This window comes from Chryseobacterium indologenes, assembly GCF_001295265.1.
GTDB classification, from domain to species: domain Bacteria; phylum Bacteroidota; class Bacteroidia; order Flavobacteriales; family Weeksellaceae; genus Chryseobacterium; species Chryseobacterium indologenes_A.
On sequence record NZ_LJOD01000005.1, the window covers coordinates 230,687 to 284,411 of the forward strand.

At 37.0% G+C, this 53,725-nt stretch carries 45 protein-coding genes and 2 tRNA genes (1 of these 47 only partly in view); 26 read left to right on the forward strand and 21 right to left on the reverse strand.

Going from position 1 to position 53,725, the window contains the following annotated elements:
* The 3 genes from rseP to AOB46_RS10045 form a co-directional block, all read left to right on the forward strand.
* A protein-coding gene (gene rseP / locus AOB46_RS10035; protein ID WP_062698867.1) for an RIP metalloprotease RseP crosses the window boundary here: on the forward strand, positions 1-513 show its final stretch. It extends 969 nt beyond the left edge of the window; the window shows 513 of its 1,482 coding nt (coding positions 970-1,482); its start codon lies beyond the left edge, outside the window; it ends in the stop codon at positions 511-513.
* 80 nt (positions 514-593) lie between these two features.
* A tRNA-Asn gene (locus AOB46_RS10040) sits at positions 594-667 on the forward strand.
* 359 nt (positions 668-1,026) lie between these two features.
* Positions 1,027-1,100 (forward strand) — tRNA-Asn (locus AOB46_RS10045).
* 355 nt (positions 1,101-1,455) lie between these two features.
* On the opposite strand, the gene AOB46_RS10050 is transcribed toward AOB46_RS10045, so the two are convergent.
* Both AOB46_RS10050 and AOB46_RS10055 read right to left on the reverse strand, forming a co-directional pair.
* A complete protein-coding gene (locus tag AOB46_RS10050) occupies positions 1,456-2,664 on the reverse strand; it encodes a hypothetical protein (protein WP_062698869.1) in 1,209 nt (402 codons plus the stop codon).
* Positions 2,661-3,359 (reverse strand): class I SAM-dependent methyltransferase, encoded by a 699-nt coding sequence (locus AOB46_RS10055; protein WP_062698875.1) that lies wholly within the window; start codon positions 3,357-3,359, stop codon positions 2,661-2,663. Before AOB46_RS10055 ends, AOB46_RS10050 begins: the two co-directional genes overlap by 4 nt.
* A 307-nt stretch (positions 3,360-3,666) precedes the next feature.
* On the opposite strand from AOB46_RS10055, the gene AOB46_RS10060 reads away from it, so the two are divergent.
* Together AOB46_RS10060 and AOB46_RS10065 are read left to right on the forward strand one after the other, a co-directional pair.
* Positions 3,667-4,428 (forward strand): hypothetical protein, encoded by a 762-nt coding sequence (locus AOB46_RS10060; protein WP_241489189.1) that lies wholly within the window; start codon positions 3,667-3,669, stop codon positions 4,426-4,428.
* A 101-nt stretch (positions 4,429-4,529) separates the two neighbouring features.
* Positions 4,530-5,969: a serine hydrolase domain-containing protein gene (locus AOB46_RS10065; protein WP_062698876.1), complete on the forward strand. Its 1,440-nt coding sequence runs from the start codon at positions 4,530-4,532 to the stop codon at positions 5,967-5,969.
* Positions 5,970-6,056: 87 nt separating this feature from the next.
* Here AOB46_RS10065 and AOB46_RS10070 read toward each other — a convergent pair whose 3' ends face one another.
* A complete protein-coding gene (locus AOB46_RS10070; RefSeq protein WP_062698877.1) occupies positions 6,057-8,627 on the reverse strand; it encodes a DUF4132 domain-containing protein in 2,571 nt (856 codons plus the stop codon).
* Positions 8,628-8,637: 10 nt separating this feature from the next.
* A complete protein-coding gene (locus AOB46_RS10075; protein ID WP_062698878.1) occupies positions 8,638-9,027 on the reverse strand; it encodes a hypothetical protein in 390 nt (129 codons plus the stop codon).
* Between the two features lie 598 nt (positions 9,028-9,625).
* Here AOB46_RS10075 and AOB46_RS10080 point away from each other — a divergent pair.
* Together AOB46_RS10080 and AOB46_RS10085 are read left to right on the forward strand one after the other, a co-directional pair.
* Positions 9,626-12,154, forward strand: coding sequence for a DUF5686 family protein (locus tag AOB46_RS10080; protein WP_241489190.1), 2,529 nt, complete (start codon positions 9,626-9,628; stop codon positions 12,152-12,154).
* Between the two features lie 224 nt (positions 12,155-12,378).
* Positions 12,379-13,173: a T9SS type A sorting domain-containing protein gene (locus AOB46_RS10085; RefSeq protein ID WP_082377064.1), complete on the forward strand. Its 795-nt coding sequence runs from the start codon at positions 12,379-12,381 to the stop codon at positions 13,171-13,173.
* Positions 13,174-13,346: 173 nt separating this feature from the next.
* Here the strand turns inward: AOB46_RS10085 and AOB46_RS23355 are convergent, their stop codons facing one another.
* The 4 genes from AOB46_RS23355 to rplU form a co-directional block, all read right to left on the reverse strand.
* The gene (locus tag AOB46_RS23355) at positions 13,347-13,514 is read right to left on the reverse strand and encodes a bacteriocin-like protein (protein ID WP_157845051.1); all 168 of its coding nucleotides are present in this window, start codon (positions 13,512-13,514) and stop codon (positions 13,347-13,349) included.
* Positions 13,515-13,553: 39 nt separating this feature from the next.
* Positions 13,554-13,718: a bacteriocin gene (locus tag AOB46_RS23205; RefSeq protein WP_131724350.1), complete on the reverse strand. Its 165-nt coding sequence runs from the start codon at positions 13,716-13,718 to the stop codon at positions 13,554-13,556.
* Between the two features lie 348 nt (positions 13,719-14,066).
* Positions 14,067-14,324 carry a 50S ribosomal protein L27 gene (gene rpmA / locus AOB46_RS10090; RefSeq protein ID WP_027372929.1) on the reverse strand — a complete coding sequence of 86 codons (258 nt, stop codon included), beginning with the start codon at positions 14,322-14,324 and terminating at the stop codon, positions 14,067-14,069.
* A gap of 12 nt (positions 14,325-14,336) precedes the next feature.
* Positions 14,337-14,912, reverse strand: coding sequence for a 50S ribosomal protein L21 (gene rplU, locus AOB46_RS22900; protein ID WP_082377065.1), 576 nt, complete (start codon positions 14,910-14,912; stop codon positions 14,337-14,339).
* Positions 14,913-15,098: 186 nt separating this feature from the next.
* On the opposite strand from rplU, the gene AOB46_RS10100 reads away from it, so the two are divergent.
* Both AOB46_RS10100 and AOB46_RS10105 read left to right on the forward strand, forming a co-directional pair.
* Positions 15,099-15,986: a metalloprotease gene (locus tag AOB46_RS10100; protein ID WP_062698885.1), complete on the forward strand. Its 888-nt coding sequence runs from the start codon at positions 15,099-15,101 to the stop codon at positions 15,984-15,986.
* Between the two features lie 113 nt (positions 15,987-16,099).
* A complete protein-coding gene (locus AOB46_RS10105; protein ID WP_062698886.1) occupies positions 16,100-17,194 on the forward strand; it encodes an acyltransferase family protein in 1,095 nt (364 codons plus the stop codon).
* A 10-nt stretch (positions 17,195-17,204) separates the two neighbouring features.
* Here AOB46_RS10105 and AOB46_RS10110 read toward each other — a convergent pair whose 3' ends face one another.
* Positions 17,205-17,678 (reverse strand): TlpA family protein disulfide reductase, encoded by a 474-nt coding sequence (locus AOB46_RS10110; protein ID WP_185113862.1) that lies wholly within the window; start codon positions 17,676-17,678, stop codon positions 17,205-17,207.
* A 234-nt stretch (positions 17,679-17,912) separates the two neighbouring features.
* Between AOB46_RS10110 and AOB46_RS10115 the strand changes: the two genes are divergently transcribed.
* The 6 genes from AOB46_RS10115 (at position 17,913) to AOB46_RS10140 (ending at position 25,679) form a co-directional block, all read left to right on the forward strand.
* Positions 17,913-18,491 (forward strand): tRNA-(ms[2]io[6]A)-hydroxylase, encoded by a 579-nt coding sequence (locus tag AOB46_RS10115; RefSeq protein ID WP_062698889.1) that lies wholly within the window; start codon positions 17,913-17,915, stop codon positions 18,489-18,491.
* 15 nt (positions 18,492-18,506) lie between these two features.
* Positions 18,507-19,124, forward strand: coding sequence for a DUF502 domain-containing protein (locus tag AOB46_RS10120; protein ID WP_062698892.1), 618 nt, complete (start codon positions 18,507-18,509; stop codon positions 19,122-19,124).
* Between the two features lie 87 nt (positions 19,125-19,211).
* Positions 19,212-20,588 carry a tryptophanase gene (locus tag AOB46_RS10125; RefSeq protein ID WP_062698894.1) on the forward strand — a complete coding sequence of 459 codons (1,377 nt, stop codon included), beginning with the start codon at positions 19,212-19,214 and terminating at the stop codon, positions 20,586-20,588.
* Between the two features lie 251 nt (positions 20,589-20,839).
* Positions 20,840-21,922 (forward strand): FAD-dependent oxidoreductase, encoded by a 1,083-nt coding sequence (locus AOB46_RS10130; protein WP_062698896.1) that lies wholly within the window; start codon positions 20,840-20,842, stop codon positions 21,920-21,922.
* A gap of 4 nt (positions 21,923-21,926) precedes the next feature.
* On the forward strand, positions 21,927-23,084 hold the full coding sequence (locus AOB46_RS10135; RefSeq protein ID WP_062698897.1) for a pyridoxal phosphate-dependent aminotransferase: 1,158 nt from the start codon (positions 21,927-21,929) through the stop codon (positions 23,082-23,084).
* 162 nt (positions 23,085-23,246) lie between these two features.
* Positions 23,247-25,679: a TonB-dependent receptor plug domain-containing protein gene (locus tag AOB46_RS10140; protein WP_062698898.1), complete on the forward strand. Its 2,433-nt coding sequence runs from the start codon at positions 23,247-23,249 to the stop codon at positions 25,677-25,679.
* A gap of 66 nt (positions 25,680-25,745) precedes the next feature.
* Here the strand turns inward: AOB46_RS10140 and AOB46_RS10145 are convergent, their stop codons facing one another.
* The gene (locus tag AOB46_RS10145; protein ID WP_062698899.1) at positions 25,746-26,963 is read right to left on the reverse strand and encodes a PQQ-dependent sugar dehydrogenase; all 1,218 of its coding nucleotides are present in this window, start codon (positions 26,961-26,963) and stop codon (positions 25,746-25,748) included.
* A 108-nt stretch (positions 26,964-27,071) separates the two neighbouring features.
* Here AOB46_RS10145 and AOB46_RS10150 point away from each other — a divergent pair, with 108 nt between their 5' ends.
* From AOB46_RS10150 to AOB46_RS10165, 4 genes are all read left to right on the forward strand, one after another.
* Complete coding sequence (locus tag AOB46_RS10150) at positions 27,072-27,443, forward strand: BlaI/MecI/CopY family transcriptional regulator (protein WP_062698905.1); 372 nt, start codon at positions 27,072-27,074, stop codon at positions 27,441-27,443.
* 2 nt (positions 27,444-27,445) lie between these two features.
* A complete protein-coding gene (locus AOB46_RS10155; RefSeq protein WP_062698906.1) occupies positions 27,446-28,831 on the forward strand; it encodes a M56 family metallopeptidase in 1,386 nt (461 codons plus the stop codon).
* A gap of 306 nt (positions 28,832-29,137) precedes the next feature.
* Positions 29,138-31,129, forward strand: coding sequence for an excinuclease ABC subunit UvrB (uvrB, locus tag AOB46_RS10160; RefSeq protein ID WP_062698907.1), 1,992 nt, complete (start codon positions 29,138-29,140; stop codon positions 31,127-31,129).
* Between the two features lie 518 nt (positions 31,130-31,647).
* Complete coding sequence (locus AOB46_RS10165; RefSeq protein ID WP_082377066.1) at positions 31,648-34,695, forward strand: M60 family metallopeptidase; 3,048 nt, start codon at positions 31,648-31,650, stop codon at positions 34,693-34,695.
* A gap of 191 nt (positions 34,696-34,886) precedes the next feature.
* Here AOB46_RS10165 and AOB46_RS10170 read toward each other — a convergent pair whose 3' ends face one another.
* The 4 genes from AOB46_RS10170 to AOB46_RS10185 form a co-directional block, all read right to left on the reverse strand.
* Entirely contained in the window at positions 34,887-35,108 is a 222-nt protein-coding gene (locus tag AOB46_RS10170; RefSeq protein ID WP_062698977.1) for a DUF3820 family protein, read from the reverse strand.
* An 11-nt stretch (positions 35,109-35,119) separates the two neighbouring features.
* Positions 35,120-36,211, reverse strand: a complete 1,092-nt coding sequence (locus AOB46_RS10175) for an AI-2E family transporter (protein ID WP_062698910.1) — start codon at positions 36,209-36,211, stop codon at positions 35,120-35,122.
* Between the two features lie 13 nt (positions 36,212-36,224).
* Positions 36,225-36,962, reverse strand: coding sequence for a hypothetical protein (locus AOB46_RS10180; protein WP_062698912.1), 738 nt, complete (start codon positions 36,960-36,962; stop codon positions 36,225-36,227).
* A 71-nt stretch (positions 36,963-37,033) separates the two neighbouring features.
* The gene (locus tag AOB46_RS10185) at positions 37,034-37,756 is read right to left on the reverse strand and encodes a hypothetical protein (RefSeq protein WP_062698914.1); all 723 of its coding nucleotides are present in this window, start codon (positions 37,754-37,756) and stop codon (positions 37,034-37,036) included.
* A gap of 47 nt (positions 37,757-37,803) precedes the next feature.
* Here AOB46_RS10185 and AOB46_RS10190 point away from each other — a divergent pair, with 47 nt between their 5' ends.
* Both AOB46_RS10190 and AOB46_RS10195 read left to right on the forward strand, forming a co-directional pair.
* On the forward strand, positions 37,804-38,781 hold the full coding sequence (locus AOB46_RS10190; protein ID WP_062698916.1) for an aminodeoxychorismate synthase component I: 978 nt from the start codon (positions 37,804-37,806) through the stop codon (positions 38,779-38,781).
* Positions 38,765-39,391, forward strand: a complete 627-nt coding sequence (locus AOB46_RS10195; protein ID WP_062698918.1) for an aminotransferase class IV — start codon at positions 38,765-38,767, stop codon at positions 39,389-39,391. The genes AOB46_RS10190 and AOB46_RS10195 overlap by 17 nt, the downstream gene beginning before the upstream one ends.
* Here the strand turns inward: AOB46_RS10195 and menD are convergent.
* A complete protein-coding gene (gene menD / locus AOB46_RS10200; RefSeq protein WP_062698921.1) occupies positions 39,388-41,064 on the reverse strand; it encodes a 2-succinyl-5-enolpyruvyl-6-hydroxy-3-cyclohexene-1-carboxylic-acid synthase in 1,677 nt (558 codons plus the stop codon). The two genes, AOB46_RS10195 and menD, sit on opposite strands and share 4 nt — an antisense overlap.
* Positions 41,065-41,148: 84 nt before the next feature.
* On the opposite strand from menD, the gene AOB46_RS10205 reads away from it, so the two are divergent.
* Both AOB46_RS10205 and AOB46_RS23635 read left to right on the forward strand, forming a co-directional pair.
* A complete protein-coding gene (locus AOB46_RS10205; RefSeq protein WP_062698923.1) occupies positions 41,149-42,099 on the forward strand; it encodes an isopenicillin N synthase family dioxygenase in 951 nt (316 codons plus the stop codon).
* Positions 42,100-42,455: 356 nt separating this feature from the next.
* Complete coding sequence (locus tag AOB46_RS23635) at positions 42,456-42,620, forward strand: bacteriocin-like protein (RefSeq protein WP_185113863.1); 165 nt, start codon at positions 42,456-42,458, stop codon at positions 42,618-42,620.
* Positions 42,621-42,722: 102 nt separating this feature from the next.
* Here AOB46_RS23635 and AOB46_RS10210 read toward each other — a convergent pair whose 3' ends face one another.
* Positions 42,723-43,769: a PA0069 family radical SAM protein gene (locus AOB46_RS10210; protein ID WP_062698925.1), complete on the reverse strand. Its 1,047-nt coding sequence runs from the start codon at positions 43,767-43,769 to the stop codon at positions 42,723-42,725.
* Positions 43,770-43,892: 123 nt separating this feature from the next.
* Positions 43,893-44,087 (reverse strand): hypothetical protein, encoded by a 195-nt coding sequence (locus AOB46_RS10215; RefSeq protein WP_062698927.1) that lies wholly within the window; start codon positions 44,085-44,087, stop codon positions 43,893-43,895.
* 173 nt (positions 44,088-44,260) lie between these two features.
* On the opposite strand from AOB46_RS10215, the gene AOB46_RS10220 reads away from it, so the two are divergent.
* Positions 44,261-44,611 carry a hypothetical protein gene (locus tag AOB46_RS10220; protein WP_062698929.1) on the forward strand — a complete coding sequence of 117 codons (351 nt, stop codon included), beginning with the start codon at positions 44,261-44,263 and terminating at the stop codon, positions 44,609-44,611.
* A 40-nt stretch (positions 44,612-44,651) separates the two neighbouring features.
* On the opposite strand, the gene AOB46_RS10225 is transcribed toward AOB46_RS10220, so the two are convergent.
* The 4 genes from AOB46_RS10225 to AOB46_RS10240 all read right to left on the reverse strand — a co-directional run bounded on the left by AOB46_RS10225 (position 44,652) and on the right by AOB46_RS10240 (position 51,226).
* Complete coding sequence (locus AOB46_RS10225) at positions 44,652-47,315, reverse strand: hypothetical protein (protein ID WP_062698931.1); 2,664 nt, start codon at positions 47,313-47,315, stop codon at positions 44,652-44,654.
* A gap of 138 nt (positions 47,316-47,453) precedes the next feature.
* Complete coding sequence (locus tag AOB46_RS10230; RefSeq protein WP_082377068.1) at positions 47,454-48,200, reverse strand: T9SS type A sorting domain-containing protein; 747 nt, start codon at positions 48,198-48,200, stop codon at positions 47,454-47,456.
* A gap of 54 nt (positions 48,201-48,254) precedes the next feature.
* Positions 48,255-50,123, reverse strand: coding sequence for a T9SS-dependent choice-of-anchor J family protein (locus AOB46_RS10235; RefSeq protein WP_082377069.1), 1,869 nt, complete (start codon positions 50,121-50,123; stop codon positions 48,255-48,257).
* Positions 50,124-50,161: 38 nt separating this feature from the next.
* On the reverse strand, positions 50,162-51,226 hold the full coding sequence (locus tag AOB46_RS10240) for an Omp28-related outer membrane protein (RefSeq protein WP_062698937.1): 1,065 nt from the start codon (positions 51,224-51,226) through the stop codon (positions 50,162-50,164).
* Between the two features lie 206 nt (positions 51,227-51,432).
* Between AOB46_RS10240 and AOB46_RS22905 the strand changes: the two genes are divergently transcribed.
* Together AOB46_RS22905 and AOB46_RS10255 are read left to right on the forward strand one after the other, a co-directional pair.
* Positions 51,433-51,918, forward strand: a complete 486-nt coding sequence (locus AOB46_RS22905) for a TlpA family protein disulfide reductase (RefSeq protein WP_082377070.1) — start codon at positions 51,433-51,435, stop codon at positions 51,916-51,918.
* A 5-nt stretch (positions 51,919-51,923) separates the two neighbouring features.
* Complete coding sequence (locus AOB46_RS10255; protein ID WP_062698942.1) at positions 51,924-53,576, forward strand: DUF6029 family protein; 1,653 nt, start codon at positions 51,924-51,926, stop codon at positions 53,574-53,576.
* Positions 53,577-53,725: the final 149 nt, after the last annotated feature.

A 53,725-nucleotide genomic window follows, 5' to 3' on the forward strand; every position in this document is an offset into this window, starting at 1 on the left:
CCGCTAAGTCTTGAGGTTTCAAAAGAGGGAACTTTAGGAATTTCTTCTTACAAGCAAATGAATAAGTATGCAAAAACTGAAAACTTTACTTTTGCACAGGCTATCGGAAGAGGCTACACAAGAAGTATCGAGAGTTTAACATACCAGGTTAAGCAGTTTAAACTTATTTTCAATAAAAAGGTTCAGGGCTATAAGAAAGTGGGCGGACCTCTTGCTATTATCAAGAATATGCCGGTAGAGAAATCTAAAGAAGGAAATGTATCCATCAACTGGACGATGTTCTGGGGCTTCACAGCGATGTTCTCTGTATGGCTTGCCTTCCTTAACCTAATCCCGATTCCAGGGCTTGATGGAGGACACGTACTGTTTACATTATGGGAAGTGATTACCGGAAAACCGGTTCCACAAAAGATACTGGAAAACGCTCAGATGGTTGGAGTTATCTTCCTGCTTGGATTGATGATACTGATCTTCGGAAGCGATATTTTCAAATGGCTTACCGGAAGTTTATAAGATTTTTCAATTTTTTTCAGAAAATATTTGTAGGGTATAAATATTCGTCCTATATTTGCACCACTTAAAACAAAGGACATTCCTCCTTAGCTCAGTTGGTTAGAGCATCTGACTGTTAATCAGAGGGTCGCTGGTTCGAGCCCAGCAGGAGGAGCAGAAAGACTTACAGAAATGTAGGTCTTTTTTTTGTTTATAATCTTTGATAAATTAAACGGATCGGGCCAAAAGATAAGATAAAACATATGGTTAAATGGCCTAATGAGGAATTATTTTCCCACAAAGGAATTTGCGCTTACAATACTTCACCTAAATAAGCAAAAACGGCTTCATCACCGACAAAGTGATTCAATTTGTACGCATACTCTAAATGCCCTCAAAAAAAATTTAAGGTTTCCACAATTTTATTTTCCTGAAAAATAAACGGATAGCCAATTTCGTTTAATATTAGGAAATAAAAATTTGCTTGGTACTGATATTCCTATTATATTTGCACCACTTAAAACAAAGGAAAATTCCTCCTTAGCTCAGTTGGTTAGAGCATCTGACTGTTAATCAGAGGGTCGCTGGTTCGAGCCCAGCAGGAGGAGCTAAAAGACTTACAGAAATGTAGGTCTTTTTTTGTTTATAGCCTTTGATAGCTTATAGACAATATCACCAATAACGAAACAATGATAGTATTGAAGACGTTCATAGGATTCAAAACCATAACCGATTTTCATTGCTTTAATTTGGTGATTCAGAGCCATAACATATATTGATGAAGATTTCGTTATCTGAAGTCCTAGGAAACTGAATTGAGAAGAGCCGTGATGGATGCCACAAATAAATCGCATGAGCTACGAAAAAACATTTGAAAGTTTCCACATCTAAATTATAGTCAGTAAAAAGAATAAAAAGACCTACGTTTCTGTAGATCCAATTTAAAATACACCTACACAATTTTTAATGAGAGATAATATAGGTCTTAAATTCATTAGTCACTAGGTCTTCCAATAAAATATAAAAATGATTTTCAATCGAATTACTAATCATACTTATTTTAATTTTAGATCCATCATATTCTAAAAATTTATGCCACGATTTGCCCAAATCCTCTGAATACATAAGTAAACTTCTATTAGAACTCAAGTGATTATATAAGCTAGCCCAAATGGTCTCATTTTCCAAATAAAGCATCCGAAATATTGCAGATCGCCGATATGGATCAGGAATTACTACAGAATTGAAGGTCTTAAAATCTTTTGTAGATACAATAAAGTTTGTTCCTTGATAATAATCGGTTCCCAACACTATATTTTCTTTTGTCTCAACTAGACTGGTATAACCTCCTTTCTGAATATGAAATTTATTCAGTCTAAACCATCCTGATTTTTCATTTATACTTTGTGATGAATAATTACTTGATTTATTTATCCAAATACTTTTTTTGTCATCCCCTTCAGTAAGGACCAGACATCTTAATTGATTGATCCATTTAAGTATATGAATATGTTTATTGATATATTTTTTTAAAAAATCAAATTTATTCCACGTATCCCCCTCATTGTATGACACATATACATTTCCTACAAAAACCCACTTTCCATCTTTTTCAATATTGGCATATTCTCCAATTAATAATTCATTATTTTCTGTTTCGGTTATCGTTTCAAATAAAAATTTACTTTCAACTGAGGAAAAATCCAAAACTTTTTCAAATGTTAAGCCTAGATCTTTGGATCTAAATACCATACCTTCACTACAAACAAAAATATTTTTTCGACTATCCATGAAAATGCTATCGATAACACTTCCGAAATCAAAGCCTTCATCAATATTTCCATAACTATCTTGAAAAAAGAGTTTTGTTGGAGAACTTACTCTAGAGCCTAATATTCTATAATGATCAACTATTACAAGATTAAAATCTATTAGGTTTTTTTGGAGTTTTACATGTGAAATAGCATCAAAATCATTAACCCCTCCATGAACTATTAAATCAGAAACAGTATTATTAAATTTTATTTGATTAATATTTTTTTTAAAAAAACGCCAAGAAAATTCCCATATTAAAAACGACAAAAACTCCTCCGCTTTATTAGCCCTTATTACTTTATACATAAAGGGAACAAAGTTTATTACATTTATTTCTGAATACTTTTTTGTTATCATTTTTTACCAATAATTAGAGCCAGCCAGGAAATATGTTTTGTATAGGTAAGACTCATCAAAATCTTATCCAGCCTTTTTAAGAAGGATTTCAGAAATTTGAATCTGGATATATAAAGTAGAGGACCAAGAACATGATAAGTTTTGACCGTAACAGGAGTAAAGAATCTTTCCATTCTCTGAATCTCCTTCAACGTCAAATGATTCCACGGATAGGACTGATAATCAAACTTCTTAAACTTCAAATAAATCCTTCCAACTCTTGTAATAGGATTATTTTTTAGATTCTCAAGGAAAATGACACAGCCGCCTTTTTTCAAAACCCGTAGACATTCCTGAAAAAAAACATCATGACTGATATATTGAAGTACACTATTAGAAAAAATCACATCAAATGAATCATCAGGAAAAGGGAGGGAATCCGTATAATTATAATTCAAGAAATTAATATTTGGATATTTTACCTTTGCTTCATTTATTCTCTCAATATCAGAATCCATACCGGTAACCTTAAATCCTGTTTGAAAGAAAACATCTGATAATTCACCAAATCCACATCCAAAATCCAGGACATTTTGATAATCACCCTTGTTTCTATCCAAAAAATTGGAAATTTCATTGACAAAAGGAGTCATGTAATAAAGCTTGTATTCATCATCAATACGTTCGTAAAATTTCTCTTTAAATGAAGTCTCCATAAATAAGACAGTTTGAGTCAAATATAAAAAAAACAACATACTCCATTAACAAAATACATCATACCACCTTCTCACGAATAGGTATTTTGAGAAAAAGCATTTTCAAAATAGAAATGGGTCTCCATTATTTCACCTTAATTGCATGATTAGCACTATACAATCTGAAATTTAACAACATAGATAGGACAATTCTCTATTTTATCAGTTTTATATTCTGATAAAAGATTACATCAGTAAACCCAAAGAATAATTTTCACAATGACCATCTATTTTCAGTAATTTCACAGTCAATTATTTAAACCTACAAATGAAATTCAGACTTTTAGTATTAGTCCTGCTAATGTATAGTTTCATTCACGCACAGGGCGAAGAACTTGATGCTTCTAAAAAAGCAAATGTCAACAACATCATCTCTTTATTTAAAAGGAACAATGTAAATGACATTTCAAATATGATCAATTACCCCTTGCGGAGGGAATATCCTATTCCTGACATTAAAAACAAAAAGGAATTTAAGCAAAGGTTCAGTGAAATTTTTGATAAAGTTCTTATTAACCAGATTGCCCGTTCAAAAACCAGCCAATGGTCGGAAGTCGGTTGGAGAGGTATTATGCTGGACAACGGATTGGTATGGATAGACAGCTATGCGGGAAAGATAGCGGCTGTCAACTACGAAAGTCCTTTTGAAAAAAACTTAAGAGAAAAGCTTATTCAAAAGGAGAAAGAAAGTGTACATATTTCCCTGAAAAAGTTTAAAATCCCGGTATACAAAATAAAGACGAAACAATACCTCATCAGGATTGACAAAGTTTCTGACGATAAATACAGATACGCTTCCTGGAAAGCAGGCAACAAAGAAAATACCCGCCCGGACCTTATCCTGAATAACGGTGAGCTTGATTTTCAGGGAAGCGGAGGCAATCATGTGATCATTTTTACCAGCGGAAATTATACTTATAAAGTTTACAGAAATATTATCGCTGAAGAAAACGGTGCAGATGCTAATCTAGAAGTAGAAAAAGACGGCCAGACCATTTTAAGACAAAACGGGACATTAACTACTGATTAAAAACATCCACAGACATTTCTTTTTTTGAACAGTTACCTTTATATCCATTTAATAAAATAAAAGCAGAAATTGTCTTAACAGAATAAAACTAGACTTAATAAATGAAATTATCTTTTCTGACCACGCTATTTTTGCTCTTTCCTTTTCTGGGATATTCTCAAAAAGCAGAGCTTTCGAAATCAATCGACCATTATATAAAAGATGTGATGAAAAATAGTGATATACCCGGACTGGCTGTCGGGATAATCAAAAACAATCAGGTTATTTATCAGAAGTATTACGGTACAGAAACACTGGAAAGCCCTAAAAAAGTTAATCCCAGTTCAATATTCCGGGTTTATTCTACGACGAAACTGATGGCCAATGTTGGTGTTTTTCAACTTATTGAGCAGGGAAAGATCGCTTTGGAAGATCCTATTTCAAAATATTTTGATAATCTGCCGGAAGCATGGAAAGAAGTTAAAATAAAACATCTTCTGACCCACTCTTCAGGAATTCCCGACATAATCTATTTCAATGATATTTCTGTTGATGCATCCAACATGGAGTCACTGGCACGGCTGTTCAATGAAAGAATGGATTTTAAAACAGGTAATGAATACAGATACAATCAAACCAATTACCTTCTGCTTACCATGATTATTGAAAAAGTAACAGGGCAGCATTTTGAAGACTTTATTATCAACAATCAGTTTCCGGAATCCCGAAAAGAAGTTGTATTCTCATCCAATTCTCTTGAAAATATCCCCAACAGGATTGTAAAATATGACTATAATGCGCAGTGGGACCGATATGAGAAATCAAAACACGTCAGCGGTGTAAGATCTCATTCCGGGAACGGTCTGGCCATTACTCTTCCTTCTTTTTTAAAATGGAGCATTGAGTTCAATAAAAATAAATTTCTGAAGGAACAAACCAAGGAAATGATGTGGCAGCCTTTTATTTATGAAAACAGTACATACCCTTTTTCCTACGGTTGGGAAATCAACAAAATGAATGGGATTTCATCCTATGGATTTTCCGGAGGCAATGTAAGCGTTTACAAAATTTGTCCGGACCGCGATTTATCCATTATCATTATGTACAACGGATACAAAGGGTTCCCGGTTCAGTATCATATGGCCAATCATATTGCCCAGATCGTAGACAACCGCCTGAAAGACTCCTATTCGCTGGCCGAAGAATCCATCATTTCCGAATTCATGAAAAAAGGAAATCCTGATGCAGAAAAAAAATATCGCAGTATTAAGACCAAGAATCCGACATGGGATTTTGAAAATACAATAAATACCATTGGCTACGTCCTGCTTGGCCTTTCAAGAGCTGATGAAGCTGTCAAAGTTTTTGAAATGAATGTCAAAGAACACCCAAAATCAGGAATGGTTTTTGACAGCTTAGGTGAAGGGTATCTTGCTGTTAAAAACTACAAGCTTGCTTTAGCAAACTATACAAAATCTCTTGAACTGGATCCTCAAAACAATAATGCTGAGAACAAGATCAAAGAGATCAGACAAGCCATGGAAGCGGCAGATAAAAAATAATTGATATGGAGCAAACTGTTTCATAAGAAAGACTTACACAGATGCGTAAGTCTTTTTTTATTATTCTGTTAATCCAGGAAACATTGATTACCTGTTGATTTGTGAAGTAATGGTAGAATCCGTTATCTTATCATCATTCGCCAGTAAGAGTGCTTTTGAAATAATCACAGACAGACCGTTATCCCCTTCAAAAGGTAAAAACAAAGCATTGCTGGCCTCTTTTTTACTTCTGTCCGGAACAATACACAAATACTGATCATTAGGCTCCATCAGGATATTAGTACTTCCGATATGGATTTTATAGGTTCTGATTTTTCCTTTTACCACAACAAATTTATCTTCAATATGGGTTACTGATGCGATCTTCAGACGCGGAATAAGATTCTGAAGTATTTCTTTCCTGCTCTTAGCAATTTCAGATAAATTACCGAAGGAATAAGACTGCCAGTAATCCCTGTACGCAGGCAGACCACCAGAGTCGCTCCAGGCAGGATCGTTCCCCACACTGGCCACTCCTACAAAAAGATCCACATCTCTCATTGCTTCTGAAAAAGCGACAGCAGGAACATCTATAAGGTTCATGACCTCATCCGTTTCTGTATTAATAAACCTGATCTGGTCCGTCGTTACATAATTCCAGATTCCTGTTGCATTGAATTCGTCATTGGCATTTAAGGCATTTACCCAGTATTCAACAGAAATATGATATTCAGGCATCATCAGCTCTGCCGTATCATTGTCTCCGCCATCCCAGGCTCCAATAAGTCTTGCTTTCCAGTTTCTGCCTTTAGCCAGTGTAACATATTGATGCTGTTTAAGGATATGAGAAGCCATTCTATTGCTGTATGTTCTGGTGTTGATCTCCGCTTCTGTAAGAAGGTAAATTTCCCGGTACGCCTGCTTAAACGGCTGCTGAATTTCACCTTCCATTAGGAATTGCCTCCATGCCCTGACTTCAGTAGTACCGCTCGTTACCGGATGCCATAAAGAAACCGTGTCATACTGTTCAATATCAATGATGTTGTACTCAATATCAATCCACTCTCCTTTCAGATAAACAGCCAGCCGCTCTTCTTTTTCTTTGGAAAACTTAAAAATCACTTTTCCGATCACAAATGAAAGAAGGCCATGGTTAAGATATTTCTCTTTAAAATAATCAAGACTAAGAACCCTGCTGCTTCTCATCATCCTGTCAAACCTTTCTTTTTGAGATGAAGTAGTCTGATCGATCTGTTTCTGGGTGTCCTTGATTTTCTTTAATCTGGCGGCTGCATTATCTTTTGCTGCCTGCGGAACGGACTTCTGTTCTGATCCGTCAGGCTTAAACCACCTTAAGGCAGATTTCCCGATTCCTGTAAGTTCAATAACACAGGTGTAACCTTCAACTTCATAGGTTATTTTATGATCCTTCAGTTTAAAATCATCTACTGCAAGATCTTCAATCTCGGTTGAAGAAATCTTTAATTTTTCTGCCGCTTCTCTGATGTATTTTTCAATAAGATTCAGCGTATTGTTCTGCTTAATTTTTAATTTTAATCTCGAAAGCTGCGCAATTCCATCCAGCCCTTTTGACGCATACAGTGTATACAGACAGGCATTTCCTATACCCGCTGCAGCCGGTCCTTTTTCAGGAATTTTTTTAAAGCTCCGCTCCGCCAATTTACCGATTGTCTGTATCGTTGCATTATCATGAAACCATGATGACATCCAGACAAAGCCTTTAACTGCATCAGCATTCAGAGCACTCAGGAATTCACTGGACTGATAAGTATAAACCTGATTATTATACCGGTGCTCATGCTGTGTTATCGATTCTTTAAGATTGATGATAAACCCGAACCACTCATGGGTTATTTTTTTGAATTTATCAGATCCCAGGCGGTCAATAACTCCTTTTGCTTCATTCAGAAATTTTTGAGAAGGCTTCCCGCCTGAAGCTTTTTGCGCAATGGCGACAAGTTCAAACCAACATGATTTTTCATCTTCTTTCTGAAGATCTATTAATTCGTTGGCAAAATCTCTGAAAGCATCTTCACCTAAAAAATAAACCGGCCTGAAAACATGGTTTCCATCACCTGTTTTATGAAGGTAAGATTTGATTTTTTCTTCCAGTTTAATATGTTCTTTGTAGTAATAAACATCTGGCTTTTTCTCAAAACTTAAAATTTCGTTGAGAGTTTTTTTAATGCGTTCAGGAGCCTCATCAGGAAAGCTGAACTCTACCTGTTTAAACCATCCGGCAAGCGGCCAGGCAATAGCTCCGTGGTTATAATAATCCGCCTCAGCCGTATGGCTACAGAACGCCTGATATATATTCAGCAGCTTTTCTTCTGTAAGTCTCATCTTAGATTTAAAGAGGGTCTGGATATAAGAGAAAGCCATCCGGGTTTCTTTATACACCGGATCACTAGAGGTATTTCTGAAAGATTTCTTTTTCTCAGCGGCACAGGTAAGAAATACAATAAAATCGGCTTTCTTGCTGTCATCCCATTTTTTAACCACCTCATTGTAAATCTGTATCTCTGAAAAAGTGATTGTATAAAAATAATTGGAAACTTTCTCATACTGCCCTACCGACTGCTTTAAAGTCTCCCGGAACTCTTTATTTTCTTTGTTATCTAATCCTACAGCGGATTTTATCTGATCAAATATTCCCATATTCTGATGATTATCCTCCTACAAGCGGAGTAAGTTTTATAAAAGAGATTTTTGAGGTGCTTTTCAAAACAATCTTCTGGTTCAGATCATCCACCTGTTCATTATCTACAAGAATAAAGAAACCGTTTTTCTGAAAGGCATCTAATGCAATATAAGTCTGTTTTTCAGCATCTATCATCTGCCTCTTTTTTAATTTATATCCGTTAAGAGTTTTTTCTGCATCCAGAGGCTCAACAAGTCCGTTGAAATATTCAGGCAGACGGCTGTTGTAGTTTTCCACTTCCATGGAAACTCTTTTATAAATAAGCTCTTCTACAGAAATGATTTCATTCTCCAGCCGGATCTCAACCTGATTGGTAACTGTACCGTTCAGAAGCTCATCAGAAATAATAATATTCATAATTTATAGTGTTTTCAGATTAAATTATTCTGCCTTTACCCTGACTAAAATAGCCATTTTTCCTTTACTTTTCAACACTAGCCAAGAGAATATTCCGTCTTCAGGCGTTTCTTAATCCCCAATTGTGGAAAACATGTGGAAAACGTGTTGGCATGCTGTTAAAATACGATTAGTAAGCTGTTTAAAAGCCTATGAAAATCTATGGATAAGCCGTGGAAAAGATGTGGATCATAAGTTAATCATCTGTGAAAAAGACCTTAAAAGCCGTGGATAAAATGTGAATTGATGTAAAACCAGATACAGAACAATCCACAAAACATGTTTTTATTTGCGTAATCAACATTCTTTTTAATTTCCCAGATTTCTTAGTTTCAAAGCTTTACAGACTTATCCACACCGCTTCTGAAAAACCCGCAGCAATCGCAGTCAAAGAAACAGTTATGAACATTCATACAGAACCTCTTACAGCACACAATCTTATACGGTTATTTTCGTTACATTTGTAGTTTTGTGATTAATCGCATAAAACGTTAAAAATTATGATCTTTTTACAAGAAACTGCACGCTTTTTGTTTATGCTAATTGCCTGAAGAACCAAATGATGTTAAACAACAACTTTAAATATTACAATCTCTTTTTTCTGCTCTTTATATCTTGCCTGGCGTATGCCCAAAATACAGCTGCCGGGAGAATTGTTGACGCAAAAACCAATAAGGAAATTCCGGGTGTGGATATCTTTATCAACGATAACCCAGAAGCTTCTTTAAAAACTTCATTGGGAAGTTTCACAGTACAGTCAGACAGCATTATCCACAAGCTGAAATTCTCAAAAAAGAATTATATCTCCGAAACTGTTACCCTTACTCCCGGAAATACAGAAAATATTTTCGTGAAACTTTCACAGGAAAAAGAAAACACTATCGCCGAGATTGTGATCCACAATGAAAAGCCGAAATACAAAAACAAGAAGGAAAATCCTGCGTACGCGATTATGCAGGAGGTATGGAAAAGGAAAAGGAATAACGGATTAGAAAAATTCGATACATATACTTATAAGGAGTATGAAAAGATCCAGTTTGATGCCAATAATCTGGATAGCGCCTTTATGAGTAAAAAGATCTTCAATAAGCTTGATTTCATTTTCGATTATGCTGATTCTACAGCCAGTGGAAAAATCGGACTTCCTATTTTCCTGAATGAATCCATTTATGAAAATTACGGGGAAAACAAACCCGGAAAAAAGACTAAAAGATTACTTGTCGCACAGAAAACATCAGGATTTCAGGATAACCAGGTCATCACCATTACTGCTAAAAACCTTTACCGGGACATTAATATTTACGATAACACCCTGAACTATTTTGACATCGGATTTCCAAGCCCGGTCGGAACCAACGGATTCAGCACTTACGATTATAATCTTACAGATACCATCTCTATTCATGGGGAAAATGCATACAAAATACGGTATCAGCCTAAAAGGAAAGATGTTTTAGCCTTCCAGGGCTACCTCTATATAGATACGGACAACTATGCTGTTTTAGGTGCTACTTTAAAATCTACACAGAAGATCAACGTCAATTTTATTAACAGCATTTCCACCGAGCTGGAATATGACAACCCGGACGAAAACACATTTCTTCCTAAGAAATTTATTACAGAAATAGAATTAACTCCTTTTGCAAAAAAGAGAACTTCAAAAAGTATTATTGCCAAGCGAACCGTAGACTATTCTCAATATGATTTCAACAAACCTCTTGATGATAAAGTATTCACCCGTAAACAGGAAGAATATGATGACAAGTTTGTGGATAAAGATGACGCCTATTGGACAAAAGCAAGGCCGGACACTTTATCTAAATCCGAACGGGGGGTTTATGAAATGCTTGACAGGCTTCAGCAGACCCCAAAATTCAATCGTATTGTTAAAATCTACGAAACTCTTGCATCCGGATATTATAATGCTTTTAAAGGCATTGATATCGGTCCGATTTTTTCTATCTACGGCAAGAATGAAGTAGAAGGCGACAGAATAAGACTTGGAGCAAGAACTTATTTTGGACAGAACGACCCATGGAGGCTTCAGTTTTACACGGCCTACGGATTCAAAGATCAACAGGTTAAATATGGAGCTGAAGCCCGTTACATGTTCAACCGGGTCAACAGATTTATGATTGGAGCAGGAACCAAAAGAGATATTGAGCAGCTTGGGGTACAGCTCACCACAGATGACGGAATCATGGCCAGAACTTTTGCCTCTTCTACACTCTTTGCAAGGGGAGAAAATGCTTCTTTAAGCTCTATCAACAAAACCAATATTTTTGCCTCTATTGAGCCCTGGAAAAACTTCCAGGTAAGGGTAGACGGAACTTTACAAAGCATAAAATCTGCTAATCCGGAGAAATTCAGCCTGATGTATTACCGCAATGGAGATCTGCGAAAAACGGTTAACGATTCTCATGTTACCTTAAGCCTTATTGCCAGACCGGGAGCCAAATTTTCCCAGACGGGAGTTGACCGTTATGAACATGGTACTTTAGCCCCAACCATTATACTAAGATACACCAGAGGTATCGAAGGCCTCTTCAATGCTGATTACAATTACAATAAACTGCAATTTATGTTCTATAAACCGGTATTGATTGGAAGCTGGGGAAAAACACTGGTCAGTTTTGAAGCCGGAAAAACATTTAACACCCTTCCCCTCGCACTCCAGAATGTAATCCCGGGAAACCAGTCATACAGCCTGGCGCCAAATACTTTTGCCCAGCTTAATTATTATGAGTTTGTAGCAGACACCTATTCCACTTTGCATCTGGAGCATCATTTTAATGGAAAAATCCTTTCATTCATTCCATTGATCAAGAAGCTCAAACTTAGAGAAATTGCATTTATCCGAGGAGCTTACGGAACTTTGAGTGACGCATCAAAAGCAGTTAATGTAGAAGGATTTAAATATTCTGCACCCAGTGAACAGATTTATTTTGAGTACGGATTCGGGATTGAAAATATAGGATTTGGAAATTTAAGAATTTTCAGAGTTGATTTCAACTGGAGAGGAAATTATCTTGACCGTCCTAATATTTCAACATTCGGAGTAAAAGCAGGGTTCCAGGTAGGATTCTAAAAATTAAGTCAAAAATAAAAATAAACCGCAGCTTTATCTTGAGTTGCGGTTTATTTTTTTTCCAAATCCAAAACAAAATGTACAGCATGTATAATATAATACAAAAAGTGCATTTTTAATTAAAATTTTACTAACAATTGAATTAATTAAACATTAAATATCAATTTAAATGGAAATATTAATAAAAATTAATAACTTAGAAGAAACATGTAAAAATACTTACCATGAAGAAATTATTCTACTCTTTACTTTTTACCACTGCTTTCATGAACGCCCAGGTTACAAGCTTCCCATGGACGGAAACTTTTGAAACCGACTCTCCAACTGTGGAAGACTGGACCCAGATCCAGGAATCCGGAAGTAAGCAATGGTCTATTGTACAGGAAGCCTACACCGGCTATGATACAGGTCCTTATGCAGGCTCTTATATGGCTGAATTTGACATCACTGCCTTCAGTGGTTCAACAACAAAATACGTAAGCCCTATATTGAATTTATCTTCTGCAACAAATCCTACGTTAGAATTTTATTTCAGGAATAAAGACTGGGACGGTGATCAGAACGAGATTAATGTATATTACAGAACTTCTGCTTCAGGGGCATGGACTTTAATCTCAAATTACAATACCAGCATAGACGACTGGACCTCTTCTGGAGTACTGCCTCTGCCTTCTCCCTCTGCCACTTATCAGATAGCTATTGAAGGAGTTGCATGGTATGGCCGTTCTATAAATGTTGACAACGTAACGGTAAACACAGGAACACTTTCAACTTCAGAAGTAAAACTAAAGGCTTCCGAAATCAGAATTTCCCCTAATCCTGTAAGCAATATTTTAAGCATCAATTCTAAAGATAAAATAATAGAAATCACCATTCATGATGCTTCCGGCAAAGCAATTAAATCTGAAAGCATCACCAACAATAACACTTCTGTTGAATATTTAAAACCCGGAGTATATTTTATTACGACTAAGAATTCAAACGGAACCAGCAGCACTTCAAAATTTATAAAAAAATAGATTAAGACAACCAGATAAAAAGAATAACCTAAACCAAAGCAATGTTTTTTTGCTTTGGTTTTATTTTTGATCATCAGTTATTTGAACTAATAATCCAATTCACAAAAGGTGGTATATATCCATAAAAAAACCTCGACAGAGCCGAGGCTTATTTTTCAATACTGTTATTTATATTAACATGGGCAAGGATCCGGATCTATAATCATATTGATGCAGCGAAGCCTCTGCTGAGGCGTCCATGAGCACCATTCCACACAGGTTGTTGCCGGAGGCGGACAAATCATAGCTCCTCCTTCTATTGTTCTCAGATCTTTTTTGGTGAGTTTTCTTAGATTTTTCATAGTATTTTGTTTTGAATTGTTGTTTGTTTTATTTGTATGTTAGCAGTTACATGGCATATCAATAACTGCGTTCAGACAGAAATCTTTCTGCCAGTCACTCCATCCGCACCATTCCCAGCACCAGCTGGCAATTGGGGGACAGCTACCCGCTCCGCCATTAATTTCCTGCAATTTCTTTTTCGTTAATTTTCTTAAATTTTTCATAGTATTTTGTTTTAGTCTTTTGCCTACTCTATATGCTTTTCGGCTTCCGCAACTCGTTCGTTATATGACACTTAACAAATATATAAATATTTCACCAATAAAAGAATAAAATAAGGAAAATTTTACCTGTTTCAAAATTGGATTAATGACAAGAGGAGACAAAGAATAAATAATACTGGAGTTTTCGAAAATAAGCAAGGCCGCTCCGATATTATCTTTAAATACAAAACCTTCGCATTACTTTGCCAGGTTTATGTGTGACACCCAATCTTAAATTTAATTTTTACCATAAGGACATAAAAAAACCTCAGCAGATGCCGAGGTTTTTATTTTTATAAAACGCTTAAATTATGCGTTCGGTTCTACAGATACGAAAGATCTGTTATTTGCTTTCTTTCTGAAAACTACTTTACCGTCTACTAATGCGAACAAAGTGTGATCTTTACCGATTCCCACGTTATCACCTGGGTGGTGCTGAGTACCTCTTTGTCTAACAATAATATTTCCGGCAATAGCTGCTTGTCCTCCGAAAATCTTCACACCTAATCTTTTAGAGTGAGACTCTCTACCGTTCTTGGAACTACCGACTCCTTTCTTGTGTGCCATTTTATTACTGGATTATTTGTTAAGTGCTTTAAATTGATCAATATTCTTAATGATAGCAGCATCTACTTCTTCATGAGTAAGAACATTCTTTTCTAATTCCACTTTAACCGCTTTACCTAAAGTAATTAAAGTTTCTCTGTTTTCTTTAGACTGAGACAAGTTGTTTTTCTTTAAGTGGTAGTTCAGCTCGTGATCTTCACCAAAGTTAACAGTTGCATGGTCAGAAAGAACTTCTGCTTTCACAGTTTCTTTTTTAGCTGCTTTTTTAGCTCCACCTTCAAAACCAGTAATACCAGTGATTACGATTTGAGTTAAAGATTGTCTGTGACCGTTTTTCACTTTGTAACCTTTTCTTCTTTTCTTTTTGAAAACGATTACTTTATCAGCTTTAACGTGATCTAGGATCTCTGCCTCTACAGTGATTCCGCTTACAGCTGGGGCGCCTACAGTGATTGCTCCGTTTACGGTAAGAAGTACTTTATCGAAAGAAACTTTTCCTCCTTTGTCTCCTTTTAAACGGTTTACAAACAACTTCTGGTCTTGCTCAACTTTGTATTGAAGCCCTGCTATTTCTACAATTGCAAACATTGTTTATAAAATTTTTAGTTATTTCGAGGTGCAAATATAAGAATAAATTTCTAAATAACTTACAATCAACATTCTATTTTTTTATCACAAAACCATTTCACTATGCTTTGAATAATTTTTAACACTAAAGTACTAATAGTTAACAGATAATTTCATATCTTCGTTATCACCAAAAAAATATTTTATATGAAATTTAATTTTAATTCCTGCCTGTTTGCAGGAGCCCTTGCTGCATTTTCCCTTACAGGATGCCGTGATGACAAAATGGAAGAAAGTGTACTTCCTGAATCCCAAACCCAGAGCTCAAAAATTGAACAGCCCGGAGAACTTGAAAAAGTTTGTTATTACGTAGATCAGTACTGGTCTTCCTCCTCAGTTCTGAAAACATCACTTCAAAATTCTACTGACACTAACTTCATGAATGCCCAGATGACCAAAATTGCAGGTCTTTGGGGAAGAAGCAACCCTACTCTGCGCTTCGTGGATGATCCTTCAAATTTCAATTCTACCTACAACGCCATTTCTTATTCTTCAGGGAAAATTTATTACGGTTATGCCATCTACTATGATGCAAAAAGCAAAGGCGGCGACATTGTTAATGCCATGATCCTTGCTCACGAGTATGGGCACCAGCTGCAATACATCTTTGGACTTCCTTCTGTAAGTGAATCTACAGCCAGACCTAACGAACTGGAAGCTGATGGTTTTGCAGGATATTATTTAAGAAGACCCAACGGTTATAACAAAACCAATTTCTCTGAAATTGCAGCAGCTTACGAATTTGCACAGAGCATCGGAGATTATCAGACTTCAAACCCGGGTCACCACGGTACTCCGGCCCAAAGAAGATCTGCTGTACGTTTAGGTTTCCTTTTAGGCCAGTATGATCTTAATGCTTCCAACTTTGATTATAATTTCTTCTATTATTATCAGGGTGTGCTGAACGGAACATACAAAATGGGCAAAAACTCACAGAATCCGGAAATTGACGCTTACATGAGCCAATATATTGATGAGTTGAGAAAAATTCAGTCCGGAGAAATTTCTGAGGAAGAATTCAAGCACCTTAAGTAAACATTCATTTTTAGCATATTTAATAAGGCGGCAGAGCATTCGTGCTCTGCCTCTTTTGTTTATTTTGATAAATAGATAAAGTTTATTTACTTTTGAAGTACATCCTGTAATATATGAACCGAGACCTTTATATTGATTTTGCCAAGGGTATGGCAACACTTTCTATTATATTTATCCATACGGCTTTCTGGTCGGGGCAATTTTATATTCCTGCGGAAGTCAGGGTATTTTCTCTGGTTTTTGATGTGGCTCTTTTTTATGCACTCAGCGGAATTACCTCAGGCTCAAACGTAGAGAAAACATTTTACAGGCTGTTAAAGCTGCAGATCACCTATATGATCTTTGTGACTTTCCTTTTCTTTCTCGACTATTTTTTCAAAGTCTTCGGATTATCCTTTTTCTCACTGGAATGGCTGCAGAAATTTTACTCCACATTCGGATCCAAATATTCCACAACAGGAGTTTCCATGTATCCACAATGGCAGAATCTCGGAAACTGGTATCTTCATCAGTACACCAATGCAGATACTTTTCCTGTAGTAATGGGAAGCTTCTGGTACCTGAAAGTATATTTTATCCTGGCGGTATTCGGGGTTCTTATTCTGCGTTTCTTTCCGAAGCATATTAACTGGTTTATTGCCATATGTATCGCCCTCACCTTAGTTTTCAATATTTTCCCTGAATATTATCCTGCAGGACAGGTAGGTTACGTAGCCTTCTATCTTGCTGTTTTCCTGACTGCACACCAAATGCGGGGCAAAAAAATTCCTTCAAAAATAATTCCTGTCTTATATGGTGTTGTTGCCGCTGCTTTAATCTGGATGTTCTGGTATTACGGAAATGAAATCTTCTATAAAATCAATAAAAACAAGTTTCCACCAAAAATCCCTTATATTATCTGGTCGTTATTTTCTTTAACAACCTTATTTGTTCTCTACAACAGATTAAAGATTACCAAAGAAAGTTTTGTAACCCATATCGGTAAGAATGCCATATTTTTCTACTTTGCACAGGGAATCAGCTCTTCACTGGTGTATTTCCTGGTAGTACCAATGAAAGAATATATGCCCTGGTGGTTATTGATGAGCGTTATATATATCATTAACATCATCCTGGCTTTCATTATTTCGGCAGGACTTAAAAAGGTAGATACCAAAGGCTGGAATATGCTGGAGTTTTTAAGAAAAAAAACAGCCTCACAACAGTGAGGCTCTATATCTATTTAAAAGACTGTAATTTATCCATGAATTCCTGATACTCAATTCCACCTACACTTTTGTCAACTACTTTTCCATTTTTGATGATAAATGTTTCAGGAATTACTTCCACAATATCTCCGCTTCCTAAAAAACTTCTGATAGGTTTGATGTAGTTTTTATTAGAGAAAGTAATGTCATTAATTTTATTTTTCGAAAGATATTCTTTAAGCTTTTGCTGGTCTTCATCAATAGAAATAAAAACGAATTTCACGTCCCTATTTTCCGAAATAAGCTTTTCAAATAATGGCATTTCACTAAGGCACGGTTTGCACCACGTTGCCCAGATATTCACTACAACAATTCCGTTTTTATCCAGATATTCTTTCTGAAACGGACTGTCTTTAATCTCATCATTCCCTGAGAAATTTATAAATTTTGAGCTTATATAAACAACTCCTATGAGGATTACTAAAATTAAAATTATCTTTTTCATCATATAAAATATTAGGATCAAATATAACAAAAAACATTAACCTGACACATAATCAATTAATACACAGTATATTACAAAATCTATTAAGTTTAATTTTTAAATCAATATTTATAAAAGTCAAAAATTTATTCATTTAAACTATAAAAAAATGAAAAAATCCACATTAAATCCATAGATGATAATAAATCAATATATATATCACAATTTGTTTTATTTTTACAAAAAATTTACAACATGTTTAAGTTGAAACTTCCTACCGACCCAAGGTGGGCAAATATTGCAGAGGGAAACATTGAAGAAATTTTAACGGATCATGCCTGGTGTGAACAGAAAGCAGCCACTAATGCCATTGGTCTGATCACGATGCTTCCGGAATATCCTGAGATCGTTACAGAGCTTCTTGCTATTGCGCAGGAAGAGCTCGATCATTTTAACCAGGTTCATGAGATCATCAAAAAAAGAGGCTACCGTTTCGGAAGAGCTCGAAAAGATGATTATGTGAATGAGCTGGCCAAATTCATCATTCAGGGAAGCAGAGAAGACCTCATTGTAGATAAAATGCTTTTTGCGGCGATGATTGAAGCCCGAAGCTGTGAAAGGTTCAAAGTTCTTACAGAAAACATTAAAGATGAAGAACTTAAGGATTTTTACAGAGAACTGATGATTTCTGAAGCTAATCATTACACCACTTTTATAGGTTTTGCAAGGCAGCTTGGCAATCCTGAAAAAGTAAACAAACGATGGGACGCGTGGCTGGAATATGAAGCCAGCATCATTAAGTCTTACGGAAACAGAGAAACAATACACGGTTAAAATAAAAACACGCCCTTGAAAAAGCTGAGCTTCGAAAATATTGCCAATTTTTTTCTGAAAAATTTCTTTCAGGGCCTGGTTATTATCGGTCCTATAGGTCTTACTATATTTGTAATCTGGTATATCGTAAGTGCTATCGACAATATTATTCCTTCGGTGGCTAAAGAAATTCCTGGGCTGGTATTTGTTTCAACCATTCTGTTTACTGCTATTCTCGGGTATTTAGGGAATAAGTTTGTAGTAGGACGCTTTTTCTTCGACACTATGGACAGCCTTCTGGAGAAAACCCCGGGAGTTAAACATATCTATACGCCTACAAAAGATGTTATGTCCTCGTTTGTAGGAGACAAAAAGAAATTCAATGACCCTGTCTGGGTAAAGACCAATGAGAATCCGGAGATCTGGAGAATCGGGTTTTTAACTCAAAAAGAGATGTCGGACGTTGACAAACACAATTACGTTGCGGTATATCTGCCCCATTCCTATGCTATTTCAGGATGGGTAATTGTTACGGAAGAAAAAAACATCAAACCTGTTGTCGGGATGACGGCTGCTTCTGCAATGAAGTTTGCTGTAAGCGGCGGTGTTGCCGGATTCCATTCTGATGATAATATATTTAAAGCTCCTGAGTAGTCTTCTGCTCCTTTACATATATACATTGATGATTTTGAAATTATTTTCAAACAATTTTCTTTAACAATCTAATAAATAATATAACGCATGAATTTACCGTACGCGGAACCTTTCCGCATTAAAATGGTGGAAGAAATCCGCCAGTCTACAAGAGAAGAAAGAGAGCTTTGGCTTAAAGAAGCAAATTATAACCTATTCAATCTAAAATCTTCACAGGTTTTCATAGACCTTCTTACCGATTCCGGAACCGGAGCCATGTCTGACAGGCAATGGGGAGCTCTGATGACCGGAGATGAAAGCTATGCAGGATCACGTTCTTTTGAACAGCTTCAGAACACCGTTGAAAAGATTACGGGTTTTAAATATTTATTGCCTACCCATCAGGGAAGAGCAGCAGAAAATGTTCTCTTCTCCGTGCTGGTAAAAGAAGGGGATGTTGTTCCCGGAAACTCTCATTTTGATACCACAAAAGGTCATATTGAGTTCAGAAAAGCACACGCCATCGACTGTACGATTGATGAGGCTTTCGACATTAATGATCTTCATCCTTTTAAAGGGAACATCAACCTTGAAAAATTAGAAGAAGTTTATAAAAGCCATCCCAAAGAAAACATCCCTTTCTGTCTGATTACCATCACCTGCAATTCTTCAGGGGGGCAGCCTGTATCTTTAGAGAACATGAAGGCCGTAAAAGCGCTTTCAGACCGTTATGGAATCCCCGTTTTCTTTGATTCAGCAAGATTTGCAGAAAACGCCTATTTCATTAAGAAAAGAGAGAAAGGACAGGAAAACCGAAGCATTAAAGAGATCTGCAAAGAGATCTTTTCCTATGGAGACGGGATGACCATGAGTTCTAAAAAGGACGGACTGGTTAATATCGGAGGATTCATTGCTTTAAACAGCGAGGAAGTCTTCAGAAAAGCTTCTAACTTCACTATTATCTATGAAGGATTTATTACTTACGGAGGAATGGCCGGAAGAGATATGGCGGCATTAGCTGTAGGTCTGGATGAAGCTACCGAATTTGCTTATCTGGAAAGCAGAATTTCCCAGGTAGAATATTTGGGAAATAAGCTGATTGAATATGGAATTCCCGTCCAGAAGCCCATTGGCGGACATGCTGTATTTATTGATTCTCTTAATTTCCTTCCTAATGTCTCCCGGGAAGAGTATCCTGCACAGACTTTAGGTCTTGAGATTTACAAGGAAGCCGGAATCAGAACTGTAGAGATAGGAACTTTACTGGCAGACAGAGATCCGGAAACGAGAGAAAACCGTTATCCGAAGCTGGAGCTGGTACGTTTAGCAATTCCAAGAAGGACATATACCAACAATCATATGGATTATATCGCTGCTGCTATTAAAAATGTATATGAAAGACGGGATGAGATTTCAAAAGGATACAGAATTACCTGGGAACCAGATCTTTTAAGGCATTTTACAGTACAGCTTGAAGAAGCATAAAAACAGAACCGGGATCTCTTCCCGGTTTTTAATTTGTTATTACCAAAAACACCTTCCGGTATTTATAAGAAACAATATAAAAAACACCATGCTCTTATGCTTTTCATTTTATTAATTCATGATTTTAACCTGGATTGATTTATTTTTTTCAAATCATGAATGTTTTTAATTTACATTTGCACATACTTAAAAAAAACGATTTACCCATAAAGTAAACTCAAACACTAACTTGAAAAACTCCATTATTCCGAATGAACAAAATTGCTGTCGTGGGCGCTGGTATATCCGGCTTAAGCATAGCGGGTTACTTAGAAAAGCACAATTTAAATTATCACATTTATGAACGGAGAAAAAAGGATGATTTAACAGGTCATGGTTTTTTGCTTCCTCAGGAAGGGATCGAGTATCTGTCCCAGATTGTAGATCAGGCCCGACTTTTTGAACATGGTAATTTTTTAAAGAAATATATCCGGTACTCGCATAAAGGAAAAATTCTGGCAGAAAAGGATCTGAATAATGTTTTTGTAATATCAAGAAGTTCTCTGATCCGGATTTTAGCTCAGAATATTCCGGAAAAAAAAATCACTTATGGAGAAACACTTACCTATTGCCCTGTTCAGCAGGGAAAATTAAAGCGGGCTGACGGCTCTTACATCGACTCTGATATGATCATTGTTTCCGATGGATCCAAGAGCAGGATCAGAAGGGAAATATTCAAAGACGAAAACATGCGGATGGTAAGGGAGAATGAAGTCGTTAATATCATCAGGTGTAAGGAAATAGCTGCCCGTTTAGACAGTAATTTCATGAAATTTCATCATGAAGACGGCGGACTGACTTTCGGGATTCTTAAACTTTCTGCAGATACTGTTTTATGGTATTCTCAATTCGATAATGAGAAGTATAAAATCTGCGAACAATGCTCGGTAGAAAGTCTTAAAAGATACATGTTCGAAGTCTTTGATGAATGGGATCCGCTGGTTGCTGATATTGTAAAGGGTTCCAGCTATGAGAATGTTCACCTGTGGAGGGTTTACGAACTGGAAAAGCTCAATCCATTTCACAAGGACCATTTTGTTTTCATAGGGGATGCAGCCCACCCCCTTATTCCTTTTACCAGCCAGGGGGTTACGTCTGCATTAAAGGATTCTTTTACCCTGACACAATATCTGCTTCAGGAAAAGGAAGACATTACGGAAGCCTTCAAAAAATATGAAGCGGAAAGAAAACCGGAAATTGAAACCCACATCAGAAACGGACGAATCCTTCTTGATCAGTTCCTGCTTCCTCTTAACCAACAATCAAAAAATATTTTACCCATCTCATATAAGTAAAGAAATGTTTACAAATAACGATATTAATTTTGAAGCCTTAAAAAGAAAAGCCTACAACGGAAGATGGGCAGCCATAGAAGACGGAATTATCCCTCTTACCGCAGCCGACCCTGATTTCAGAATAGCTCCTGCTATTGAAGAAGGAATTATAGAGTATCTGAAGGACGGCTATCTGAGCTACGGCCCTTTTTCAGGTCTTCCGGAGTTCAAGAGAAATGTTGCCGAACATTTTAACACAGAAAAGCATGGAAACTTCAATCCTGAAAACGTATTGGCAGTGAACAGCGCTGCACAGGGAATGTTCCTTGTTGCTTCTTATGTGCTGTCCCCGGGAGATGAAGCCATTATTTTAGACCCTGTAGATTTCCTGTTTAAAAGATCAGTAGAAGCAGCAGGAGGAACCGTTAGATTATGTCCTGTAGATCATAGTACGGGAGCCATAGATTTTGAAAAGCTGGTTTCATTAATCAATCCGAAGACGAAACTGATCAGCATCTGTAATCCCCACAATCCTCTTGGAAAGGTATATTCTAAAGAAGTATTGAAAAAAGTATCCGAGATCGCCTCTGTACATGACCTTTGGGTAATGAGTGACGAGATTTGGAGTGATATTATCTATGATCAGAAAGATTTTCATACCTACTCTTCCGTTTCGGACGAAGCAAAGAAAAAAAGCTTTACTGTGTATGGGTTTTCAAAGTCATTCGGAATTGCCGGACTGAGAATCGGGGCGGTTCTTTGTAATGATGCTGATATTCTTGAAGATTTTACGGAAAAATCAAATTTTAACTCTACCATAGAAGGTGTTTCCACATTATCTCAGATTGCGGGAAGTATAGCTATAGAAAGGGGCAAGCCATGGTATAAGGAATTCCTTGGTCACCTGCAGAAGAACAGGGACCTGGCTTTTAACCGATTAAGCCATTCCGGAATTTTAACACCTAACCTTCCTGAAGCCACTTTTGTATTGTTCCCGAAAATTGAAAACGGCATGTCAAGTGAAGAATTTACCCGTCATGTTTTACAGTACGGCAAAGTTGCTGTTGTTCCAGGCTCTGAAAGATGGTTTGGAAAAGGAGCAGAAGGCCACATCAGGATCTGTTTTTCCACCTCGCAGGAGATTCTGGAAGAAGGACTTGACAGGATCATTAAAAGCTTTTAATGTTAATAATTTTCATTGATTTTAATTAAATAATTAAAATTTTACTATTGTAAAACAACAAGAATTATGAATTTAAAATATCCATAAACAATTTCAATTTTTCATGTTGAGTTGGCAACAAAAATCTATATTTTTGAAATAACCACCATCAAAATATGAAATATGAAAGTAAAGTACACCAGTGCTCTTTTTCTCAGCACCGTATCATTGCTGTATGCCCAAAACACCAATGATACTATTTTCAAAGAATCCAAAATAGAAGAAGTATCTGTCACCGGGAGCAGGAATAAAAAGAGAACCATTACCAACACTCCTGTTCCTGTTGATGTGATAGACATTAAACAGGCCAGCATGTCAACAGGTCAGATAGAAGTTAACCAGCTTCTTCAGTTCAGCGCGCCTTCTTTCAACTCTAACAAACAATCCGGTTCTGACGGTGCAGATGCTGTAGATCCGGCCACACTACGCGGACTTGGGCCAGACCAAACTCTTCTCTTATTAAATGGCAAAAGGTATCATCAATCTTCGTTAATCAACCTGTTCGGAACCAAAGGAAGGGGAAATACCGGTTCTGATATGAACACCATTCCGATTGGTGCTATAAAAAGGATTGAAGTTCTTCGTGATGGCGCCTCTGCCCAATACGGCTCAGATGCTATAGCAGGAGTAATTAATGTTATCCTCAATGATCGTAACAAAGGTTTTGAAGGGAACGCTTTCTATGGAATGAATCTTTTTAAAAGCCCCGGAAACAAAGATGTGGTTTCCGATCACAAAATTGACGGGATCACCTTTAACTTCAATGGAAATTTAGGGACAAAAATAGGTTCCAATGGAGGTTTTGGAAATTTCACCGCCGAATTTGTCAACAAGGAATACTCAATCAGAAATGCCAATCCGGCCTTCTACAAAACTTCCAGAGAACGATTTGGAGATGCTAAATCCCAGAATGTTTATTTCTTTGGAAATATTGAGCTTCCTTTATCAGACGCGCTGAAATTCTATTCCCGTCAGGGGTTTTCCCACAGAAATACAGATGCTTATGCATGGACACGTACCGCAGATGCTGACGGCAATATTCCTGAAGTATACCCGAACGGATTCAATCCTATTGAAAATACCACCATCACCGATTTCACTTTTGATAACGGGTTAAAATTCAACGCAATTGGATGGGATGTGGATTTTTATAACGCTTTTGGAAGCAACAGGTTTACCTACCAGATAGACCATACAATCAATGCTACTTTAGGAACAAAATCACCGACAAGTTTTAATGCCGGAGGGCATTCTCTGCTCCAAAATACAACCGGATTCAATGCTTCAAAACAATTCAAGCTTCTGGAAGGTCTTAATATTGCTTTCGGTTCTGAATTCCGATACGAAAAATTTGAAATCATTAAAGGTGAAGAAGCATCTTATACGATGTATGACATTAACGGAAATCCTGTAACGCCCGATACTCCTGAAAGTTCACTGATCACTAATCCTATTACAGGAGAGATAAGGCCCGGAGGTTCACAGGGCTTTCCGGGATATTCCCAGGATGTGAATAAAAGCAGAAATAATTTTGCCGCTTATATTGATACCGAGCTTGATATCACCAAAAAATGGATGATCAGTGCCGCCGGAAGATTTGAAAACTACAGTGATTTCGGCAGCACCATCAACGGGAAATTTGCCACACGATATGCTTTTACTCCGAAATTTGCCTTCAGAGGATCTGTCTCCACAGGGTTCAGAGCTCCTTCCCTGGCACAAAAATATTACACCCTCCAGTTTACGAATTTCCAGGGGGGAAAATTGGTAACTATTCAGCTTGCGTCAAACGACAGCAGCCTGACAAAAGATACCGGAATTTCCCAGCTTAAGCAGGAAACCTCACTCAATGGAAGTGCAGGATTTACATTTAATACCGGAAAATTCACGGCAACGGTAGACGGCTATTACATTAAGGTAAAAAACAGGATTGTACTGACAGGTAATTTTTCAAGAGACGACCTTCCCGCAAATGTTCAGGCGGAATATCCATATATTGATCAGGCACAATTCTTTGCCAACGCCATAGATACCAAGACCACAGGTGTTGATTTAATTCTAAGTTATACAGAAAATATCGGGGCCGGAAAGCTGGCTGCCACTCTAGCCGGAAATTACAATGATATGAAGATTACCCGTGTGAACACTTCTGAAACACTCAAAGGAAAAGAAGAAATATACCTGAGCCCAAGAGAACGGGCGTTTATTTTGGCTTCTGCTCCGAAAACAAAAATCAATTTAAACCTCAACTATAAAATTAAGTGGTTCAATACCAATCTTCAGCTGGTAAGATTCGATAAAGTAAAACTAATCGGATACAACGGTGCTGATGATTACCAGCTTTATAACCCAAAAGTCACAGCTGATCTTTCTTTCGGCTTTGATTTTTCCAAAAACCTCAACCTGACCATCGGAGGCAAGAATATTTTCAACCGCTACCCAACCATGCAGACAGCTCACGTAGACGGCAATACGGAATCCGGAGGAATTTTTGATCCTGTACAGATGGGTGTCCTAGGAAGACAGGCTTTTGCAAGGCTTAATTTTAAGTTTTAAAACAGGTTTATTTTATTTCTGATTTTAAAATAAAAACCTCCTGAGAATTTTCAGGAGGCTTTTTCTTTATTTTTTTGAAATTTTATACAGTTTCCCGCTGTCTGTAACAGCATATAAATTACCATCCATTCCGTCAAGAACATCCCGGAAACGTTCTTTCTGATCTGTAAGCAGACGCTCTTCTCCAATAACTTTATTGTCTTTCATCACAATTCTGTTGATATGTTCACCACTCAGGCAGCCTATGAAAAGGTTACCCTTCCATTCTTCCATATTTCCTGTATAAAAAGCAACACCACTTGGAGAAATCACGGGATCCCAGTAATAAACAGGCTGTTCGGTTCCTTCTTTCTGTGTAATTCCTTCCCCTACTTTCTGTCCGGAATATTCAATACCATAGGTAACATCTCCCCAGCCGTAATTTTTCCCCGGAAGGATCAGGTTGATTTCATCTCCTCCTCTCGGTCCCATTTCCACATCCCAAAGATTTCCGTTGGCATCCATGGCTAACCCTTGTGGATTTCTGATTCCATAAGCATAGATTTCGGGTTTATATCCTTCTTTCCCTGTAAACGGATTTCCGGGAGCCGGTTTTCCTTCTTTAGTAATTTTCAGTATTTTTCCTAAATAATTATCTGTTTTCTGAGCATATACTCTTGTTACCTTGTCAGATCTCTCACCAGTGCTTACAAATAAAAAGCCTTCTTTATCAAATACGAGTCTGCTTCCGTAATGTTTATCTCCGTCATAAGAAGGTTCTGCCCTGAAGATTACTTTTACATCTGAAATATTTTTCAGATCGGCAGACAGTTTTCCCTTAGCCACGGATGTCAGATTTCCTTTTCCAAAAGGTTCTGAAAAGCTGAAATAAATAATATTATTCGTTTTAAAATCAGGATCAAGCGCTACATCCAGCATCCCCCCCTGCCCTTTGGAGTCTACTCTAGGGAATCCTTCAATTTTGGAGACCTGTTTTCCGTCCGTAGAAACAACATTCATATGGCCTTTCTTATCCGTGATCAGAAATTTCCCATCAGGCAGATTAATAATTCCCCATGGGCGGCCTAGGTCTTTATTAAGAATTTCCACCTTGTAAGCAGCCGAGGTTTTTACTGCCTTAATTCTGGTTTGTCCTTTAAAGGCAGGCCGGTAATCTGAATTAGGCTTTTCTGTTTCCACACTACCATCACTTCCGGTCTGCTGAGCACGTACCGGATTTTTTTTACATGAAGTAAGAAACAGTGAAAGACTTAATACAGGGATATAAAATTGACTGAATTTCATGAGATTATGATTAGTGAGTTATCTGATTGAATGGAAAAATAATGCCATAAAAATTTGCAGAATTAATTTTTTATTCTACATTTGTAGAACAAATTACAACACTGTAGAATGAAAGAGATAAAACTAACGGATTCAGAAAAATATCTCATGGAAATTCTTTGGGAAAAGAAAAAGATATTCATGAAAGACATTCTTGAGTCTTATCCGGAACCTAAACCTGCCGCCACCACTATTGCCACCCTGCTGAAAAGAATGCAGAATAAAGATCTGGTAGGCTATACATTGTATGGAAATTCCCGTGAATACTATCCGAAAATAGAAAAAGGGGAATATTTCAATGAGGAAATGACCTCTATGATTGACCGTTTTTTCAACAGTTCTGTTACTCAGTTTGCATCATTTTTTACCTCCAATGCAAAACTTAGCCAGAAACAGCTGAAAGAACTCCGGGATATAATAGACGAACAGATAAAGGAATAGCTATGATTTTCATCATTCTGAAAATTATCCTGAGCTCAAGCTTATTCATTGCACTGTACTATCTGCTGCTGGAAAAGGAGAAGATGTTCAGGTTCAACCGTTTTTTTCTGATCGGTTCACTCGTTCTATCTTATGCAATCCCTTTTATAACCGTTACATCAGAGGTTTCTCTCCCCGACAGAAAGGCAAAACCTCAGGTGATCTTTGAGGAAGCAGCACAGCAAATTGCCTTTGTACAGCCTGCAAAAGAAAGTTTTGACTGGATGAACGTTGTGTGGATCATATATGCAGGAATCACTATCTTTTTATTAACAAAAAGCCTCTTAGCTATTGTCTCGATAAAAAGAATACCCGGAAAAAAACAAATATACCAACATTACAATATTGTTCTGACTAAAAAAAAACTTTCTCCATTCAGCTTCTGGAACACCATCTATCTGGGAGAGAATTATGTACAGAATAATATGATTGATCCGGGAATATTTCTGCACGAGAAAAGCCACCTTGATCAGAAGCACAGTATTGATCTTATATTCATTGAGCTGCTGAAGATTTTCACATGGTTCAACCCTGTTCTTTTCCTTTATAAGAGAGCAGTTATTACCAATCATGAATTTCTGGCCGATGAAGCTGTTCTGAATAGCCGGTTCAATATTAAAGACTATCAGAATTTAATTCTTAATGAAATTATTAACAGTCAGAAAATTTCCCTCGTCCACTCATTTAATTTTAATAATACCAAAAAACGATTTATCATGATGAACGCGAAAAAATCAAAACGTATTCTGCTAAAAAAAGCAGCTGCCTTTACTGCACTTATAGCTGCAACAGCCCTGTTTGCCGAAAAAAAATACACAAATACCAATACTGGCACAGGCACGTCGAAAGAAATGACCTACAAAAATCCACACCGTGCAACAACTCCTGATCCATATAAGGAATTTAAGGATATATTAAACAAATATTCCGATCTTCTGAACAACAGGCAATATGCAGAGTTCTCTAAAAAAATCACTGAAAAGGATAAAGCAAGGCTGGAAGAGCTTTACGCTCAATTAACGGATGCCCAGAAAGATGAACAGAAAATTACTTTTTTTAGTGTTCCTGCTTTTAAAAAGCGGAATCCTACTGAAAACGAACTCATTTCTTTTTTAAACAAAAGCAACTATGCAGTCTGGATTGATTCAAAAAAAATAGAAAACAGCTCATTAAAAAATTATAAGGCTTCTGATTTTTCCCATGTATCGATCAGTAAAGTCTATAAAAATGCGAGAACAGCCAGAAATCCACAGCCCTATCAGGTTTCTCTGATGACCCATTCTTCTTTTGAAAAATACCTGAAAGAAAAACCTGCTACAGCCATGGGATTTAAAGGAAAAGGTATATAAAAATGATTCCGGATATAATTTCACCTAAAAACCTATCCAGTAATAATAACGCCCCCTTAATCAAGGATAAAAACAGCGGCCTGCTATCGGAAATGAGAAAGTGAGTGCATCAATGTTTTTCAACATCCATAAAATATTTAGCGCTAATCAATATTTAGCGCTTTTTTATTTTCATTTCCCATAAGCTGCTCATTTTATTTTTACTACCTCAATCCTCATCTCATTAGCCATATTCTCAATTCACATTAAAATACTTTATTCTGACTAATATTTTCTTTCGTATTTTTGTTGTATACATCATTTCCTATGAATTTTAATCTTCACTCAGAATATAAACCCACCGGTGACCAGCCCCAGGCTATAGAAAAGCTTACTAAAGGAATTGAGATTGGCGAAAAATACCAGACTCTTCTCGGAGTAACGGGCTCCGGAAAGACCTTTACCGTTGCCAACGTTGTACAAAATGTACAGAGACCAACACTTGTTCTTGCTCACAATAAAACTCTGGCAGCGCAGTTATTCATGGAATTCAAAGAGTTTTTTCCGGACAATGCCGTTGAATACTTTGTGAGTTACTACGACTACTACCAGCCTGAAGCTTATATTGCGACTACAGGAACTTATATTGAAAAAGATCTGAGCATCAATGAAGAAGTGGAAAAACTGCGTCTTTCTGCTACTGCCAGTCTTCTTTCGGGAAGAAGGGATGTACTGATTGTGGCATCCGTTTCCTGTATTTACGGTATCGGGAATCCTACTGAATTTCATAAGTCATTAATTTCAATTGCTATTGGTGAAAAAGTAACCAGAACAGCTCTTCTCCATTCACTCGTAAATGCATTATACGCCAGAACTTTAAATGAATTCCAAAGAGGTACCTTCAGAGTAAAAGGAGATGTGATTGATGTTTTCCCTGCGTATGCTGATAATGCTATCAGAATACAGTTTTTTGGTGATGAAATTGAGAAGATCCAAAGCTTTGATCCTGTGACCGGAAATGTAGAGGCCAATTTTGACCAGATTCAGATCTACCCTGCCAATCTTTTTGTTACCTCGAAAGAAACCTTAAACGGAGCCATCAGAGAAATACAGGATGATATGGTTAAACAGGTAGATTTTTTTAATTCTGTTGAAAAACCTTTAGAAGCAAAACGTCTTCAGGAAAGAACTGAACTTGATCTTGAGATGATTAAAGAACTAGGATACTGCTCAGGTATTGAAAACTACTCCAGGTATCTGGACGGAAGACTCCCCGGAACCCGGCCATTCTGTCTGATTGATTATTTTCCGAAAGATTTTTTAATGGTTATTGATGAAAGCCATGTTACCGTTCCTCAGGTTCATGCAATGTATGGTGGTGACCGAAGCAGAAAAGAATCGCTGGTAGAATATGGATTCCGGCTTCCTGCTGCTATGGATAACAGGCCTCTTAAATTCGAGGAATTTGAAAGCATGCAGAATCAGGTAATTTATGTTTCGGCAACCCCTGCTGATTATGAGCTGGAAAAAACCGGAGGAGCTTATATTGAACAGATTATCCGACCGACCGGGCTTTTGGACCCCATTATTGAGGTAAGACCTACCCTAAACCAGATTGACGATCTGATGGAAGAGATTCAGAAAAGATCGGATGCAGATGAGAGAGTACTGGTGACTACCCTGACCAAAAAAATGGCTGAAGAGTTGACTAAATATTTTACAAAGTTCGGGATCAGAACGAGATATATCCATTCTGATGTGGAAACCCTGGAACGTATCCAGATTATGCAGGACCTCCGTCTTGGTCTTTTTGATGTACTGATTGGAGTTAACTTATTGAGAGAGGGTCTTGATCTTCCTGAAGTTTCCCTGGTGGCGATTCTTGATGCTGATAAAGAAGGAATGCTCAGAAGCAGAAGGTCTATGACACAAACCGTAGGAAGGGCTGCGAGAAATGTGAACGGAAAGGCTATTATGTATGCCGATAAAATTACAAAATCCATGCAGGCCACTTTAGATGAAACGGCTTACCGCCGTAACAAGCAGATGCAGTACAACGAGGAGCATGGACTTGTTCCCCAGGCCCTGAACAAGAAAATCTCTGAAAATCTGGTGGGCAGAAGCAAAGACTTCCCTGATGAAAAATATACCCAGAAAGAGATTCTTCAGAAAGTGGCTGAAACCAAAGCAAGTTATGGGGGCGAAGATCTTGATAAAATGATTGCACAGAAACAGAAAGAAATGGAAGCAGCTGCTAAAAATCTTGATTTCATTAAAGCGGCTAAGCTAAGGGATGAAATCGCCGCGTTAAAATCCTGATAAAAAACAAATAGATAAACAAATAGCAATATACTTTAGACAGTATATTGCTATTTTATTTTTGTTATAAATTCCCATATTTAATTCTTAAAAACAAGCTGAGCCTAAGGTATAAAGAGACTGAAAAAGGGAGAAGAAAGCTGGCAATTACTTTTTGTTATAGTATTGATATCCATTAAGGTTTTTTAATATATCAAAACAGATCAATACCTCCCTTCAATAAAAATAATGAAGCCGAGTTAACAAGAATTAACACCTCAGATAACAATAATTAACACTTTTAACACCACTTGGTGATTATTTCGAAGGTTTTAATACACTTATTTTTACGGATCTTTGCTGTTAAAGATTTTAAAAGTATATAGCATACTTAAGAATACCGCCAAACTGTGAATATATCCTCACAGAATTATAATATTAAACAGATCACTTTTCAATGAAAAGTGAACAATCCATAAAAATTTGCTTTAGTCACCCTTTTTTATTAATACTATAATTTAATTGTAAAACTTTACCTAATGAAAAAACTTATATTTTGTTGCTTTTTAGGTTTAATATCCTCTTATTTGAATGCCCAAACTCAGGTAAGCCCTGTTTATGCCAAAAGCAGCAGAGAATCACAACCTGGCTCTGAAATTCATAAAGCCTTGGATAATAATGTCAGCAGTAACTATCAGACAAAAAATTCCCAAAACGGAATTCCCGATGTTATTGATTTCTACTTTGCCAACGTTCAGGATGTTGTAAAAATAGAATATGTACCACGCACAAGCGGAACCAATGGAATATGGACTAAAATTGATGTTGAATATTCCACACAAAATGCTCCCAACACCTTCACTGCTGTGCAAAGCGGTATTATCTTTGCCAATAATAGCTCCGTAAAGACCATAGATCTTTCCGGACAGCCTCTTACCAACCTGAGGACCGTGAGAATCCGAGTGGTTGCGGGGGTAAATAATTATTCTTCTGCTGCGGAAGTCAAATTCTATTCCAGTGTGGCACAAAATACAAATCCTATTATAGACTGTACCCTTCAGACTGATGAATTCAACGCGCTGACAAATGTTAAATATACACCTTCCGGAGTTTCTGTAAACCCTCCTGCAAACAGTGTTGCTGAAGGTGCAGATAAAACCATAGATAATAATCCTGCCACTATTTACCATTCCAACTACGCAGGAAATCAGTTCCCTATTAATCTTACTTATACTTTTACAGGAAACAATACAATTAATGCCGTACAATATACCCCAAGGCCCAACGGAGGAAACGGAGACTTTGGTACCGGAGAGATATGGTATAAACAAACACCATCTTCAGCTGCCGTAAAAGTGGCAGATTTTAATTGTAATTTTTCAAACTCACCTACTTTGATTCCTCTTTCACAAACACTTACAAATGTAGCAGAGATTACAGTGAAAGTACTGTCCGGACAAAATAATCTGGCGAGTTGTGCAGAAATGGAATTTTTTAATAATGCACAGTTCAGCCTTAATCAATATGATAGTATTTTTAACAGCCTTCATTCTGATCTTAAGCCCGGCGTAACACAGGCTGACATCAACGGTATCACCTCACCTTTCTTTAAAGGTCTGGCACAATGCTTATATAACAATACTTATAACAAAAGGTTCCGTACGCAAAACTATATTGCTTACCCTATTATCAGCTCAGTTACAGCACAGTTAAAAACGATGGGAGCTAATACCTGTGAAAACCCTACAGGAATACTGTTCGAGACAGGTACAAAAGCTGTAATATTTGTAGGAGAGACCAATGGAGCATCTATTTCACTTCAAACCATAGATTTTGCAGGAGAGAATAATCTTACAAAGAAAACCTATAACCTAACTGAAGGATTAAATATTATTGACATAACAGCCAACGGTCTTGGCTATATAGATTATTTCAGTAATTCTGATAATTTAGCTCCTATTACCATTAATATTACAACAGGACGGGTAAACGGCTATTATGACCCAACGGTAGACTCTGATACCGAATGGCAGAAGGCTCTTACCAATAATGTTTATAAAAAATATGATGTAAAAGGAACATATATTAATTTAAATCTGGAAAAAGCAGGTCTACAGAGACAATCATATCTTAGCGGGCAGCAATTGACCATGAATTATGATAAAATCGTTAAAAAAGAATATGAGCTAATGGGACTTTTTAAATATAATAAAGTTCCTAAAAACCATATGTTCTTATACACTCCTATAGGAGGCGGGCTTTATGCAAGTTCATTTGGGGCTCACATGGGAATAAGTAATGCGAATGATCTCTCGGACAGTTTTGATGCGGCTTCTTTATTTTCCAATATCTGGGGACATGCGCATGAGCTGGGGCATATTAATCAGGTAAGGCCTGCCTTTAAATGGCATGGAATGACTGAGGTGACCAATAATATCTATTCTGCATACTGTCAGTATTTATATAGTACCGATTTTCCCGGATCAACAAGATTTGACAAGGATACTAACGGATATACAGGCTACAGTCCCAATGTGGCGGGCGGAACATATAATGCCAATATCAATCTGTCACAGATCCAGGGCAAAAATGTTTATGAGATCCTGAATTCAGATGATCGCCAGACAACAAGGATTGCCACCATTCCTTTTTGGCAGCTGATGCTGTATTATGGAATTGGCGGAGCTGCGAAAGGACGTCCTTCACTGGAGCAGAGGCTTTCCGGTACTCCTGCTGCCTCAGGGCCGGATACTGCATTCTGGCTGGCAGATCTTTTGGAAATATGCAGAAATGCCAATACTTCAGGAGTAAGCGATGTTCAGCTTCTTCTAAATGCTGTTTCCAATATCTGTGATGTTGTACAGGAAGACCTGACGGATTTCTTTGTAAAAAGTGGCTATCTGAGACCTGTAGACAAAATAGTTTATGATTATAGTAATAAGACCATTACTCTTACAAATCAGCAGATTGCGAGCACTATTGCTGCCATTAAAAATAAAAACTATCCTATGCCTGCTTCACCGGTCATCAATTACCTTTCAACGAACAGCATTAATTTTGTAAGACAGCAAGCCCCGGTTACAGGAACTGCAATGGTTGGAGTTACCTTAAATTCTAATGCCGACCCAAATCTGGTTTCGTTGACAGTGAATGCACAGCAATGGCAGAATGTAATTGCTTTTGAAACCTATAATCAAAATACAATTATAGATGTTGCTATTTTTGGAACAGGAGACGCCAGCCTGAACACTACTAAAGTAAGGTATCCACAGAATGCAACCAGTGTATATGCTGTAGGATATGATGGCACCCGAAAACGTGTATATCCGGCCGAGACATCCCTTTCTGTACATAATAATAAGATAAAAAAAGAGGACATTATATATCCTAACCCGGTTACAGATGTGCTGCACATCAGTAATAATGACTTTTCAGAATTTGAGATCTATGATATGGCCGGACGCCAAATAATAAACGGGTTGGTGAAAGAGAGAAAAATTACAGTCTCTGATCTACCAAAGGGAACTTACACGCTGATACTGAAAAGCAAAAACAATAGCCATACTTTCAGGTTTATCAAAAAATAGGACTGATTTGAGTTCGGGTTGATTATTAAAACTTAAACGAATGGTCCGGAATCTCAATCATTTGTTTTTAGCCAACTGCAATCAACTTTATTGAAAAGCAAACTAAACAATAGATAATCAACACAATAAACATAATACAGAAAAAGAATCGGGCGGCATCTTTGATGCCGCCCGATTCTTTCCAATACAGTCTATTTTCTGACTGATGCCCGTATAGGCCCCAACAGATCCATAAGACCGTTTAACTTTATTTCATATACTGTTGCCAGCTGCATTCCCAGCTTTCCTTTAGGCATTCCGTTACGATTGAACCATTCAAGATAACTGATCGGGAGATCAGCAAGAACAGTTCCCTCATATTTTCCGAAAGGCATTTTAACAACGCATATTTCTTTTAATATTTCCGGATTTATTCCTTCCACTTTTATATAATTAAATCAACTTTATTATCTCCTTCCATATCTTTATCCGGCAGTTGCAGCTCAGGCGGTGCTTCTTCCTCAGAAAACTCATTTCTGTACACCTGAATCAGAAGAAGAGTGAACGAGATCAGAATAGGACCAAAAATAAGCCCCATAAAGCCAAACAGATTCATTCCCATAATAATTCCGAATACGGTGTTCAGCGGATGGATGTTTTCCAGCTTTTTCAGAAGAGTAAAACGAAGAAGGTTATCGGTAAGTCCAACCACCACCACACAGTACACAGCAAGCCCAAGCCCCTGTCCAGTATTTCCTTCTGCAATCATGAAAATACAAACAGGAATATAGACAATGGCAGCTCCTACAACAGGAATCATGGACGCAGCAGCGGTTAAAGCGAAAAGCAATACCGGGCTTGGGGCTCCGAAAATAAAATATCCTACCAACCCGACTATTCCCTGCCCTAATGCTACAACCGGAATTCCGATCGCATTGGCCATAATCAGTTTTCTGAGCTTATCGCCGATCAAAGAAATATTGGCTCTCTTTAAAGGCGCGGAAGAACTGAGAATTTTCTCAAACAACCTTGGCCTTTCAAGCATAAAATAAAGGATAAAATACATGGACATAACGACTGTAAGCGTATTAAAAGTCCCACTGAGAGCAGATGTTGAAAATCTGCCTGCAGAACTCTTCAGTTTGTCCATATTTTCCTTACTGAGAATATCAAAGCTTATCTTGGAATAAATATAAGTGTGTATTTTGTCCAGAAATACATTGAACTTAGCCATATAGGCTTGGGCATTCCCCAGCTTCTCAATCAGCAGATCAGCGATAAAGTAAATAGGAAGAATAAGAATAACCAGGCTCGCCAGCATCAGAACAAGCGCTGAAAGCCAGGGTTTCCACTTTCTTTCTTCCTGAAGATAAAAATTGTATCTGCGACAGACTACGTAAATAGTCACCGCACCTAAAACTGAAGGAATAAACAGTGAAAGATTAAAGCAGATTAATCCTGTAAGCACCAGAATAATGGCAAGCAGGGAAACCTGTTTTATGACATTGCTGCTTATCTGTTTATCCTTATTCAACATGCAATTTTATTTTTTAATTTTTGGTTATAATCTGTCTTGGCTTTCCTAAAAAGGCGCAATACACAGAATAAGCAACAATCATGATAAACGGAGCGGTAAGGATTATTCCGATTCCGCAAAGAATTACCCCTGCAATAGAGATCAGTCCACCTACAATGGTTGAACCCAGAAATGTTCCGTAATTTTCTTTAGCAATATTGAAAGACTTTCCTAATGCTTCAGTAGCGGAGGCGTTTTCAAATAAAAGGATAGGATATCCCAATAGCAATAAAGGATACACAAAAAAGGCCGGAATCACACATAATGCAAGAGCAATACTCGAAATAATTCCTGAAAGGAAACTATAGATCAGGATATTGACAAAATTCTGACGGTATCCGATGAAAAGATCTCCAAACTCAATCTGACTCTTTGTATTGTATTTATTAACAATATAAATTAAGCCTACATACAAAGGAGCAAGCAAAAGCCCGAAAAGACTGGATAATGTAAGATACATTGTAAAGCCGGGCGCATTCCAGTAGCTGAAACTGGAGTAGTCTCCTCCGCTGTTTCTCATCTCTTCCATCATGGATGCAGAATTAAATCCACTGATAGACTGGATTATAAAACTGCCGATAAAATAAATTACCATTGCTACAATCCCATAAAGGAAAACTCCTTTATACATTTCAAAAGCATGCGAAATAATAGATCCCGTATCTTTGTTCGGAACGGATCCCTGCTGGTCAAATTCGTTAAATTCAGACATAGTTTAATATTTAATGATTCCTTCAAAATTAACTTTTTTTGACAGAAAATCATATTAAACCCTTGTAAATTTTACTCTTTTTCTGAAAAAATGGTTTTATAAAGAGAATAAATCATGGCATTCCAGAAAGGAAACGTAAATAATCCGCCTACTAAAAACAGGGCAAAACCGGCATATTTAAAGACAACAGCAACCAGAATTCCTATCCATATCTGGACTGAATATATTCTGAGCGCCTTAAAGTTCAAAGAGATGGCTTCAAAAATTCCTCTGTTCATAAAAAACATTAGCGGAGCCACAAAAATGGTTACTGAAACCCACAATATAGCGAGGAATACAGTGGGAATTCCCATCCTGTAAATCATTGCCCAAAACAAATAATATCCGATATATTTAAAAAAATTAGCTCCTTTATATCCCGCAAAAAGATCACCCAGCTCAATTTTTTCATTCAGATCAATCTTTCTGAAGATCTGAAACAATCCTAAGTTCAATGGATAAAGGAAAACCGATGTACCCAGAATAGCATAGCTGAACATCTGATAATTCTCTGTGGCAGCAAGTTCTGAAAGCTTCTCCAGATAAGCCTTACTTCCCTGCTTTAAAGCTTCTGCAAGTTCCTGATTCTGCTCCCAGATTCCGTATCTTTCTGCAAAGAAAAACATCGAAGTAAAAAATACCGCGAAAAATACAATGGAAAACATCAGCTGAAAAATCAAGGTCTTATTCCAGTAAAAAAACGCCTGCTTCAATATAAATTCTGCTCCCGGTCTTTGAGGATATCTGTTCTGCATCAAAATTTTTTTGTGCAAAAGTAATCATCAATAAGTATTTTTGCCGAATGTTTTCAATGAATCATCAAAAATTTATGAAAATGGACGAACTTTCACTTCAGAAGGTTCCTTACTTTTTCATGATCGACTTTCTTTCGGAAAATATAGAAATACACCCAGAGTCTGAAATAGAAAATTCAGGCTTAATAATTGATTTCCAGACATTTTCAAATACAAAAAAGAAACATAAACTCAATAAAAATATCGAATGGAAATCTTATCCCGAAACCTTAGAAAGCTTTAAAGAGGGATTTGACAAAGTTCAGAAAAATATCCGGCTTGGAAACTCCTATCTTGTCAACTATACAAGGAAAACTGAAATTCAGACGAATTTAAGCCTTGAAGAAATTTTTTATCATTCAAATGCGAAATACAAAGTTTTTTATAAAGATTTTTTTGTATTTTTTTCTCCTGAAACTTTTGTAAAAATTATAGACGGCAAAATTCTGACCTATCCGATGAAAGGCACTATTGATGCTTCTGTGGAAAATGCGGCAGAAGTATTAAAGAACGATAAAAAGGAAAAAGCAGAACATTATACAGTAGTGGATCTCCTTAGAAATGACCTCAGCATGGTGGCAGATGATGTAAAAGTAGATCACTTCCAGCACATTGACCTCATCAAAACCTGGCAGAAAGACCTGTATGCCATGAGCTCTGAAATTTCAGGGACCGTAAAACCTGAGTTTAAGGGAAAAATAGGAAGTATGATGAAAAAGCTGCTTCCCGCAGGTTCCATATTGGGAGCACCCAAACCAAAAACGCTGGAAATTATCCTGAATGCGGAGGGCTATGACAGAGGATATTATACCGGAGTTTGCGGATGGTTTGATGGTAAAAACCTTGACAGCTGCGTTATGATCCGTTTTATTGAGAAAGAAGAAGATCGTCTGTATTTCAAAAGCGGAGGCGGCATCACCCATATGAGCAGATTAGAAGACGAGTATCAGGAAATGAAAAACAAAATTTATGTCCCAATTCATTGAAAGCATTAAAGTAGAAGACCAGGAAATCTTTTTACTGGAATTACATCAGAAACGTGTCAACCAGACCTTCGCTCATTTCGGGAAAGAGGGCTCTATTGATCTTGCTAAAATCTTTAAAAACCTCCAGCATGATGAAGACGGGCTGTTCAAACTCCGGATCTCTTACGATCTGGATAAAAGAATAAGAACACAGATGATTCCTTACGCCATTCCTGAGATTCATGATTTCCAGCTGGTTGAAAATAACAGCTTTGATTATTCTTTTAAATTTGAAGACAGGAAAGAATTAGACAAAATGAAAATGAAGTCTAAGGCTGAAGAAATCATTATTGTTAAAAACAACCATATTACTGACACTTCTTTCTCCAATATCCTTTTCCTTAAAGGCAAAGACTGGTTTACACCATCCTCATTCCTTCTGAACGGAGTGCAGAGACAAAATCTTCTGAAGCACAAAAAAATAAAGGAAACGGAGATCACCCTGCAGAATATCAAGCAATTTTCTCATTTTCAGCTGATCAATGCCATGAATGACTTTGATGATATGTTTATTTACCCAATAAGCAGAATTACCAATCTTCCTGGAAATGAAGAATATCTGGACCTTTAATTTCCTTTCATAAATTCGAAATAGGCTTTCTGAACATCTGCACTGTTCTTTCCGTAGGTATTCACTTCAAGGATTTTCGGCTGTGTATCGGGCTTGAAGAAGTTCTCCAGAACCCTGTCAAGCGTAGGTTCATCCTCTACTTTAATATAGGAAAAGCCAAAATGTTTCGCCAGATTTTCTGCATGCTTCTTGTGCTTTGTGGCAATAAATTCATCTAAAGTATTGGGATTGGCATTGCCGGGTCCAGGAATGATCTTAAAAATGTTTCCTTCCCCGTTATTGAAAATAATAATTCTCACAAACGGAGGAATATATTGATTCCAGAGCCCGTTTATATCATAGAAAAAGCTAAGGTCACCTGTAATTAAAAGGGTTGGATTAGCATTTTTAATGGCAAATCCCATGGCGGTGGATGTAGATCCGTCAATACCGCTTGTCCCTCTGTTGCAGTAGATCTTTCTTTTTCCAAAATCAAACAGCTGGGCATACCGGATTGCCGAAGAGTTACTGAAATGAATGTTATAGTTTTCAGGAATAGTCTGTGATGCTTTATTAAAGAAATAAAAATCAGAAAAATCCACCTTATTCAGAAACTGCTGGTGTCTGGCATCTTTTTTATCCCTTAAAACATCCCACAGGTTGAAATAAGGTCTCGGTTCAAGATTGATAAACTTCAGTAGTTTTGAGAAGAAAACTTCCGGTTTTACTTCAATTTTCTCCGTTAGTGAGAAATAAGTGTCAGGCTGCCATACTTCGTCCAGGTGCCAGTGCTGTTTTGGGCGCGCATTTCTTAAAAACTGCTTTACCTTTTTAGAAACCACATTCTGTCCTACGGTAATCAGAAGATCCGGAGCATATGTTTTATAATCTTCTTCGGTAAAATTAAAGATGTAGCGGTCTATATGCCTGAAAAACTTTTCGTGATATACATTGGAATTCGCTTCACTTAAAACCACTACCGAATGATTTTTGACCAATTGCGTCAGCTGATTTTCAAGCTCTGGGCTGTAATCCCTTGTTCCTACCAGAAGCATGATCCTTTGGGAGGTATGCCAGTCTGCAATAAGATTGGATGGAATCTCATAGTCTTTATGCTTGATCGTTTTTTCTACCGTTGGGAAAGCCGGAAGTTCAGAAACCAGTTCATATAGAGGTTCTTCCAAAGGAATATTGATATGTACAGGCCCCTGCTTTTCAAAACAGAGTTCAATTGCCTTTTTAATGAGATCAAAATTAATATCTTCAGCACCTTCTTTACTGTCTTCCAAAAGCTGGAAATCTCCGTAAGAGTGCTGATGAAAAATATCCTTCTGTCTGATTGTCTGTCCATCAAATATATCAACAAAATCAGTCGGCCTGTCAGCAGTCAGGATTAAGAGCGGAATATTCTGGTAGAAAGCTTCGGTAACAGCCGGATAATAATTAGCTACAGCAGAGCCGCTGGTACAGGTAATGGCTACCGGTTTTTTCTCACTTTTTGCCATCCCCATTCCTACAAAAGCGGCACTTCTTTCATCCACAATGCTGTAACAGTTGAAAGCATCAATCTCTGAAAAATGAATCGCCAAAGGAGCATTTCTTGATCCCGGAGAGATCACAACATCCGAAATTCCGTACTGCTGAAGAAGATGGGCAAGTATCTGAATACTTCTCTTAGAAGAATATTTTTTCATACAGCAAATTTAACTGATAAATAATGATTTTAAAATTATTTAAATTAAAAAAAATGTAATTTTGCTATTCGTAAATTTCTAAAAATGGATAAAATACCTAGTGTAGACCTGCGTGATTTCCTTTCGGACAACCCGGAACGCAAACAGAAATTTGTAAATGAAATCGGAAAAGCTTATGAAGAAATTGGTTTTGTAGCCTTAAAAGGCCATTTTCTTGATGACAACCTTGTAGATGATTTGTATGGAGAGGTAAAAAACTTTTTTGACCAGCCTGTGGAAACGAAGCAAAAGTATGAGATTCCAGGAATTGGTGGCCAGAGAGGGTATGTAGGATTCGGTAAAGAAACTGCAAAAGGTTTCAAAAAAGGAGACTTAAAAGAGTTTTGGCATTTCGGACAGTATCTGTCTGAAGATTCAAAATACAAAGATGAGTATCCTGACAACGTAATTGTTGAAGAACTTCCAAGATTCAACGAAGTAGGTAAAGAAGCTTACCAGATGCTTGAAAAAACAGGCCAGTATGTTCTGAGAGCATTAGCCCTTCACCTTGGTCTGGATGAGTTTTATTTTGATGATAAGATTGCTGAAGGAAACTCTATCTTAAGACCTATCCATTATCCGCCAATTACAGAAGAACCGGATGATGCTGTAAGAGCTGCTGCTCATGGAGATATTAACCTTATTACCCTTTTAATGGGTGCTCAGGGTAAAGGTCTTCAGGTTCAGAACCATAAAGGGGAATGGATTGATGCCATCGCAGAACCGGATGAGCTGATGATTAATGTTGGAGATATGCTTTCAAGACATACCAACAACAAGCTGAAATCAACGATTCACAGAGTGGTAAACCCGCCTAGAGAATTATGGGGAACTTCAAGATTTTCTATACCGTTCTTTATGCACCCGATCAGTGCGATGTCTTTAAATGCTCTTGAAAACTGTGTGGATGAAAATAATCCAAAGTTATACGAGGACACAACAGCAGGTGAATTCCTTCATGAAAGACTGATAGAATTAGGTCTGATCAAAAAATAAATAATACAAAAAGTCAATAGCTGATCGTTAGTTGCTTTTCATAGCCACTGGTCAGTTATTGACTTTTATCTTTTTTCTTACTGCTTTTTTGCAGAATATTTTCTTTTTTTCATAATAGCCTTCCTACCCTCTAAGCCGGAATCAACATACATTTATTCCTGTTTCTTTCCTCAAAACGGAGAGTTTCCTGTTATTTATGAATACTTTTTCTTAAAGTAATTTTTTTCACCAGAATTAGGCTTTTAATGATTATCATTGATATTTAAAAAAACTAAAAATTTAAGGCTCTTCATTTTATGAATGAAAAATATTTTTAATTATATTTACCATACTCTTAACTTTCAAATCAAAACAATATGAAAAATCTAAAAAAACTAAACAAAGGGCAGCTAAAAAGTATTTCCGGAGCAGGAATTACACGTCCTGAACCAGATTTCTGCATGTATTACTGCAATGGTATAATTGTTTGTGCAACCTGCAGCGATGATTTTAAATGTCCAGAAGGAGATCCAACGATGTAAGACCTGAAATATTGAAATTATAACAGCCACCTTTTTCTTTGAAACAGGTGGTTCTTTTTTGCATTAAAAATTCTAAAGATTGTAGCAAGAGAACACATTACATTAGTCAAACAGCCTCAGCTGCTGATCTTTTGCCCCGGTAAAACCAGCCGTTGAAAGCTTGGGAAATTCTTTTCCATCAAAGAATTTTTTCCTTCCGATTTTAAAGGTGTTATGAATCATTTCTGCAATATTTCCTTCTCCTTTCTGCCTGTCGAAAAACTTTTTTTCTCCTAATTTTCCACCGCGCATAGAACGGATCAGGTTCAGCACTTTTTGTGCCCGGTCCGGAAAAGTACTTTCAATCCACTGTACAAAAACAGGCTCAACAGTATCATTCAGTCTCACCAGGGTATAGCCGAAGCTTTTGGCACCAGCTTCCGAAATCGCTTTCAGAATCCCTAAAGGCTCATCACTGTTCAGCCCGGGAATGATTGGTGCCACCATTACATGTACAGGAATATGGTGTTCCGAAAGGATTTCAACTGCTTTCAGTTTATTCTGAGAAGAGCTGGTCCTTGGCTCCATCTTTCGTCTGAGCTCTTCGTTAATGGTAGGAATACTGAGAGACACGGAAACAAGGTTTTGTGCTGCCAAAGGCTGTAAAATATCCAGATCTCTTAATACTAAAGCATTTTTTGTCAGTACATTAACCGGATGGCGGTAATCAAGACATACCTTGAGCAATTTTCTTGTGATTTCAAACTGCCGTTCCGCAGGCTGATAGCAATCCGTATTTCCGGAAAGCAGGATTGGAGCAGGTTTGTATCCTCTTTTCTGAAAAAATTTTTCCAGCAGTTCCGGAGCGTTTTTCTTTACCATAATCTTTCTTTCAAAATCAATTCCGGCACTGTATCCCCAATATTCATGAGTAGGTCTTGCAAAACAATAAGAACATCCATGCTCACATCCCTGGTAAGGATTCATGGAATATTCCATTGGAAGGTCGTCACTTTTAACCTGATTAACGATTGTTTTCGGAAAAACCTCCGTGAAAGTGGTCTTCATCGTTTCGACGTCTTCATCTTCAGGCTCAAAAGTATACCTGTCGAAACGGTTGATTACGTTTCGCTGAGCGCCTTGTCCTTTTATGAAATTTCCGTTCTGCATGATGATGTAAAATTAGAATGGATTTTTTATAAAATAATGAGTTTTAACACTAAAGTTATCCACAAAAAAATCCGACCCTTTCAAAAGAGCCGGATTTAAACATAAATTAAATATATTCTTTTACTACTTCACTGCGTAAAATTCCACTCCATGATATTCATCCTCCTGGTTTTTTCCATCAAAATGTCTGTGATAATCCGAATAGGTATCACTATAATTTTTATCTTTTTTCGTCAATATTTTTTTAATTCCTATAAAACTTAATACTGCCAAAAGTCCAACTCCTCCTGCCAGTAGAACTCCAACTTCTTTTTTCATATTTTGTCCGATTTATTGATTGATGTATTGCAAAAAGTGTACCTATTCTTTTTTTTCAAATTATAAATTTTGTTAACATTAGACTTTATCATCATGAAAAATGTAATGTCCATTTTTATTAAATTTAGCAAAATAATGGTTTAATTATTGTACTACCTTAAAAAAATATTATTATGGAAAATTCAGAGAACTTTGACAGAATGACCACCCTTAGCCAGGTTATGAAAACATTGTCAGAAAGAGGAATACACAGAGAGTTCAGAATGAACGAAAACTGCGAAATGAAATTTGAAAATTCCGATATTACCTACAAGCCTTCTGATCTCACCATTTTAAAGACATATCGTTTTGAAGGTGACAGCAATCCGGACGACAATGCTGTTTTATATGTAGTAAAAGACTACGCCGGTAACCGTGGCATGATCATCGATTCGTATGGTGCTGACAGCAATTATCCTGGTGAAAAGTTTGATGAATTCCTAAGAGATATTCCGGTTCAGGAAAGTGAAGAATATAACTTCTAGGTCTATTTTTGACTCATTATGTTGAAATATTTTCCCGGAACTATTCAGTTTCGGGATTTTCTTTTTTCTTGAAAACACCGCGTAGAAATCCTTTCTTTTCTTTCTTTTGTTCCTGAGGCTTAGGGGTTTCATTTTTATCTTTACGCATCTCTTCCTTAATTTCCTTTACCGATTGTTTCATTTCTTTTACAGAAGAAACTGCATTTTTTACGGTTTTCTCAGTTTTGTCAACATTCTTTCCGATCAGTGTTTTTTTCAGCCCCTGTTCAATGCCTTTCCAGAAAAGATTAAAGAATGATTTTGTAGGATCACGTTCTACACCTTCTACATCAACTGCCTCCGGAAATTTCCCGGAATCTGATTTAAGGAAGAGGTTCGCTACTGCCGTTAGAACCCCTTTTTTCTCATGGTTATGTTTATTTAAAACGGCAATCTTCAGGTCTTTATGTTTCATATTGAATGTACCGTGCAGACCTGCCGGATTTCCTTTAAAGTTAAACAGCATTTCTTGAATTGTTCCGGACGTAGCGGTCACATGAAGATAAGGTCTTATAAACGGATTGATGCCGCTGGCGGGAAGATTGGACGTTTTTCCTGAAATAGTAAAAACATCATTTTGGTTCGCCACGTCAAAGTTCCAGTTCACGGAAAGAGGGGCCAAATTCATGAATGAACAGTTGATCTTAATATCAACACGGGTTGGTTTTCCTTTAGTCTTTGCTGAATTAAGGTTCTTTACATTCATATTAAAATTGCTGAATGTCAGCTTCCCTGGCCCTGCACTTTCAGGAGTATCCTCTTCATACACCAGCACCGAGTTTTTCAGATCCAGATTCTGCACAGATACCGGAATTTTAACAGATCTAAGCATCTTTGAATACAATGGTTTTACTTTAGGATCGTCTTTTGGAATCTTGCTTCTGAAAATATTAGCATCTGCGGACTGGATAGTCACCTGAGACGCATTGATTGATTTTTGGGATGAAAACAGATCCCAGTTTCCGTCTGCTGTAATCTGTGAAGCTTTCAGGTCATACAGATCCCGCTCCACTGGAATCATTTTGATAAACCGGGCTCTCGAAACAAGGGGTTTCATGGCAAAATTGTTGACCTGGATTTTATTTTTATTCAGCTTAAGAAGTCCGACATTCAAATTATAGAATTCTGTTCGGTAAGCAAAATTCCGGGTGGTCAGAAAATACTCTTTCACTTTAAAGTCAAGTCCCTGGTTATTAGGCTTAGGAGTGATCTCAACTGCATTCAACGTTGCATTCAGATCATGAAGTGCCAGAGGCTGCTTTCCTTTATCATAAATAAGATTAGAGTTTTTAAAAGATATTTTCTGAATTTTGACAAATCCTATTCCGGATCCGGATCCGCTTTTTTTCTGCGGTTTACTTTCCCCGGCCTGAATCGTTCCGTTTACATTTTCAATAAGAACATTTTTAAGATCCAGATTCAGTTTTCTGTCAACAAACTCAAATGTGTTAATATTAAATGCTACAAGATCAGTTTTCAGATCCATAGTTGTTTTTCCGCCCACTACCGGAGTTCCCGGCTTCAGCAGAATATTTCTGAGCTCTCCTCCTTTGGGATTCAATGCTATACTTCCGACTGTAAAATCCTGGTGATTGAAATATTGTATATTTTTTCCTGAAAACAGAAAATCTTTATAGCCCACCGGAATCACTTCCGCTGCTGTAACCTTATCAAATTTCAGCTGATTGACATTTAAATTAAGAGTTTGGGCATATAATAGCCTGTTCCCGTCGGGTTTATTAATTTGTACAGAAGCATTATTAAGCTTTACGCCATCCAGATTGACTTCAAAATTGAGTTTTTTTTCTGATTTCTTGGGCTGAACTCCTGTATTATGAACCACTAGTACGGGATTCTGAAAATCGGCATTGCCCAGAGATATTTTATTTTTCTTCAAAACCACATCTTTGAAACTCATTTTAGGGATGGAAAATTCAAATAATTGAGGCCTATGAGGATAATACTTTTTTAACTGATCAAAAGACAATAGCGGAGTCAACCGGAAGTTTCCGACCGACATCTGCCCATTTGTTGTACTGATAGTACTGATGGTGATGGCATATACATTATCCGGACGGAAGAAAAAGCGTTCACCCGTGATATTATAATGATCAAAGACAACAGGCAGCTTATCTTCTACAGACTCTTCTGTCATCTGAAGGTTTTCAACAAACAGGTCCAGTTTCTGTACTGATAAAAACTTTTGTTTAGTATGCCTGAAAACATTAATCGTTCCGTTATTGATTCTTATATTTTCGAATGAAACAGGGTTCCTTTTCTTTCCGGTTTTCTGGCTGATCGGTTTAGCCAGACTGACATTCAGATTGGGATTAGCCAGCAACAGGTCTGATGAACTGATTTTCTTATTAAACAGCGCATCATAAATTCCGAAACGGCTGATCTTTAAAGTATCAATTGTTCCCTGTAGGCCAATAACATCTGTATTTTGAGGATTTTTACTGTTAACGGTAATTCCTGAAGCCAGAATATTTCCTGTGCCCAGGTCCACATCCAGTGTCTTATAAGAAACTTTGTATTCGGTATTTTTTTTTATATAATCAGGGAGCTGGGTTTTAAGCCACATATTGAGTCCGAAGTTAGCCACCAAAAGAATAACCAACAGAAATCCGAAGCCCAGAAGAAGTCTTTTAACCCATTTTTTCATAATTGTGATTCAGTTTTATCTAGTTAAATATAAGGATTTTAATTTTCCTGTTATTTAAATCCTAATAATTATTAAATTACAATACAAAAGCAGCCCATAAATGAGCTGCCTTTAATTGATCTACAAAAACTGAATCAGTTATTTTTTAATTATCTTCTTTGAAATAATTTCTCCTTTATCATTTTTCAAAGTAACGATATACGCTCCCGAAGACAATACTGAAGTATCTATCAGATTTTCACCTTTCTTAATGTCTCCTTCTGACAGAGTTCTTCCTTCCATATTGTATAGGGAATAGAACCCATTTTCTTTAGATTTAATCTGAATGTTATTCATAATAAGTGTTGAATAAATATCTGCAAAAGAGTTCTGATTCTTTTTCACATCACTTACTGCTAAAACTGCATTAGGATCATATCTGTAAGTAAATGTTACAGGATTTCCCAATTCATTATTAAAGTCATCAACCATATAGTATTTTATGACATAGTCAATAGGAAATGTTCCTGATCCGGTATCTGAATTCCACATGGTATACCCATTAGATACTTCGGAATTCGCTCCTATGCTAATTGCGGGTTTTGAATTAGCAGGATAAACAGCATTTTCCGTAACGAAAGGCAGGCAGGTGCTTAAATAGCAGAACTGAAAACCACTTCCTGTAGCATTCACTATATCTGTGATTTTTATACGGACATTGATTGGAAATCCTGATGTATTCTTAATCTTATAATGAAGGTTTGCAGGCACTTCATTCACTGTATTATAAGTTATGACCTGTCCATTGGCAATTGGAGTTCCATCTTCTTTGGCCAAAGCAATCTGAGCTTTACTCTGGAAAGAAAAGAGCAAGCATAACAATATTGTAAAATTAAACTTTTTCATAATCTTTTTAAGCAGGGAAGGTCTTAAGTAGACCTTCCCGAGTTTTTGAAACTGTTATTTAATAATTAATTTTTTAGTAATGGGTTCAGATCCTTTTTCTTTAACAGAAACGATATATGTACCTTTCACCAGATCCTGTACAGAAATTGAAGTATCAGGCTCTACTCCTGATTTTTCTAAAACAGCTCTTCCGCTTGCATCGAAGATTTTCAAATCTACTTTTCCTTTCGCCTGCACTTTGATAAAATCTTTTGCCGGATTAGGATATATAGCAAGATCATCAGCATCTATTTTCTCATTCTGAACGCCCAATGTACCATTAAGGGCAAAAGGTCCTGCCGCATTAGCGATTTCTCCGGTTGCAGCATCAATCAGAAACAATACTGCTTTCATTTTGCTAGTATTATAACCTGTTGGAATATTAGCTGTAAATGTATAGTTCACCGTTTGTCCGTCAGTAATAACAGCCGGCACCGAACCAGCCTGTCCTGCATATCCTCCTAATAACATTCTGCCGACATGATTATAAACCATATCTGCCGCAGGTACCGGATTAGGTTTACTTTCATATCCTCCCATAGGAGTTGAAGACCCTGCATAATAGTTAGCCTGATTATATCCCTGCGCGGTTCCTCTCACATCATTTTCTATTAACACTGCCGCAAACCTGAAATTAGCATTTGTAAAGTTTGATCTGAAGACAGCTGAAGCGTTCAGTGTAAGGGTTTGTCCAGCCAGAGCAGCAGTTGCATTTAATGCTGCCGGAACGATTAAGGTTTTTCTCTCATTGATAATTGAACTAAAACTGGCTGATACATCCTGTTTCATCAAACTTCTATCTACATTCATCCCTGGGAATGAATCAAAGTTCACCCCTTCATCATATTCGTCCACCTTCATTGGATCTCCATTGTGTACGGCAATTCCTATAAAATCATTAGGGAAGCTGTTCGTTGCATTCTCCATGGCAACTGCTCCTCTTGGACAGTAGCCACACCATGTTCCCGTACCTTCTTCAATCACTACTTTTTTAGGTGAATTTTGGCTTACACTGGTAAATTTCGTTGCTAATGTATTATCAGCAGGTGTAGTGTCCGAAGTTCCGTTTACCTGAGTAATTGAAATATTGAGATTTTTTTCTGCTGCTGAAGTTAAATTTACAGCTATAGGATGAGTAATTGTTGTTTCCTGTCCTAAAGCAAGCGGGGATGACAGCGGTATGGTAGAAAGATGATCTGCAGTTCCGTCATTCCAGTTAACAGTAATGTTATTAATACTCTGTATTCCATTATTCTTAACAGTTGCTTTAATAGAATAGTCTGTATTTATAAGCCCGTAACGATTTACAGATACATTTTTAAGAGCTACATCATTGTCCGGAATAGTTTTTACCTGAATATCATCTATAATCAGATAATATTGATCGAAGCAATCATAATGTCTAAAGGAAATATATACCTGCTGACCAATAAAAGAGCTCAGATTGACCGCTCTATTCTGAAGGCCTCCAACAGCCACTGTTTCAGTGTAAACAGGCGTGGCAGCAGTAACCGTCCCGGCAACATTAGAAGTTGTGACATATACTGAATATTTATCAGCAGGATAACTTAGATGTGTTGCCTGAGTATATGTTAAATAAACATTAGAAGCGGTAACTGTGCTCAAATCGATTAACGGTGATGTAATCAAATTATTAGGAGTAAGCGCCTGATTATTTTGATAAGAAAACGAAGCTAATGACCCAGCTCCTAAGTTTTGGGATAAACTTGAAGCATTTATATTCGCCCATTGTTTTCCGTCGTTGTCAAGATCAGTACTTGTCCATCCGTTTAATCCCGAAGTATTAAAGTTCTGACTATAATAAGTCTGTGATTGATGTATTCCAAACATGAGAATACACGCCATAAATAGAATCTTTTTCATTCAGTAATTTTTTAGTTGTTAATATTTTAGTTAATGGTTTATAAAAATTCGTAATTATTCGTTACTCCAATTTTTTCTTCCCTTACATTAAGCACCGTTCCGGATCCATCTAAAACGGCAACAATGATTTTAAGGTGATTACGGTTATAATCTGAAGGAATGGAGAACTGGAATGATCTTGCATATTCACTGGAAATCATTGTTTGTGCATCCGGAATATTTTCTCCTGCTACTGAAGAAGTAAGTTTATTCCGTAAGACATTATGATGTACATAATCATATATAGTAGGCGGACCTAATGCCGGGATATAATTCTTCTGTTTCCCCACAAGTTCATCTTCTACAATAAATGCCACGATCTTAAGTCCTGTAAAATTCTGTGCAAATGAAATTTTTGTATCAATATTCAGTGCATTTCCGGATACAGTAGAACCTATTTTGATCCCTATTTTACTGGACGCCCTCAACTGAGAGAAAGGCACCGACATGTCTGTATAGTTTTCCGTATCTTCCCACATTGTATTTCTATTGATAAACATGGTTGGCCAGCCCAGATCTGCTCCGGTAACATTTTTAAAAAGTTCCAGTTCTGTGCTTACAGCATTAGACCAGGGATCCTGCCCACTTGGCCCGTGTACACCAAGAAAAACAAAGCCATCATCAGTTTGCAGCGCCAGGTTTTTAGCTCTTGCACCAGCACGGGTACAGTTCCCACACCATGTTCCTGTAAAGTCTTCGTACAGAATCCGATGCTTGAAGTTTATGCCTTCATTAATAATCGCTGTTACGGAAATCGGGTTTACCGGAAGGGCTTTATACTTTGCAGAAACTGTATACGTTCCTTTTTCACCGGGAGTATAAAGATTGCCATTAATAAGCTGATTATTAACATAAATTTCAGTTTCAGCAGTAATATCTTGATTGAGATTGTCTTTTACTTTGAATGTAAAAGTTTTTCCTAATAGTTTTTCATTACCTCCTTCAGAAGAAATAATCAGATAGGTTGCTGTACTATCACCTTCATCACTCTCAGATCCGCTACAGGAAAGGATTTGTAAGAGTGAAAAAACCACATAAAAAGAAAATAATAACTTTTTTTTCATAATCTTATTAAATATTTAATTAAAAAAGAGCATATTCAAAATTCCATAAATGTTATTTTAATAAAAAGCTTATTTTTTACGCATTTTATTTAAATTATTTTCAACAAATAATTCTTTTTAAGAAATATTTCGCATCAAAACTATGAATTTATTTCAATATTGACAATAAAACTATATATTTGTCATCAAAAAAAATAAAGAGTACTATGTTGAAAATGATTTTATCGGGATTCTTAATTTTCTGTTTAAGCTTATGTCTTGCCCAGGAAGTCCCTAACGTTTCTATTACGACCTTAAACGGTGAAAAACTTAATGTCTCAAAAATTGACTCCTCAACCCCTGTAGTGATGAGCTTTTGGGCCACATGGTGCCTTCCGTGCATGGAAGAGCTTACCACCATCAATGAAAAATATGAAGATTGGCAAAAGGAAAATAAATTCACTTTATATGCTGTCTCAACAGATGATGCACGTACTACCTCAAAAGTAAAGACTGTTGTAAAAAGTAAAGGCTGGCCTTACACTGTACTCCTTGACCCTAATCAAACGCTTAAACGAGCTCTAAATATCAACAGCATTCCTCACGTAATCCTTATACATAAAGGAAAAATCGTTTACTCTCATGTAGGCTATTCTCCCGGAGATGAGGACGAACTGATAAAAAAGATTAAAGAATGTAACTCTACACATTAATTTCCATGCGCCATAAATCAATAAGTATAGCATTACTGTTCTTTAGCATTAAGTCTTTTTGCCAATTATCAGTAAACCTGGAATCCAATTCACAATATTACGTAGACGATAATAAAATAAAGCTTTCAGAAAATGAGGCAGACCAAAGGTTCAGATCAAACAATTATCTGAATGTTAATTATAAACTGAAAAACTTCACCGTTGGCGCTCAGCTTGAATCTTATGAACCCAAAGCTCTTCTCAACTATTCTCCTGCATTAACCAAAACTAACCTTGGAACTTATTTTGTGAATTATAATAATGAAAAAGCAGGAATAGATGTTACTTTAGGACATTTTTATGAACAGTTTGGAAGCGGCTTGGCATTGCGTGTGTGGGAAGACAAGCAGCTGGGAATTGCAAACTCATTACTGGGAGGGAAAATAAAATACTCAGATCCCGATCAGATTGTAACTTTAAAAGCTCTATTAGGAAAGCAACGATTCGGATTTAATCTTTCTGAAGGCATTGTTGGAGGATTGGATGCGGAAATGAGATTAGACTCCCTTATGAAAGTAAAGGACTTCAAATCCAGCATAGGCTTCAGCTATGTCAACAAATATGAAGATAACAAAGAAAATGCCCTATATCCCAAAAATGTAAATGTCTACTCATCACGGCTTAAAATGGAGTACTCTAAATTTGCGCTGGAATTTGAGTACCTGTATAAAACCAAGGACAATATAAAACAGGTATCCGCACTGGATCCCAACAATATATTTTCAGGAAATGCCTATCTTCTCAATCTATCCTATGCAACAGACAGGCTGGGTATTATTGCAAGTTTAAGAAGACTGGAAAATTTTAATTTCTATTCACAAAGAGACCAGATAGGAAATATTTACCATAATACAGTCCTGAACTACGTTCCCGCGCTTACCAAGCAATACGACTACAGCCTTGCCAATATTTATGTCTATCAGGCTCAGCCCCGACTGGCATTTCTTCCTCAAAAAAAATCAGGCGAAATAGGGTCTCAATTTGACATTTTCTATAAAATTAAAAAAGGGACACTTCTTGGAGGAAAATACGGGACCGATTTATCACTGAACATCTCCAACTGGTACGGACTGAAAGGAACTTACCGTGCCTATATCAATAATATAAGAGATTACAAAACAGATTTTCTTGCATTAGGAGAAAAATATTACTCAGACCAAAGCCTTGATATAAGAACAAGACTGAAAGATAACTGGAAAATTGCTTTGGTACTTATTAATCAGTTTTACAACACGTACAGAACTGAAGAAACCTCAGGAAAAGTAAAAGCACAAACCGTTGTTCTGGATAACATTTACAGGTTTTCTAAAAGCTCTGTAAAACTGGAGCTTCAGCATCAATGGGCTGACGGCTATCATGGAAATTGGGCTGCAGGGCTTATGGAATACAATTTCAACAAAAACTGGTCATTCTTCATCAATGATCTGTATAATTACGGTAACCCGGACAAAGAGAAACAAATGCATTACTATACCGGAGGACTTGTTTTCAGAAAAAACAACACGAGAGTTCAGGCTTCATACGGAAGACAGCGCGGGGGACTATTATGCGTAGGCGGGGTCTGCAGGTTCGTGCCCGAAAGCGCAGGTTTTTCATTAGGAATAAGTACCAGCTATTAGTCTTTCTTTTTTAAAAGGACACATGTATCTATAATTAATGAAGACTATTTAGTATTCTCAAAATTTTTAATGAAAAGTAAAATGAAATTTAGAAACTGGTTTTTAGCAGTCCTCCTCTTTTTAGCGGCAGGAATCAATGCGCAGATTAA

What these genes read in the sequence shown, in the direction of transcription:
- AOB46_RS10050 (WP_062698869.1), bottom strand. Translation starts at nt 2,664, where the DNA reads ATGATAACAAAAAAGTATTCAGAAATAAATGTAATAAACTTTGTTCCC.
- AOB46_RS10055 (WP_062698875.1), bottom strand. Translation starts at nt 3,359, where the DNA reads ATGGAGACTTCATTTAAAGAGAAATTTTACGAACGTATTGATGATGAA.
- AOB46_RS10060 (WP_241489189.1), top strand. Translation starts at nt 3,667, where the DNA reads ATGAAATTCAGACTTTTAGTATTAGTCCTGCTAATGTATAGTTTCATT.
- AOB46_RS10065 (WP_062698876.1), top strand. Translation starts at nt 4,530, where the DNA reads ATGAAATTATCTTTTCTGACCACGCTATTTTTGCTCTTTCCTTTTCTG.
- AOB46_RS10070 (WP_062698877.1), bottom strand. Translation starts at nt 8,627, where the DNA reads ATGGGAATATTTGATCAGATAAAATCCGCTGTAGGATTAGATAACAAA.
- AOB46_RS10075 (WP_062698878.1), bottom strand. Translation starts at nt 9,027, where the DNA reads ATGAATATTATTATTTCTGATGAGCTTCTGAACGGTACAGTTACCAAT.
- AOB46_RS10080 (WP_241489190.1), top strand. Translation starts at nt 9,626, where the DNA reads ATGATGTTAAACAACAACTTTAAATATTACAATCTCTTTTTTCTGCTC.
- AOB46_RS10085 (WP_082377064.1), top strand. Translation starts at nt 12,379, where the DNA reads ATGAAGAAATTATTCTACTCTTTACTTTTTACCACTGCTTTCATGAAC.
- AOB46_RS23355 (WP_157845051.1), bottom strand. Translation starts at nt 13,514, where the DNA reads ATGAAAAATCTAAGAAAACTCACCAAAAAAGATCTGAGAACAATAGAA.
- AOB46_RS23205 (WP_131724350.1), bottom strand. Translation starts at nt 13,718, where the DNA reads ATGAAAAATTTAAGAAAATTAACGAAAAAGAAATTGCAGGAAATTAAT.
- rpmA (WP_027372929.1), bottom strand. Translation starts at nt 14,324, where the DNA reads ATGGCACACAAGAAAGGAGTCGGTAGTTCCAAGAACGGTAGAGAGTCT.
- rplU (WP_082377065.1), bottom strand. Translation starts at nt 14,912, where the DNA reads ATGTTTGCAATTGTAGAAATAGCAGGGCTTCAATACAAAGTTGAGCAA.
- AOB46_RS10100 (WP_062698885.1), top strand. Translation starts at nt 15,099, where the DNA reads ATGAAATTTAATTTTAATTCCTGCCTGTTTGCAGGAGCCCTTGCTGCA.
- AOB46_RS10105 (WP_062698886.1), top strand. Translation starts at nt 16,100, where the DNA reads ATGAACCGAGACCTTTATATTGATTTTGCCAAGGGTATGGCAACACTT.
- AOB46_RS10110 (WP_185113862.1), bottom strand. Translation starts at nt 17,678, where the DNA reads ATGAAAAAGATAATTTTAATTTTAGTAATCCTCATAGGAGTTGTTTAT.
- AOB46_RS10115 (WP_062698889.1), top strand. Translation starts at nt 17,913, where the DNA reads ATGTTTAAGTTGAAACTTCCTACCGACCCAAGGTGGGCAAATATTGCA.
- AOB46_RS10125 (WP_062698894.1), top strand. Translation starts at nt 19,212, where the DNA reads ATGAATTTACCGTACGCGGAACCTTTCCGCATTAAAATGGTGGAAGAA.
- AOB46_RS10130 (WP_062698896.1), top strand. Translation starts at nt 20,840, where the DNA reads ATGAACAAAATTGCTGTCGTGGGCGCTGGTATATCCGGCTTAAGCATA.
- AOB46_RS10135 (WP_062698897.1), top strand. Translation starts at nt 21,927, where the DNA reads ATGTTTACAAATAACGATATTAATTTTGAAGCCTTAAAAAGAAAAGCC.
- AOB46_RS10140 (WP_062698898.1), top strand. Translation starts at nt 23,247, where the DNA reads ATGAAAGTAAAGTACACCAGTGCTCTTTTTCTCAGCACCGTATCATTG.
- AOB46_RS10145 (WP_062698899.1), bottom strand. Translation starts at nt 26,963, where the DNA reads ATGAAATTCAGTCAATTTTATATCCCTGTATTAAGTCTTTCACTGTTT.
- AOB46_RS10150 (WP_062698905.1), top strand. Translation starts at nt 27,072, where the DNA reads ATGAAAGAGATAAAACTAACGGATTCAGAAAAATATCTCATGGAAATT.
- AOB46_RS10155 (WP_062698906.1), top strand. Translation starts at nt 27,446, where the DNA reads ATGATTTTCATCATTCTGAAAATTATCCTGAGCTCAAGCTTATTCATT.
- uvrB (WP_062698907.1), top strand. Translation starts at nt 29,138, where the DNA reads ATGAATTTTAATCTTCACTCAGAATATAAACCCACCGGTGACCAGCCC.
- AOB46_RS10165 (WP_082377066.1), top strand. Translation starts at nt 31,648, where the DNA reads ATGAAAAAACTTATATTTTGTTGCTTTTTAGGTTTAATATCCTCTTAT.
- AOB46_RS10175 (WP_062698910.1), bottom strand. Translation starts at nt 36,211, where the DNA reads ATGTTGAATAAGGATAAACAGATAAGCAGCAATGTCATAAAACAGGTT.
- AOB46_RS10180 (WP_062698912.1), bottom strand. Translation starts at nt 36,962, where the DNA reads ATGTCTGAATTTAACGAATTTGACCAGCAGGGATCCGTTCCGAACAAA.
- AOB46_RS10185 (WP_062698914.1), bottom strand. Translation starts at nt 37,756, where the DNA reads ATGCAGAACAGATATCCTCAAAGACCGGGAGCAGAATTTATATTGAAG.
- AOB46_RS10190 (WP_062698916.1), top strand. Translation starts at nt 37,804, where the DNA reads ATGTTTTCAATGAATCATCAAAAATTTATGAAAATGGACGAACTTTCA.
- AOB46_RS10195 (WP_062698918.1), top strand. Translation starts at nt 38,765, where the DNA reads ATGTCCCAATTCATTGAAAGCATTAAAGTAGAAGACCAGGAAATCTTT.
- menD (WP_062698921.1), bottom strand. Translation starts at nt 41,064, where the DNA reads ATGAAAAAATATTCTTCTAAGAGAAGTATTCAGATACTTGCCCATCTT.
- AOB46_RS10205 (WP_062698923.1), top strand. Translation starts at nt 41,149, where the DNA reads ATGGATAAAATACCTAGTGTAGACCTGCGTGATTTCCTTTCGGACAAC.
- AOB46_RS23635 (WP_185113863.1), top strand. Translation starts at nt 42,456, where the DNA reads ATGAAAAATCTAAAAAAACTAAACAAAGGGCAGCTAAAAAGTATTTCC.
- AOB46_RS10210 (WP_062698925.1), bottom strand. Translation starts at nt 43,769, where the DNA reads ATGCAGAACGGAAATTTCATAAAAGGACAAGGCGCTCAGCGAAACGTA.
- AOB46_RS10215 (WP_062698927.1), bottom strand. Translation starts at nt 44,087, where the DNA reads ATGAAAAAAGAAGTTGGAGTTCTACTGGCAGGAGGAGTTGGACTTTTG.
- AOB46_RS10220 (WP_062698929.1), top strand. Translation starts at nt 44,261, where the DNA reads ATGGAAAATTCAGAGAACTTTGACAGAATGACCACCCTTAGCCAGGTT.
- AOB46_RS10225 (WP_062698931.1), bottom strand. Translation starts at nt 47,315, where the DNA reads ATGAAAAAATGGGTTAAAAGACTTCTTCTGGGCTTCGGATTTCTGTTG.
- AOB46_RS10230 (WP_082377068.1), bottom strand. Translation starts at nt 48,200, where the DNA reads ATGAAAAAGTTTAATTTTACAATATTGTTATGCTTGCTCTTTTCTTTC.
- AOB46_RS10235 (WP_082377069.1), bottom strand. Translation starts at nt 50,123, where the DNA reads ATGAAAAAGATTCTATTTATGGCGTGTATTCTCATGTTTGGAATACAT.
- AOB46_RS10240 (WP_062698937.1), bottom strand. Translation starts at nt 51,226, where the DNA reads ATGAAAAAAAAGTTATTATTTTCTTTTTATGTGGTTTTTTCACTCTTA.
- AOB46_RS22905 (WP_082377070.1), top strand. Translation starts at nt 51,433, where the DNA reads ATGTTGAAAATGATTTTATCGGGATTCTTAATTTTCTGTTTAAGCTTA.
- AOB46_RS10255 (WP_062698942.1), top strand. Translation starts at nt 51,924, where the DNA reads ATGCGCCATAAATCAATAAGTATAGCATTACTGTTCTTTAGCATTAAG.